The sequence below is a fragment of the Aeribacillus pallidus genome (assembly GCF_050478865.1).
Taxonomy (GTDB): domain Bacteria; phylum Bacillota; class Bacilli; order Bacillales; family JACDOC01; genus JACDOC01.
On record NZ_JBCNBW010000046.1, the window covers coordinates 1 to 57,116 of the forward strand.

Below are 57,116 nucleotides of genomic sequence, written 5' to 3' on the forward strand. Positions count from 1 at the left end.
GTAATGTATAAATATCAACAGAATCGTTTAACATAGCCTTTAAAAAAATCACTTTTTTGACACCCTCAATGATGGATCAACTTCATCATAAGATAATGTTGTCACTTCTGTGTAATCACCTCGAGCAATCTCCTCTTTTGTTGCCTCTTGCCCAAGTTCTTCATCGTCATCAATTCCAGGTGCAATAGTTGGCTCAATATTTTTCATTTCCTTTTTCAACAATTGTGATCATTCCTTTTTAGTATATTTATTCCCAGCATAACTTGAAATTATTTTGACGTGTCTTATTCTCCGGAAGGGTGAATCACACTTATGTCATATTTTAACACTTTAGCGAATTTAAACTTTTTTAACGATTTAAAAGGCTGTCCCTAACGCCTAAATTTCCCCCACCATGCAAACATTCTAAATTGCAATCGTCGCGTGAGTGTCAGACACTTATGGGACAGCCTCTTTTAGTTATATTCCATTTTTTTACGAACGTTGCAACATCCGTTCAAGAGCCAGTCGAGCGTCATTAGCGGTTTGTTCGTGAACTTGAATACGATTGACTGGCTGCCCTTCTACAATGCTTTCGAGAGACCATAATAAATGAGGTAAATCGATTCGGTTCATCGTTAAGCATGGGCACATATGCGGATTTAAGGAAATAATATGTTTATCTTGATGTTGCTGAATTAATCGATTCACCAAGTTCATTTCCGTACCGATGGCCCAGGAAGAACCTTTTGGTGCTTTGGCAATCGTTTCAATAATATAATTCGTAGATCCATTTTCATCGGCAAGTTCCACCAATTCTCGGCGACATTCTGGATGAACAATAATTTTCATCTCCGGATATTGTTGTCTCACTTGATAAACATTTTGTACGGTAAAATTCTCATGAACCGAGCAATGCCCTTTCCATAAAATCACTTTTACAGAAGCTATGTCGCCTGCAAAGATTAGCTCTTCTTGAATCGGATCCCACACAGCCATCTCATCTAGTGGAACTCCTAAGTCATAGGCTGTATTTCTCCCTAAGTGTTGGTCAGGTAAAAACAAAATGCGTTCTTTTTGCGTAAATGCCCATTTGAGCATTTTTTTCGCATTCGACGACGTCACCGTAGCTCCACCGTTTTTCCCGACAAACGCCTTAATTTCCGCAGTTGAATTCACATACGTTAATGGAAGAATCGTATCACCAAACATTTCTTGAAGCTTTACCCAAGCCCTGTTCGTCTGGTAAATGTTAGCCATATCTGCCATAGAACAACCTGCCCGCATATCTGGTAGATAAACCAACTGTTCGTTATTTGTTAAAATATCGGCCGTTTCTGCCATAAAATGAACCCCACAAAAAACGATGTGCTTCGCTTCTTTATTTTCAGCTGACAGTTGCGCTAATTTCAACGAATCCCCCGTAGCATCTGCAAATTGAATGACTTCGTCTTTTTGATAATGATGACCGGGAATATATAAGGACGTACCTAGTTCTCGCTTTATTTCAAGAACTCGTTGTTCCATTTCTTCACGCGTCAATTGTCGATACGTTTCAGGAATGGTTTGTTGAGATGACTGAATTGCTTGCAGGAAACTCATTCAAAACCCCTCCATCCTTTATTTAAAAACTTTTGCACTTATGTCCAGTGCTTTTACCGAATGGGTTAAGCACCCAAGAGACAACACATCAATACCGGTTTCGGCATATTCACGAACATTTTCTAAATGAATGCCACCAGAAGCTTCGGTTAAGATGGATTTCGGAACGAACGGTAGCCATTCGCGTAACGTCTGTGGTGAACAATTATCAAACATGATGATATCGACACCGGCTGCAATCGCTTCTTCCATCATTTCTTTTGTTTCTACTTCCACTTCAATTTTTAGCGTATGACCGGCCTTTTTTTTCACCCGGTTCACCGCTTCGGTAATCGAACCAGCATAAGCGATATGGTTGTCTTTAATCATGATGGCATCATCTAAGCTGTTCCGATGATTTTTGCCACCCCCACATCTAACAGCATACTTCTCCAACATCCTTAGCCCCGGTGTTGTTTTTCGGGTATCAGTAATGATGACACCGGTATGAGCGGTTAATTCGACGGCTTTTTTTGTCATAGTCGCGATGCCACTCAGTCGTTGAAGAAGATTTAAAATCACCCGTTCCCCTTTCAACAAGGTAGCGACCTGACCTCGTGCAACCGCAATCGTGTCAAACGGTTTCACGATGTCTCCATCGCTTTTAAATGTGGTCACTTCAATGGAGTCATCTAACACACGAAATCCCACTTCCAAAATGTCCTTACCACAAAAAATACCTGCTTCTTTTGCAACAAAGTACAGTTCATCTTTTTCGGATTCTCGAAAAATGAAATCGCTCGTCACATCAGTATCACCAATATCTTCAATAAAAAATAGTTCAAGCATATGCTTCAATTTCAATACATTCATGCTGTTTCCCCCAACCGTAATCGTTCATTTGTTGCATAATCGTTTTTTGGCGCCAACGTTCATCTTCTAACGGGAAATCTGAACGAAAATGACCTCCGCGACTTTCTCTTCTCTTTATCGCTCCTTGAGAGATTAAATAACTCGTCACCAGCATAAATAACGTTTGAATGTCTTCCTTTTCCATCTGATCTAACGAATGAGTTAACCAGTACGAAAGGTGAAATTGTTCAAGCCACCGTACATGCTCGTTCAATGCTTGTTGATGACGGACGATACCTACCCGTTCCATGTTAAGTTTTCGAATTTCATCCTTTATCGGGAACGATGGCTTTAGTTCGGCAGTTGGCCAGTTTTTTTCTGTGTTTGGCGTGGCGGAAAGGGAGCTCCTTTCACTTTTTATCCAAGAGGCTAAACGACGCCCAAAGACAAGCCCCTCTAATAAAGAGTTACTTGCAAGCCGGTTGGCCCCATGAACGCCACTAAAAGCTACTTCCCCGATGGCATAAAAATGAGGCAGTGTGGTCCGACCAACCGAATCTGTCACAATCCCTCCCATAATAAAGTGACAACCCGGAGCAACAGGAATCTTTCCGCTGCTAATGGAAATACCTTGCTTTTCACAAAACTGACTAATGGTCGGAAACTTTTGCTCAAAATAAGACACGCGTGATATGTCTAAATACACGTTTCTTCCTTTACGCATCTCATCAAAAATCGCTTGGGCAACGACATGTCTCGGCGCTAATTCCTTTAACGGGTGTATTCCTTCCATAAAATAGTAGCCGCTGTCATTGACAAGTCTCGCTCCTTCTCCTCGAACGGCTTCAGAAATTAATCCTTTTGCTTTACCATCTTTATAAAATAACGTAGGGTGAAATTGGATAAATTCGACATCAGCAACGGCGACACCATGTCGGTAAGCGATGGCTAATCCATCCCCGACTACTGTTGGATCGTTCGATGAAAACTCGTATATGCCTCCAACACCACCGGTCGCAAACACGACATGATCCGCATACATCTTTTGGATTGTTCCATCATGAGAAATGGACTTAACGCCAATACACCGATGGGTCGTCTCATCCACGATTAAGTCATAAACAAATTCGTTTTCTAGCCATTCTACATAAGGAAACACTTGTTGAAGAAGAAAATCAATGATCTGTTTCCCTGTTTGATCCCCACCACAATGGACGATTCGTCTCGATTGGTGAGCCCCTTCCATCCCTAAAAGAAGCTGGCCTTTTGGATCTGTATCAAATGGCGCACCTTCTGCAATCAACTGTTCGATAGCATTTTTTCCTTCCTTAATAAACGAATAAACTGAATCTTCGTGTTGAGTAAATCTCCCTGCGTTTAACGTATCTTGAACGTGTAGTATTATCGAATCATCCGGTGCAAGAGGTGCTGCAATTCCCCCTTGGGCTAGATAAGAATTACTATGTGTTTTTAATGACTTTGTGATTATCCTCACATGATAGTCCCTCATTAAGTGTTTGGCTAACTGTAAAGCAGCAATGCCACTACCTACAATTAACACGTCACATTTCATCATAAAAAGTCCTCCTGATTCAACAGGTGTCTTGACACTTATATTTACATATATTTAAACTAATGACAAGAGTTTTTCTTCAGAAGATCGAAAAAGGAAAAATTTTTATGTTACATGAAGAAGGGATTTAACATGAGATATTTAGATTTTGCTGCAACAACGCCAATCGATAAGGAAGCTTTACAAGTATACATGGAAGTAGCCCAATCGTTTTATGGGAATACGCATAGCCTTCATGATATTGGGAGTAAGGCCGCCCAATTACTAGAAAACTGTCGCCTGACGTTGGCCAATATTCTTAATGTACCGAAAGAAGGGATTCATTTTACAACTGGTGGAACCGAAGCGAACCAACTCGCTTTATTTACATTTGCTTGGAGTATTAAAGATGGAAAAAATCATATGATTACGACAAAAGGAGAACATTCGTCGATTCGCTCGACGTTTCCTCTTCTCGAACGTCTCGGGGTGGAAATAACAGAGCTTTCTTTAACATCCACAGGGGAAATCGATCTGAAACAATTAGAAAACGAAATTAGACCGTCAACTTTTTTAGTAGCAACCCATCATGTGAATGGGGAAACCGGAGTTGTCCAACCGATCGACGAGCTAAAAAAAATATTGGCTCCACACGATATTTGGTTGCACGTTGACTGTGTCCAATCGTTTGGTAAATTACCGCTATCCTCTATCGTTTCGAACGTTGATAGTCTAAGTATTTCAAGCCATAAAATATACGGACCAAAAGGGGTAGGAGCCTTGTACATTCGCCCAAATTTGTACATCCACGCACTATTTGCCCAAACACCTTCAGATAACCGTTTACGTGGTGGAACGGTTGATCTTCCTAGTATCGCTGCGTTTGTATATGCCGCTAAGAAAGCCGAGTCGAATCAACAAGCGTATTATGCGTTAGGTGAACGCTTACGAAAAGTGTTTTTGAACAAGCTTACCTCCCCATCCATTCGGATTATTCAACACCATGAAGCGGTAAAACAGCTCCCCCATGTGATAGGCTGTATAATTGATGGAATGGAAGGCAGTTATGTCATGTTGGAAGCGAATCGTCATCAATTTGCGATTTCAACGGGGTCGGCGTGTCAAATTGGTATGCAGCAACCATCCAAAACGTTAACATCGATGGGGATTTCTGAGGAACAGGCGAAACAATTTATTCGCCTATCTGTAGGAAAAACGACTACCGAACAAGACATGATTGATTTTGCTTCTTTTTTACATCATATTTGTCACTGATGATGCATCTTTACGTTAACCTTTAGAAATATGGTACAATGCAATTATGACGAATTTTGTTCGAGGGGAGTCATGATGAAAGAACAGAAGAAGTTATTAGGCGAAGAGCGTCGAAACTTATTACTAAATATGTTAAAAAATAGTCAACAACCCATTACTGGTGCGGAATTAGCGAAAAAAGCGAATGTAAGTCGCCAAGTGATCGTAGGCGATATTACGTTATTAAAGGCACGAAATGAACCTATTATCGCTACCAGTCAAGGATATTTATACTTACATCCCGTCAATGGACAAAAAGAAGCAACAAAAACGATCGCCTGTTATCATCCACCGGAACGAACGGAAGAAGAGCTTAATTTACTTGTTGATCATGGGGTGACCGTCAAAGATGTCAAAATCGAACATCCAGTATATGGTGATCTTACCGCCTCGGTGATGGTGTCTAACCGGAAAGAAGTACAAATGTTTATGGAACGAATACGGTCAACCAATGCCTCTTTTCTTTCAGAATTAACTGATGGAGTTCATTTGCACACTATTTCCGCACCGAACGAACAATATTTATTGGAAGCAGAAAAAGCGCTTGAGAAAGCTGGATTTCTAATGATTGTAGAAGAACAAGAGTAATAAAACAACCCACTCAAAAGAGTGGGTTGTTTTATTATGTAAACGAATAGGAAGGGTAGCTCCCTAACACCTTTACTTGACAACCAAGCGCTTCCATTTCCGCTACCGCTCCCGGTAACAATACATCATCCCATTCTTTTTCAATATCGATAATAAAATAATAATTGCCTAATCCCGTTTTCATCGGACGGGATTCGATTTTAGTTAAGTTCAACTTCCGCCACGAAAAAGCAGAAAGAACTTGATGTAACGCTCCTGCATAATCGGACGGTAGCATCACCATCACCGTCGTTTTCACTTGTTTCGTAGACTGGGAAATACAGCGGAAATTTTCTCGAGAGACGACGATAAAACGTGTATGATTATGTTTGTAATCGTGAATATCTTTTTTAAGAATGGTTAAGTCGTACTCTTTTGCTGCTAGTTCATTTCCAATCGCTGCGTACTTTTTCTCGGGATGCTCGCTAATCCATTTAGCAGCTGCGCTTGTTGAAGAAGTATACTCGACAGGAACACCTTTTAGTTGTTGGTGTAAAAATTTGTGACATTGGGCAATGGCATGACTATGCGATAATACTTTTTCGGGACGTATCTCCTCTTCAGCTGCATACTGAGCATGCATCATTAAATGTTGGCGTATTGGCAAAATCAATTCTGCGATAATTTTTAAGTCTGTCTCTTGTACTAAATAATCGATAGTTAAATTCACTGACCCCTCAAGTGCATTCTCTAACGGAACAACCGCTATATCTACCTCTTTTGCGGAAGCGGCTTCGATACATTCTGGAATCGTCATATATGGATTCAATTGAACATTTGTAAATGCTCGCTTTACAGCTAAATGCGTGAAGCTGGCATTCGGACCTAAATAGCCTACTTTCATTATGCTCCCCCTTTGTTTACATCCATCTCTATAAAAAATTTCTTTTATTATTAAGCATAGCTTCTATCAGTAGAGGTCCCCCGCTGATGGTTAGTGATAAAAAGAAAAGGTCGAGCTGTCGACCTATGCACCTGAGCCGAGCACCTCGACCTTTTCCACAAATTCTAACTGCCGAAGTTGATCAAGTAACTCATCTAACGTAATGGACATGTCAGTAACATTTAATGATAACGTCACATTTGCTCGACCTTGTAATGGAATCGTTTGGTGAATGGTTAACACGTTACAGTGATGTGATGCAACCACACTTAATAACTGTGATAAAGTTCCTGAACGGTCTTCTAAATGAAAAAAGAGGGTAATAATTTTTTCCTTCACAATCGTGTGAAACGGAAAAACCGTATCGCGATATTTATAAAAGGCACTGCGACTTAAATCCACCTTTTTAACCGCATCCCATATGGATGAAACTTTTTTTCGTTCAATTAATTCTTTAGCTTCAAGTGTTTTTTTCATCGCTTCTGGAAGAACATCTTCCCTGACTAGATAAAACTTTAGTCCTTGATCCTTTTTATTCAATGGAATTTCCCCCATCTTTGATGCCTCTTATTCAATAAATTCAAATTCATAATCCAATAAGCGTACGGTATCTCCATCTTGGGCTCCTTTTTGCCGCAGAGCTTCATCAACACCCATCGCCCGCATTTGGCGTGCAAAACGACGGACGGATTCGTCTCTGGAGAAGTCGGTCATTTTAAACAATTTCTCAATTTTCTCTCCAGATAAAACGAAACTACCGTCTGAATCTCTCGTAATTGTAAACTCTGGTTTCGGTTGTTCATGCTTATAAACGACGCGATGAACACCCGTTTCTTCTTCGTGAAGCGGAAACTCAGGTGTTTCTTCTAGCTTATCTGCAATTGCAAATAATAAATCCCGTAATCCTTGGCGAGTAAGGGCCGAAATTGGGAAAATCGGTACGTCGTTTCCTACTTTTTCTTTAAATGTCGCTAAATTCTCTTCAGCGCCAGGCATGTCCATTTTGTTCGCAACAATGATTTGAGGTCGTTCTGTTAAACGTAAATTGTATTCTTTCAATTCTTGATTGATGGTCACATAGTCTTCATACGGATCTCTTCCTTCCATAGCCGCCATATCAATGACATGGACGATGACGCGAGTCCGCTCTATGTGGCGTAAAAATTGATGTCCGAGCCCGACTCCTTGGTGGGCACCTTCAATTAATCCTGGTAAATCAGCCATGACAAAACTGCGACCATCTTCTGTTTCCACCATCCCTAAGTTCGGAACAAGTGTCGTGAAATGGTACTCAGCAATTTTCGGTTTCGCCGCTGAGACAACGGAAAGAAGAGTTGATTTACCGACGCTTGGAAAGCCTACAAGGCCAACATCAGCTAATAATTTAAGTTCTAGAATAACTTCACGCTCTTGACCAGGCTCCCCTTTTTCACAAATTTCTGGAGCCGGGTTCGATGGTGTCGCAAAACGAGTATTTCCTCGACCACCTCGTCCACCTTTGGCAATCACAGCTCTTTGGCCGTGTTCGGTTAAATCGGCGATCACTTCTTTTGTATTGGCATCCATTACAACTGTACCTGGTGGAACTTTTACAACCATCTCTGGGGCATTTTTGCCGTGCTGATTTTTTGACATACCGTTTTCTCCACGCGGGGCTTTAAAATGACGTTGATAACGGAAATCCATCAACGTACGTAACCCTTCGTCTACTTCAAAAACGACATCCGCTCCTTTCCCGCCGTCACCACCAGCTGGCCCACCTTTTGGAACGTATTTTTCACGACGGAAGGCGACCATTCCGTTCCCGCCGTCGCCACCTTTCACATAAATTTTGACTTGATCGACAAACATGTTCATTCCCGTCCTTTCACATAATCTGTCATTCTCTTACGGACGAATGTTATAAACATAACTTAAACGATAGCAATTGTGTGTCTACATGAAAAATTTCTATATGTTTAATGTGACCTTTCGCATTCTCTTCTAACCACGTTTTAATTCGATGTGGCTCCTCCATACGACCTGTTAAGCGAAAGGTAAACGTAATGGCTTCTTTAAATGTATGTAAGGTGAGGTGGAGTATGTTTTCGACATCTTTCGATAGTTCGCAGTCGAGCATTTGAAAAAAAGCATCAATCCATTGATCGAGCCACTCATCTGAAATAGAAATTTCATTTGCTTTCGCATGTATTTCGTACGAAATTTGGAATGCATGAGGCTCCCAATTGTGCGTAATTAACCGCTCAGCTACGCGCGGAAGTTGTAAATTGGATAGTTTCGAATCTTCCTGGGCTCGAGCTACAATCTCGTTAATCAGTTCTTTTACCCGATCCAATTTATTTAACGTAATATACCCCTGAATTAATTGGAGCTGATTTAACCAATCATGTCTTGCATGGCGCAAAACTTCCACAATCGTCCATTTTTTATCCATGTTCATACTCCTATTTTATTGACAAAATAAAGATTCATCTTCTTCTTGTAAGTATAACAAAAAAGAGAAGAATCGTTCTATTATTTATTTATAAAATAAAAATAAGAAAACTCTAACCACTAACGGTTAGAGTTTTCTTATCGTCTTATGCTTCTTTCGCTACTGGGTATACGCTCACTTTTTTCTTGTCACGACCCATACGCTCGAAACGTACGATACCGTCAACTTTTGCGTATAATGTGTCGTCACCACCACGACCAACATTTAGGCCTGGATAGATTTTGGTACCGCGTTGACGATAAAGGATAGAACCACCAGTTACGAACTGGCCATCCGCACGTTTTGCACCAAGACGCTTCGCGATTGAGTCACGACCGTTCTTAGTAGAACCTACCCCTTTTTTGGATGCGAAGAACTGTAGGTCTAGTCTTAGCATTCGTTCCACCTCCTAGCTGAAGGTAATGTGTATATATTTTCCGTAATCACGTTCAATTGTTTGCAAGGAAATGACCATTCCTTGCAATAACAATTGAACTTTTTCTTCTACGTCTTTTGGCAATTGCTCTGGAACCGTAAATCGAAGATATCCACCATCAGAACTTTGATCAATGCGTGGCTTAATCTTCGTTAATTGAAGAATCGCATTAATTGTTCCGAATGATACGGCTGAAGCACCAGCACAAACAATATCTTGACCGTGTTCCGCGAAGTTCGCATGTCCTTTCATGGTAAAGGACATGATTTTGCCATCTGAAGTTTGTTGAATAGCTACCCGTATCATCGTTCGTCGCCTTACGCGTTGATTTTTTCAATCACAACTTTTGTGTAAGGTTGACGATGACCTTGTTTACGACGGTAGTTCTTTTTCGGTTTGTATTTGAATACAACGATTTTCTTTTGACGGCCGTGTTTTTCAACTTTCGCTGTAACAGTAGCACCTTCAACTACAGGGTTACCTACTTTTACAGACTCACCGCCAACGAAAAGAACTTTGTCAAACGTTACTGTTTCACCCTCTGCAACGTTTAACTTCTCAACGTAGATTGTTTGACCTTCTTCTACTTTGATTTGTTTTCCGCCAGTTTCAATAATTGCGTACATGTTTCGCACCTCCTTAGACTAAGACTCGCCAAACTCAGGTGATTGCTAATGCAATGCTTTAAAACCTGGTGTTGTGCGGTTGTAGCATGGGTGCTGCTACAAACAATAACAATAAAAATCCTAACATATTCACTTAATTACTGTCAACTTATTTCTTTTTATGTTGGTTCTGTTAAACGATACTGTTGATATTCATACATATCGCTTGTGGCGGACGCATTCCGCGGGCAAGCCGCAAGCCCAAGTAAGGGTCTTGCGGCTTTTTGTTCCCGCTGGAGTCGCCGCCTTTCGATTCATGTAAATAACTTACTAAAAATCAACAATGACATATAACATAGCCTTTATGTTAAAAGAATTCGCTCGGCATCACGTTGTTGTCCAACAAATGAAATACGATAGAAAGGATAGGCATTGTTGATTTCTTTCATATGTATACGAACAAATAACGTTTCTTCTAGCTGCTTATGGTGCCCCCCCTTTTCCCCAATAAAAAATTGTTTTACATCAGGAGTTAATTCAACAATGACCGCTTCATACTCCCCATTTTTTAATTCCCATAGCTCCCTTTCTAATCGAAATGCTAACGATTCTGCGGATATGACTCTCCCCCTACCATCACAAATCGGACATGTCTCTGTTGTCTCGGTTAACCACGAATTTCTTGTTTTTTTACGTGTTAATTGGAGTAATCCTAATTCCGTAAATCCGATTACATGAACGCGTTTTGTGTCCTGCTTAATTTCATTTTGCAGTGCTGTAAGAACAATATTTCGATCCACATCCGATTTCATATCGATAAAATCGACGATGATAATGCCGCTTATATCCCTTAACCTGAGCTGTCTAGCAATTTCAACCGCTGCTAATCGATTCGTCTCAACAACCGTGTCTTCCAGGCTATTTTTCCCCGTAAACTTTCCTGTATTGACATCGATGACCGTCATTGCTTCGGTTTGTTCAATCACGATAAAGGAGCCATTCGGCAACCACACTTTTGGTTGACGTAATTTATCCAACTGCCCTTCTACTTGATAAGCAGAAAAAATATTTTCGTTTCCTTGATACCGGTAAATCGACCATTTTGGTGTTTGCTTAAGCCATGTTTTTATTTGCTGGTAGAGGGAAAATTCATCAACGAGAATGGTCCCTCCTTCTCCTGTCAAGATTTCATTTTTTAACTGGGTGAGCCATTCATCGTGTTCATATAAAAGGGCAGGTGGTTTTAGACTTGACAAACGGGATATCATGTTGGAAAAAGCGGTTCGTAATGTGATTAATTCCTGCTCAATCTCATTTGTCGTTGCATTGGCACATTGTGTACGTATAATAACCCCTTCATCATCTTTTAGTAGCTTCCTCACAAAACTTTCTAACTGATACCGAGTTTGTTCATCGGTGATTTTTTTCGATAAATGAATGCGTCGGGCAAACGGTAAATAGATGAGGTACTGTCCTCCCCATTCAATCAGTCCAGTTAAAAACGGCCCTTTTAGTTCTGTTCCGTCTTTTTTTACTTGGACGACGATTTTTTCTCCTTCCCGAACCCAATGATGAATAAGCTTTTCTTTTTTGGTGGATTCATCGAGAGGAGAAAGTAGGTAAGAAGGGAGTTGATCACGATGCAAATACCCGTTTTTTCCTATTCCAATGTCAACAAAGGCGGCATTTAAGCCCTTTTCAATGGAAACTACTTTCCCATAAAATATATTTCCAACTAAGGTTGAATTGGTTACAGGTGATAGTTGGAGCCGTGACAGTACCCCATCATGTAAAATGGCATAGCGCTTTTCTCTTTGTAAGGCGTTAACTATCAATTCGACCAAACGGCATTCTCCCCTTTTATGTATCTCGAAAATAAGAAAAGGTCTTTATACAGACCTTTTTCTTTAAGTATACACGTTTTCAATACGCATATAAAAGCTCATCGATTCGTGCTGAAAACATGTTGTACGAAAAAAAAGCATGCAGTACTTCATTTTCGTCTAGCGATCCTATTTCTTTTCCGTTTTTTACAACAACAATCGGATGTTTGTATCCTCTTTGAAATTTTTCCAATACGGAAAATAATTTTTCGTCAGCTTGGACATAAATTGTTTTTAATTTTTTGATTGTCGACGCTTTTCCATAATAACGGTCCATTAAAAACCTCATAAACGTATAATGTCTCTTTTTCCATTCCATCCATATAGAAAAATATAGAAAACTAAAAATAATCCATAAGTTTAAATGATATGGGGATAGCCAAAGCATACAACTATGAAATATAAGCAAACTGACTAGTGACCATGCTAAAATGGCTTGATACGCTTGCTGGAACGATAAAAATCTTGATAGGCCTAATAACAGTAATTTTCCCCCATCAAGCGGCCAAATCGGAAGTAAGTTAAAAAATAGAACCATATAGTTAAACGTCATCCATTCACTGTACAGGTATGGTGACATCCAACCTAACCGAAACAATATAAAACCAGCAGCAAGCATCCAAACGTGCTGCAGCGGACCAGCAATAATGAGAATGAATTCTTCTAGCTCGCTGCGATTGCTGTGTTCATCTACTTCAGCTACTCCACCAAAAGGTAATAACGAGATTTTTTTTATTCTCCAAGAAAAAAAGAGTGCGGCAAAGGCGTGTCCGAGTTCATGAACAAACACAATGATAAATAAAATGAGCAATGAAATAAAATGTCCAGTAACAATTGCCAAACACATGACAAGCCAAAATAAAGGATGAATCGATAGTTTTTTTCCGATAGAGACCCATTTATTCAAAGGAGATCACCTGTATTGGATCAATGAAATGATTATCTTTTTTAATCGCAAAATAAAATTGTCCGGCCTGCTCGTTCGTCACTTGGGCCGTTCCTATTTTTTCTCCGCTACTAACCGGTTGATAAAGGGTGACATCAATTGTTTGTAAATGTCCATACCACGACTCCGTACGGTCCACATGCTGAATAATCACCGTGTTACCCAATCCTTCTTTTTTCCCAGCAAAAACAACAAGTCCATCGTTAATCGCTTCAATATCCGCCCCAGCCTCTGTTTCGATCATCACGCCTTGTCCGGTTTCATCAAAGCTTTCTTTCACTTTTCCCGAAGCAGGAACCGCATAATCAGGTGTTGCTGTAAAGTTACTTTTATTTCCTGACTTCGTTGGGAACAAGGCTAGCGGTTGATCAAACGTATTTTCGTACCAGTTGGCAATTGACGCAAATTGAAATTCTTGACTCATTGCTTCTTGAATGAGTGCTCTTGTATTTTCTAAGGACGGGGAGGTGTTTTTAAAAATAATGGCTACAGCTAAAGTGAGCAAGGCAGAGCAGAGAATTTTAAACATCAGCACTTCTTTGTTAAACAACGGATGATCATCATCTCCTGACACTTCAAATGATGGATATGAATCCATTCCGAATCGCTCTTCATCCATCGCAGACCAATAGGTTGGAGGTTGACGACTTTTCCTTCTTTTTTCAATTCTTTTTCTGATTTCATCTCGCCGATTCCCCATACGCACATCATGCTCCTTTATCAATTTGTACCAATGTATGTCTTGTCCGAAAAAGATATGACAAGGGAGATGATGAATGTTCATCCGAACTTCATTGGTAACTTTATTACAAATAGTTTAGATTTTTCGTAAACAGCTCCTCAATTTTGCACCGAATGACCAAAAAATCCATTAATAACAAGCATTGAACAAGTATTTATTTGTTTAACAAACAAATATGAAGTAACTTTATCGTGATTTATGAAAAAGGCTGGGTTATATTTCATTGTTGATTTTTAGCAAGTTGTTCACACGGCGGCGACTCCAGCGGGAACAAGAAGCCAGGCAAGACCCTTACTTGAGCGTAGCGAGGGAAGCATCTTGCGGCTTGCCCGCGGAAAGCGTCCGCCACAAGCGAAATGGATAAATATCAATAGTATCATTTAACAAAGCCATAAAAAAAAGAGACTCAAAGTGAAAAACACTTCAAGTCTACAAATCATTTATCTTACGCCAAACAGTTTTTTAATTTTCGAAAACATACCACCTTTTTCATCTTCTAGTGGCTGTAACGGAATCGATTCACCGAGGATACGGCGGGCAATGTTTCGATAGGCAATTGATGCCTTGTTATTTGGATTTAATACGACTGGTTCTCCTTGATTAGAAGATTTAATTACTTCCTCATCATCGACAACAATACCAATTAATTCGATCGACAAATGGGTCGTTATCTCATCAATATCGAGCATATCACCGTTTTTCATCATTTGACTGCGAATTCGGTTAATGATCAATTTTGGTGGTTCAATGTCTTCTTGCTCCAATAAACCGATAATGCGATCTGCATCGCGAACAGCGGAAATTTCAGGCGTTGTTACAACGATAGCTTTATCCGCGCCAGCGACCGCGTTTTTGTAGCCTTGTTCAATTCCGGCCGGACAATCAATAATTACATAATCAAAATCGTGCTTGAGCTGCTCAACTAGTTCTTTCATTTGCTCCGGCTGAATAGCTGATTTGTCACTTGTTTGAGCCGCTGGTAAAAGGTATAATTGGTCATCAAACCGTTTATCTTTCACTAGTGCTTGGTGCATTTTACAACGTCCATTGACGACGTCAACGAGGTCATAAATAATTCGGTTTTCCAGCCCCATAACAACGTCTAAGTTTCTTAGTCCAATATCAGTATCGACTAAACAAACTTTTTTCCCTTGTAGGGCGAGGGCCGTTCCAACATTTGCAGATGTTGTCGTTTTCCCTACGCCACCCTTTCCGGAAGTAATGACGATTGCCTCACCCACGTTCAAAATCCTCCTTTAAGCTTTGTAATATTCGGTCGAAGCTGCTTTAACACTTTTATACGATCAATGACAATTTGATAAGAATCGTCTATATATGCACATTCCATTTCATGTGATTCATTTTCGTCGTATTGGTCTGGTGCTCGGTTTAAGCAATGATTAATGCGGAGCTGGGATGGCTTCATGACAGAAGCTGCAATGACCGCCTCATCGTTACCAGAGCATCCGGCGTGAGCAATGCCTTTTAATGCTCCCAATATATAAATATTTCCACCGGCCACTACCGTACCGCCTGGGTTGACGTCGCCAATTAGCAACAAATCACCTGGGACTTCTAAAACTTGTCCAGAACGAACAATCCCGACTACAGAAGTAATTTCTTGCTCGTCTAGTATTCTCTGAACTTCTTGTTTTGTCATCACATTGGAAACAATATCATCAACCACTAAATTTTTTTTATGTCGAACTAACTGCTTAATTTCTTCTATTTGTTCATCGGTTAAAAACCGATTGCCAACATCAATTCGCACGGTAATTAATGGATAGTCGTCTTGATTGATATATTGGGCTGTTAATTTTTCGTCTAATTCTTTTTTCAATTCTTCATAGGAACACTGATCATTTAAAAATAAAGTTAAACCATCTTTTGTTCCTTTTATAAGTACATTTTGCTTTTTCTTCATGGCGTGTCATTTCACCTCAGTTAAACAATAATTCGACAATGAACCACCATTTTCCTCTTTTTTATCATTTTTTCGTGAGTGAAAATCGTTATTCTTCTGAACGTTCATTTTTCCAGCGAAGCAGCTGTTTCCTTAATGGGAACACGACAAGTAAAAAGAAAACGGTGTTTACGAATAGTGTTGGCCACAATCGAAGTTGGACAAATTGGTCAAAAGAAATGGTTGTCGTCTGGATAAGCAGATGGAATTGGTAGACAATAAATTCCAGGAAAACGTTACCAACTAATATAAGTAACGTTACAACCAACACGTTTGACTGAAGCACAATCATCAACTTCGATGTCCCATAAACTATAAAAGGGAACAAAGCTAAGTAAACACCAATGATTTCCGTGTAATACATATCGTAGAATAAGCCGAATACAAATGATAAAAGAAGCGCACTGCGACGATGATCATATATGACGATAGTCATTAAGATAACTAAGGTGAAATGGGGTATGATGATCCATTCTTTTCCGAATATAGTTGGTGGAAAATGCATCACAAAAATACTTTCAAAAACAAAAGACAAAGCGACGATGAGTGTAAGGATAAAGCGTCTCATTCAGCTTGATCCTCACTTTCATCCTCTAATTGTACTTCGGTTATACTTCGTTTGACGACCATTACATAGACGATATCGTTTAGGTCTGCTGCTGGTTTGACGTACGCCGTTTGGTTTAACCCGTATTGATCTGGTTCAACTTTTGCTACTTCCCCAATTGGAAGCAATCTTGGAAACACGCCACCGAGTCCAGATGTCACTACCTTTTGTCCTTCTTTAATTTCGACATCAAATGGTATTCGTTTCATGAGCAACATCTCTGACTCTTCATCATACCCTTCAATTAATCCGTAAACATTTTCTTTTCCTTGAATAAGAGCAGAAATACGGCTTTTCGAATTGTTCATACTCAATAATTCAATGGTGGAAGTAAACTTGTTGGTGCTTCTTACTTTCCCAATTAATCCTTTCGAAGTGATGACCGCCATATCTTTTTTAACGCCGTCTACTTCTCCTTTATTAATTTTTATATATTTATTCCATTGGTCTGGATTACTGGCAATTACTGTTCCGTGAATCACTTCATAATCTCGAAGGCTTTCCTTCATCCCTATAATTTCCCGTAATTCTTCATTCTCTTTTGTTAATTCACTGACAAGTGTTTCTAATTTCGCCAATTCTTCTAACCGAATTTTTAACTTCTCGTTTTCTTCATATGTATTTTTGATTTCTTCTAAAGTTTCAAAGAAGCCCGCGATATAATGAGCGGGCTTAGCGATTACTACTTGACCTATTCCAATCATGTCGTTGGCGAACTTTTCCGGCCATGTTAGGCTTTCGCGTTCCCTAAGGGAAAACCCAATCAATGCCACAAGCACAATGATACTTACTAACAATACAATCAGACGTTTATTTCGAAAAAATAGTGGCATGATGTACACCCCAGTTTGTTATCTTAACGAGATTCTTTTGCTTTATTTTTAAACATATGAATATTATCTAATGCTTTTCCTGTTCCTATAGCAACACAATCTAGTGGGTCTTCGGCAATTAATACAGGCATTTTCGTTTCTACGCTAATCACTTTGTCTAAGTTTCTTAACAGCGCTCCTCCACCGGTTAAAACAATTCCACGATCCATAATATCAGCTGCGAGCTCTGGAGGAGTTTTTTCAAGCGTACCTTTTACGGCTTCAACAATTGCATAAACGGTATCATGAAGCGCAGCGGCAATCTCTTCAGCGGTTATTTCAATCGTTTTTGGAAGTCCTGTGAGCAGGTCGCGTCCTCGAATTTCCATTGGTCCAATTCCTTCTGGGTTTGCTGCTGAACCAATTTCAACTTTAATTTGCTCGGCTGTTCGATCACCAATCATTAAATTGTATGTCTTGCGAATATATTGAATAATCGCATCGTCCATTTCATCACCAGCTACGCGAATCGATTGGCTCGTCACGATACCACCTAGCGATATAATTGCGACTTCTGTTGTTCCTCCACCAATATCCACAACCATGCTTCCGGTTGGTTCCCAAACAGGAAGATTTGCACCGATCGCTGCTGCAAATGGTTCTTCAATCGTATACGCGTCTCGTGCACCAGCGGAACGAGTAGCATCAATAACAGCTCGTTTTTCGACAGCTGTTATCCCTGATGGAACACACACCATCACATACGGTTTTCGAGAGAATAGTCCTTGATTTTTCATTGCTTGATTAATGAAATACTTCATCATGGTTGCCGTTGTATCATAGTCAGCAATGACCCCATCCTTCATTGGTCGAGTGGCAACGACATTTCCTGGTGTCCGACCAATCATATTTTTTGCGTCATTTCCTACAGCCACAATTTGTTTCGTATCTTTTTGTAGTGCTACAACTGATGGCTCGCGTAATACAATTCCTTTTCCTTTCACGTAAACGAGCGTATTCGCCGTTCCTAAATCTATTCCAAGGTCTTTTGTTCCAAATCCAAACATGCGTGTATCTCCCTTTCTGATACAGAATCCTTAATATAGTCTTTATACCAAACCTACGTTTAAAGTAAGAAAATTAGTAGCAAAATAATTCTTTGACGAAAAAATCATAACCAATATTATAGCCGAACGTCAATGAATTTCATAGAGTGGAAACCGATCTGTTATAAATATCCTTTTTCTTTTAAGCTAACATATTTCTTTTCGCCAATGATTAAGTGATCGAGTACTTCAATTCCTAACATCCGTCCGCATTCCACTAATCGTCTCGTCACTTCAATATCTTCACGACTTGGCGTTGGATCACCCGAAGGATGGTTGTGTACACAAATTAGAGAAGCAGCAGATCGGCGAAGGGCTTCTTTAAAAACTTCGCGGGGATGAACAATCGATGCATTTAAACTCCCGATAAAGACGGTCTGTTTATGCATTACTTGATTTTTCGTATTTAAATATAAACAGACGAAATGTTCTTGGGATAAAAAGCGTAGCTCTTCCATGACATATTTAGCCCCGTCTTCAGGGGACCGAATGACGTACCTGTCTTCAAACGTCAAGTTATGGATGCGCCTGCCTAACTCAACGGAGGCTAACAATTGAACCGCTTTAGCCTTTCCAATTCCTTTGACCGCCATCAACTCTTCTAACGAAGTATCTTTTAACATACGTAAACCTTCAAAATAAACAAGAAGACGATTAGCCAATTGTAAAACAGATTCTTCTTTCGTTCCTGTCCCAAGCAATATCGCTAATAATTCTTGATTGGAAACACTTTGCGGTCCGTTTTGAATAAACCTCTCCCTCGGACGGTCATTTTGTGGCACATCACGTAGCATCATGCTATTAATCAATATTTATCCTCCTTTTTTAGGAGGAACTTTTTAGGAGCTTACGAAAACTCCACTGACAAACGCTTTAACACACGATGTACCTTTGAGATTGGTAAACCGACTACTGAAAAATAATCTCCGTCAATTCGTTTTACAAATGTTGCACCAAGACCTTGAATACCGTACGCTCCCGCTTTATCAAACGGTTCACCACTATTCAAATATTGTTCGATTTCTTCAGCCGACAGCTCCCAAAAAGTTACCTCCGTCTTTTCGACAAAATGATGAACCGTTTCGTTATATACGATAGCTACCCCAGTTAATACTTCATGTGTGTTTCCTGATAACGCTTGCAACATGTTTCGAGCATTTTCACGATCGACAGGTTTCCCTAATATCTTTCCATTTAATACCACAACGGTATCAGCACCTAAGACGACGTCGTGAGGAAATTTATTAGCAACGTCTTTCGCTTTACGTATGGCCAATTCAGCGACTAACTCTTTTGGCGGAAGGTCAGCTTTTACTTCTTCACTAACAGTACTAGGGTGAATGTGAAAAGGTAAGCGAATTTGTTGTAGGAGTTCCTTTCTTCTCGGGGAACTTGAGGCTAAGATGAGGTTTGGCATAAAACCTACACTTCCTTTCTGTTATCGAGGGAGATACAGTATAATCGTACCAAATTCTTTTTTTCCGGACAATAAAAAGCCCGGGATTTGTCGAATTTTGATTTCCCGGAAAATATATATCGATTAATAGATAGAAAACATCGATAAGAGCGTCGCTTGTGTCTTCCACCATTGTATATCATTTTTCCCTTCTCCTAATGAGAGCAATTGTTGAAAGGTTTGATCTATGATTCTAACATACTCCTTTAATTGAGGAGAAAGCTCCTTTTCTTTCAACGATTGAATGTTAATATATGCCTTCTCCAATGCCGTATGATCGAGGGAACTACTTGACACGTATTGATCCATTTGTTGCAAAAGGAGCTGGAACGATTCATTCAACATAAGGAGGGCGTTTTCTTCCGAAGGTGTAAGCTCTATTGTTTTTCCCGTTAACGTCCATTTTTTTGCATAAGCGTCAATCCCTTTTTCTTTTAATGTGGCTGCTAATTGTTTAGCCGTAGTCAACTCCTTCGTCATGCCAGCAAAAATAAAATACTGGTTCCCATCGTGAACAATTTTTGTCGGTAAGCCGTTTTGTTTCAATGATTGTTCGAATTGCAGGGCCGCCTCTTCTTGCTGAAAGGCTCCTAATTGAATAACACTAACGGAAACGGTAGGTAGTTGGTACGTTTGATTTTCTTTATTTACTGTGGGGGTAGTTTTTGTTACCTTTTGAGATACGGGTTCGTCGCTCGAAAAAAAATTTAACATGATGAGCCCAAATATTCCCCCTGTTACTAGGGCTGATACAATGGTTGTCCACCATTTCAAAATATCTCTTCCACGAAATGGTCCAAAACCTTTTTTACGGTTCCATAAGCTTTTATATGATGAACTCACTACTGGCTTTTCTTCATTTTCGTCTACAAGCACAGCTTCGTCCGTGCTAGCTTGCTCTTCCATTCCTTCGTCCCAGCGGTGAACAATGACACCTTCTTGAAAATGGCGTTCTTTCCCGTTTATTTTTACCGTAATTCGATGTTTTTTATCTTCCGGCTTGTCCAAGCGGAGACACCTCCTGCCTTTTTGTTCCATGCTACCATATGGAATAAAAAAAAGAACAAGACTTTTGTCGTCTTGTCTAGAAAGTTATCGTCAATTTTCGCGGATTAATTCGACCGATAAAGCTTTCAATGGAATCGGTTGAACGCTTCCGTCAAAAAAGCATAAATTTTTAGTGTGTCCTTTTAAACAGACACCTTCAACCGTTCCATCTTTGACTGAAACATAGGAATGATTTTCTTGATGGTTAAGTTTTGTAGATGTATATGGATCTATTAATTCTTCCATCCAATCTCTTTCTACTAATAATTGATAAGGTATTCTACCAACGGATTGTCCTTGAATTTGTTGTTCTGTTAGATAAAGGCGAGCAGCTTCTACTAACATATAGGCATTTCCTACAAAGGCTTTGTCACGTTGGTTTTGGATGATGTTCCCAATCGCTATTACGGACACGGTAGCAATAATACTTAAAATAACGATAACAGCCAATAACTCTACTAATGTCACACCACGATTGTCTCGAGATAGTTTAACCATTATGAATCACCGTCCGAAAAGAATGGAAACGGATCTTGTTTGTTAGTTGAAGCAGGGACTTGAAGTTTTGGTACTTCATCGAGTAATTCTGTTAAGGTTGGGTAGTAATACGTTGTCACGACGACTTCAAATATGAAATCTTCCTGTGTTTCCATAATCGATGTCACTTCTTTCGGACCTTCAAATACGAGCTCCTTAATTTCGGTAATGCGTTGTAATTCTTCTATTTTGGATAAAAACGATTCCATTTCAAAATAATCGTCTGCCTTGACGCGAAGTTGATAACTCATTCGTTCGATACCGGTTGGAACGAATCCATTGTCAATCGATTGTTCAGAACTTGTCGCTTCCCCCTGCTTGGTCATGTTAAGCGATGGATCTATTTGTTTTTGTGCTTCCATTTGTGAAATTTGTTCAATTGAAACTCCCGATAGCATTTCGGCCATTTCTATGTCCAGCAACAACTGATCGGTTAATGGCTTTACCGGCAATTGTTGTTGTAATCCAATCGAACTCATTATCGTTTGTTGTTCCATGTTCTCGGTTTTTTTACTAATCACAGCTAACAGTTGTTGTTCCGTTTGTAATTCGTTTTCGATTTTTTTAAGCGTATGAACGTTTGGTTGATAAATCAACAGATGAATTGCGATAAGTGCCAAAAAACAGCATAAAGTCACCAGAAGGAGAATGGTCCATTCTTTACGAGTAAATGACTTCATCTATGACGATCCTCCTTCCTGCTCAAAGTGCTCTTTAACCAGTTGTTTATTTAATTTGATTTCATATAGGGCGATATAGCGTGGTAATACGTCTTCATTCTCGTTATTTTCAGCATCATCCGCTACGACTGGTTCTGTTTTGATGGATCGAAGCTGGACGTCACTAATCCATTCTATTTTTGTTAATGAAGTAAAGTAATAGGCTGCATCCCGCTGGGAATCGAACTGAATGGACAATTCAATCGTTTGCTGTTCCATCCATTTAAAATGACGGAAAAAACCGCGCTCAGGCAAAATAGAAATAAGTTCTTTCATGATTGGGACCGCTTGGATAGGATATTGAGAGGCCCAAGTAACCGCCTGTTCTAATTGTTGATACGCTTTATTGGAGGTATATGATAATGATTTTTGTTCCTCTGTTTCACGAATTTGTCTCGTTTGATTAACCATTTGCTCCAACGTCTCTATTTTTTGAAAAACAATATGAAGTTGAAACCAATATATTCCTCCTGTAATAAGCGTAAGGGCGATGATAAAAATTAATATATATTTAGGTGCACGATGCCTATCTTCTTTTCTCGGTAGTAGATTAATATCAATAATCATTTTAGCACCTCTTTTAATGCTAACCCAATCGCAAGTTCCATAGATGAAGGTATCGGCTCGTTGTCGCGGTCCATGAAATGTTGTTCAGGAACTTTAAACACTTCTTTTCCCCAGCGTTCTTTTAAGGCTTCTCCAAATACATCTAATACAGGGTAGTCGCCGCTTAGTAAAAAGCACGTAATATCCACATCCCCATGAAAGAGGGAATAACGGTAAAAGTTGATGACCCGCTCAATTTCTTTATATAAATCTTCCAGAGGCAAACTCCAATGATTAACCTCTTTTTCTTCCACCTGATTCCATTCAACCGGAATGGGTCGCATAAACACCGGTTGATAACCGTGAAAAATGGAAACAGTTAACAAATGACGATCAAGCTGTAACATCATATAATGTCCGTTTCCATCGATTACCTTTGAATATAAAAACAAGCGGTAAAGGGCTAATATAGACATATCAGCGGTAAGTGGCTTTAATTTGGCTTCCTCCAAGAGATTGGCATAAGAAGCCACAATATCTTCACGAGAAGCAAAAAGCAATACTTCTTGTTTTTTCTCTTTTTCCCCTAATGTAATAACATCGAAAACTGGATTTTCAAATGGCAAATGAATACTGGTGCCGATCTCTAAAAAAATATAGCTATGTAATTCATCTTCTTTTACATCTTTCGGAATCGAAAGTCGACGGACGATGGCGTATTGATCGGGAACTAAAAATTGGACAGGACGATGTTTAAGACCCCAATCGGCCACTATTTCTTCTAATATAAATAATAGTGTTTGCGAATCATAAATGACGCCCCCTTTAATCGTTTCTGGCGGAAGCTCTCGTTCCGTCCACCGAGTAACCGCAAATGGGGGAGTCGTTTTTGCTTCGACCACCCTAAGTGCATAATCAGTAAACACGATATTGATCACTTTCCTACCTTGAGAAAACCACGGTAGCTTCATACTTCTTTGCCCCTTCTAACAAAAAATTAATAGAATGAAAAATACCATTGTAAAATGTCCTGTCCATAAAAATAGCTAATAAGGGCACCTATCCCGATAAATGGACCAAACGGCATCGGTTGTTTCTTCTTCACTTTTCCGACGGCCAGTCCTATCACTCCACCAACTGTTCCGACGAGGGTGGCTAAAAAGAAGGTTAGCAAAATGAGTTTTGTTCCTAAAAGAAGGCCTAACACCCCAAATAGCTTAATATCACCGCCACCCATTCCACCTTTGCTCACGATGCTGATGAATAAAAGTAAGCCGAAGCCAACGACTGCACCAAAAAGACTATCCCACCAAGGATGTAACGGGATTAAAATTCTCTCAAGAAGAAACAATCCCAAAAAAAAGAGGAGTATTCGGTCAGGAATCATCATATAACGAATATCAGACACCGTAATAATAATCAGTAGCGAGATTATTGATAAACTAATCAACAACTGAAACGAAATTCCATGATAGAGATACGCAAAAACGAACAAACAACCTGTTAGCATTTCAATGAATGGATAAAGGGGGGAAATCCGTTCGCGACAAAAACGACATTTTCCCCCTTGAATGACATATGACAAAACAGGTATCAGCTCCATCGGCGTCAACACGTGCTGACAATGCGGGCACGCCGACCTAGGTCGAACGATCGACTGCTTCATCGGTACCCGTAACCCAACGACGTTAAAAAACGAACCAAATATGAGGCCGTAAAGAAATAATATGATTTTCATTGCTTTTCTAACGATTAATAATTGTGAAGATCCTCTTCAGTTGCTTCCGTAGCACTACTGCCATTAACTATAGTTACAGCATTATGATTCTTTATTGTGTAGCTATATTTCCCAGTGGTTTCGTCTTGATCTACTACCACTTCAAAACCATTATCATGTACATTTTCTAAGTAATTTTGTAAATCAGAGTATTTTAATGTTTTATCCCCAGGATCTTCGGAAGCAACATACAACTTTGCCGCATTAATAATTTGAATCGCTTCGGCAACTTTCGCATCATCTTTCGTCTTGTTAATAAGCCCACCAATACTCGGCACGGCAATCGCGGAAATAATCCCTAAAATAACGATAACAGCTAAAAGTTCTACTAAGGTCAATCCTCGCTGCTCTTTTAAACGTTTTTTCAATTGACTCATCATCGTTCATTCCTCCTATTCGACTATATATTTATGAGTCTAAAGTCATTATACCGTACAATCTATTTTCAGCGGGGTAATTTTTGTCAAATTTTCAATAATATTGTATTTGATTAAACATTTCAAACATTGGGACCATGATAGCAGTCACGATTATCCCGACAAGTCCAGCTAACAGCACAATCATCAATGGCTCAATCAACGACTTTAACCGTTCGGCCGTATTTTCTACTTCTTTTTCATAAAAGTCGGCCACTTTATCGAGCATTAAATCGAGCGATCCCGTTTCTTCACCAATCGCAATCATATGTGTGACGAGTGGCGGGAACACCCAGTGGCGTTTCAACGGAACGGTTAATGAACTTCCTTGTTCTAACGATTTTCGTGCATCACGAATGACTTTGGCGATGACTTCGTTTCCGACCACTTTTTCAACCATCGTTAACGCTTGTAAAATGGGAACCGAACTTGTGACAAGCGAGCTTAACGTTCGAGTCATTCGGGCAATCGCTGCTTTTTGTAACATCCCACCAAACACAGGAATGCGCAGCAAGACATAATCTAGATACCTTCTCGTTCGATCAAACTTTTTTAAAACAGCAAAAACAATGGTAATAACTCCAACCGTAAGTAGTACCAAGTACCAATATGTTTGCATTATTTCACTGGACTTTAGAACAAATTTCGTAATGGCCGGTAATTCCCCGCCAAAATCTTCAAACATGGAGACAAACGTGGGAACAACCGAAACGAGAAGAAAGAGGACGACACCGATCGCTAGCGTTCCGACGATAATGGGATAAGCGAGTGCTGATTGCACTTTCTGTCGCATCTGATATTGCTTTTCGTAATGGTTCCCGAGTCGCTCCAGCGTATCATCAAGGTTACCAGACATTTCTCCAGCCTTAACCATGTTAATAAATAACGGTTCAAAAATCCGTTTTTGCTTCGCACACGCTTCGGACAATGGATGTCCTTGTCGAACGTCTTGCTCCATTTCAAGCAAAGCTTTTTTTAGCGCTTTACTTTCTGTTTGAGCGGCTAAAATGTTTGTCGCCTCAACGACGGTTACCCCTGCGCGCAGCAAAGTAGAAAATTGTCGCAAAAAGATGACGAAATGTTGGAGTTTTACCGGACTCCCAATCACAATTTCCTTCGTCCAAATATTTTCTGGAACTTCCGCTATTTCGGTAACGCGAATTTGTTGCTCTCTTAACTTTAATAACGCATCCCGTTTCGACGAGGCGACGATGACGCCTTTTTTCTTCCCACGTGGATCTCTTCCTTCATATTGATACCTTGGCATTACGACCCGTTAGCCTCCTGTAAATATGGTAAAGCGTCTTCTTTTGAAATGACTCCGGACTGATATAGCTCCCGAATATGCCCTTCCATCAATTGCATTCCTTGCGCTTTGGACGACTGCATAATGTTTTTAATTTGATGAATTTTTTCCGAGCGAATTAAGTTGGCAATGGCCGATGAATTAATTAAAACTTCGACCGCTGCTCGTCTTCCCTTTTTATCTGTCGTTGGAAATAATCGTTGTGAAATAATGGCTTTTAAAACAGAAGCCAGTTGGATTCGAATTTGCGACTGTTGCTGTGGTGGGAACACGTCAATAATACGGTCAATCGTCGACGGTGCGCTTGACGTATGGAGCGTACCTAAAACTAAATGCCCCGTTTCCGCTGCAGTAATAGCTGTTTGAATCGTCTCTAAATCGCGCATTTCGCCAACGAGAATCACATCTGGGTCTTGACGCAGGGCACTTCTTAAACCGTTGGCAAAATTTTTCGTATCAAAGCCGACTTCTCGTTGATCAATAATACAATTCCCATGTTTGTGTAAATATTCGATCGGGTCTTCTAATGTGATAATATGCTTTTTCATCGTTTGATTCATATAATCAATCATCGCTGCTAAGGTTGTTGATTTTCCGCTTCCGGTCGGTCCAGTCACGAGAACAAGCCCTTGGGGATATTCGGCGATTCGTTTAATTACATGTGGTAATTTTAACTCGTCAATGGAAGGAATCGTCGTTGGCACGACTCGAATGGCCATGGAAACACAGGAGCGCTGGTGAAACACATTCACACGAAAGCGTGATACTCCAGGAATACCGTACGAAAAGTCTAATTCTCCTTCCTCTTTAAACGTCTCCCACAAATGCTCAGGAATGATCGCTTTAGCCATTCCTTCTGTATCAGCCGGCGTCAACACTGTTCGTCCGTACCTTTTTAACTCCCCGTGAATTCGTAATACAGGAGCAGAACCGACTGTTAAATGGATGTCGGATGCTTGTAATTCAAACGCTGAACGAAGTAAATAATCAATTTTATCTTTCATACGCTCACCTACTCTATAACAGCTACACGCAATACTTCTTCTGTCGTGGTCAAACCTTGCTTCACTTTTAATAACCCATCATCTATTAAGAAAATCGTTTTGTTTTTAATGGCAATTTCGCGAAGTTTAGATAATGGTTCACCGTTCATAATGAGTTTTTTCATTTCTTCATTGACCATTAGTACTTCATGGATGGCAATTCGTCCCTTATACCCAGTCATATTACACGAAGCACAGCCTTTTCCACGGACGATCTTCGAAATGGAAATTCCTCGCCGTGCAAACATTTCTTTTTCCCGTTTGGAAGGAGGATGGACTTCGGCACAGTCACGACAAACTTTTCTAACTAAACGTTGGGCGATGATTCCACTAATGGACGTTGCGACGAGAAACGGCTCAACACCCATATCGATTAATCGGGTAATGGTGCTAATGGTGTCATTCGTATGGATCGTACTTAACACTAAATGACCTGTCAGCGACGCACGAATCGCGACTTCAACGGTTTCTTTATCCCGAATTTCTCCGACCATGATAATATTTGGGTCTTGACGTAAAATGGCACGTAATCCTTTCGCAAACGTTAACCCAACGTTCGGATTGACTTGTATTTGGTTGACCCCTTCTAATTGGTATTCGACAGGATCTTCAATAGTAATGATGTTTACCTCTTCATCGTTTAAATAATTTAACGCTGCATATAACGTCGATGATTTACCAGAACCTGTTGGTCCAGTAATTAAAATAATTCCGGTTGGTTTTTCGATTAACGTTTTAAATCGTTTTAAATTGAGTGAATTGAAACCAAGTTGTTCAATATCGTTTAAGGCACTGCTTAAATCAAGAATCCGCATCACCACTTTTTCGCCGAATACCGTTGGCAAAGTGGAAACACGTAAGTCCACCGGGCGAAATTCAATGTTTGTTTTAATGCGCCCATCTTGAGGAATCCGAAATTCCGTAATATCCATATTGGCCATAATTTTTATGCGGGCAACTAACATGCTTTGCATATGTTTCGGCAGAGTACGCTCTGTTCGTAAAATGCCATCGATTCGATAGCGAATGACCACTTTCGATTCTTGGGGATCGATATGAATGTCACTGGCTTTTTGAGCAATCGCATTCGACAATAATTGGTTCACGAGGCGAACGACCGGAGAATCTTGGTCTACGATCGCTTCTTCTTCAATTCCTTCTCCTTCCTTCGACGCATCAGGAATGTCGTCAAACACATCATCTACATCGTAATATTTATTAATGGTACGGAGGATATCGTCTTTTGTAGCAATCGCTGGTTGAATTTGAAAACCTGTTGATAAACGCAAATCTTCGATGGCATAAAAGTCCATCGGATCGGCCATGGCGACAAATAATTTGTCTTCTTCCTTTTTTAAAGGAATCATTAAATGGCGTTTCGCTGTTTCTTTGGGAATGAGGTTAAATAGCTTCGTATCAAACGGATATCGGTATAAACTCACATGGGGAATGCCTAATTGAAACTCCAACACTTCAATTAATTGTTGTTCTGTAATGTGCCCGCGCTGTAATAAAGCATCCCCTAATTTTTGATTAGGGCTTTTTTCTTTTAATGTTGCTTCAAGCTGTTCCTTTGTAATTAAACCGGATTCAACGAGTAAATCCCCTAAACGTTTCCGTGTTGTAACCATATGAATCCCCCGTTTATGGTTATTTAATAATGGTTTCCCCATTATCGTAGACCGATTCTAGCTCGTTTTTGTCGTTTTGTTCGCTCTCACTCGTCATAGAAGTGGTTTCACCGTCAATCGGATGAAGCTCGACCCGATGAATCGGTGGATAATAATCTTCCGATATCGTTTCTTCGGTAAGTAATTCCCCTTTTGAAGTATACGTTTGTCTTACGACTTTCGCGTATTCACCGTTTTTTCCTTTTTCAATTACTTTCACTTTGTTGTCTTCAACAAAAGGATGATAACGAACAATCGTCTTTGGGGTAAACGTCTGATAATCTTTTACTTTGATCTCATATTTATGAGAAAAAGGATATCCAGTTAGCACTAAATATAGGTTCCCTTGAACCATCGACCATTCAATAGAATAAGCCACATTATTTCCATTTAAAAAGGAAAAATCATACTGATCTTTTCCTTTTACGTATACGTCATAACCAATTTTGGCATATTCAGGTAACTGTTGGTGACGATTCCGTTCAATGATTTGAAAATTGGTCGGGAGAATTAATTCATACAAATACGTTCCTAGTACACATAAATCATTGTCAGAAAGATAGGAAATTCGTTCTTTTTCCATCCAATTTAATAGGGAAAAAATTTGATGTTCTTTTATTTCTATGGTCGGATGTTCTTCAACTAGTTGTTGCAAACCTTTCGTAATGAAAGAGGATGGAGCTAACACTTCGTTAAGCACCGTGATGTTTTGATCTTCCAATTGAAAATTAGTAAGATCAACATTTACGGTATGGTTTTTCCAATTAGCAGCCCACCCTTTAAGAAAAGACGTTAGTTTGGCTAAATCAATGTTTTCTTTCTTAATTGATAAGAAATTTTCAACTATCTTGTCTGCTAACTCTTTACTGTTTACGTTTATAATAGGGGAATTAAGTTCACCACTTTGTGAACGATTAACCGATTCTTCAACGTTGAGGTCAAAAAAAAGTTTTCCATCAATTTCTACTTGTTCATCCGACCAAGATAATTCAATATGAATCTCTCTTTCCTCCCACGATCGCCGTAATAGAAGGATGGCTTCGTTTTTCGTTTTCCCCGACACATCCACTGTAGCGATGTATGTGTTTTCAGCAAACACTTCACCATCTTCTGAGAAAAAAAAGGCGCTAATCCGGGAAGCAGCGTAAAAATAGAAGGTACAGATCACGATAGAAAGTAAAGTGATTAAAAAGGGTCTTGCATGCACCCTAACAGCGCCTCCTTAATGTTATTCTTTAATATTCATTGTGAGCTCGACCATCACTACTGGCCCAGCTGCTTGTGCCTGCTCTATTTGTTCTTTCGTTAGAACGGACCCTTTGGAAATTAACAGTTGGCCATTGGCATCATAAAGGTCTTTCGCTACCTCTTTTCCTATTAATAACTCAACTTGTTTTTTACGAATGTCTTCTAATGGATTTAGGTCTTGTGACTTACCAATGGATTCTTCGTGCACTTGAACTAACTGGTCAGCTGAATCAACAGCATGTTGGGAGGCTTCTTCAGAAACGATGATGATATCTTTTCCATATGTAGAAACGAAGGAAGCAGGTAAAATAGCCTCTCGTTCTCCCCATTTCATATCTAATCCAATAATTTCACCTGTTTCGTCATTGACAAAAAACTCAGTTACTTGTCCGAGAAGTTGTCCTTTTCGGGTCATCACTTTCGTATCAATGACGCGAATATTTTTATTCACTAGGTTGTTCGCAATCGGAATTTCATTCAAATCTATAATGGCACTTTCATTTTCCACCGTTACGGCATATTCTCCAATTCCAATCACTTTTTTAAAAGGAATCGCTTTGACACTGACTTGCCAATCTTGGTGTTCAACTGTTAAAAAATCAACCGATCCTTTTTCTGGATTCACAATAAGTGACTTCACCTTTCCTAATTCAGTTCCATCAGAAAGACAAATAATCGGTAATCCTTTGATTTCCACACTTTTCTTCATCCTACTTCACCACACCTATCTTATTGTCATTCAGTTAGTTGTTTTATCATTTGCAATTGTTTCATCAGTAACGGATATCCTTCATATCGGTTTTCAATCGATTGAATAAATGATTTTAATGCTTGTTTATTATCTGTTTCTACATAATGCTCCATTAATAGTTGAGCAAAAAGAAAATATTCATGGTCGTGTAACGAAGGATGTAAATGATGGCGAATCAATTGTTCGTATTCGATTGGAGATACAAAGTTTTTGGATAAAATTAATTGTTCGACCATTGTATGTAACAACTCTTTTTGAAGAGCGGTGCTACTGTTTTGTTCGTCCTCCAAACGTACCTCTTCTACGTTTTTATTTTTAATAGTTTCGTAGTTTTGGTTGATTTCATCTTTCGGTGTTTCTTGTAAACTAAGCTCTTCTTCTCCATCGTTTTCACTCGATATTGATTCATCAGACAACCACTCTGACATTTCGTGATTACGTTCGATAGAATCTTCTATCAGCTCAACATCTTGCTGTTCTGAGGATTCATCTAATTCTTGCTTTTGTATATCCTCTTCAAGTTCGTTATTTGGCATTCCGAATGAATCCGCCAATTCTTCAATATCCTCAGTTCTTTCTAGTTCGAGCACGTCAAATTGATTTTCATCAAGCTGTTCATTTTCATCAATCCTATCAATGATTGATTCATATTCTTCAGCAATCCATTTTTCGACATCGCTAAAATCATTGTCTTGTTCGCTGAAAAGTTCATCTTCACCTAATGGTTCAATGACATCGTCATTCTCCTCAGCAATCCATTGTTCCACACGGCTTACAACATCATCAACTTGTTCTTCAACTTCCTTTTTTTCAATCGGCTCAATCACATTGTTTTCTTCACGGACCAACCATTCTTCCATATTTGTTGATGTTTGAGTATCACTTTCGTCCTCTAATTGCACTTTTAAAACGTCCATGACATCCTCTTTTTTAATCAACTCATTCGATTCGTGGTCAAATGTCTCGTTTAAATCCGTACTGGATGACCCCGCTTTTTCTTCAACATGATTCGTTTCAAATTCAGATGTAGATGTCATTCCGTCTATTTCATTTTGGTCCTTACGTTCATTTTTTTCGACGTCCAAAACTTCTTCACCGGTCTCCCATATGTCTTCTTCTGTACTACTTGAAACGTGAGCAAATAAAAGAGGGGAGTACCTTTTCACTAAAAAATACGACGATAATAAAGCCAACATTGAAAGGAAGAGGAGTATTTGCCATGGCCCATAAACGGATTGGGCAAATATACCTAGAAGAGCGATCATACAAGAAACGCTAGCAATAATTGATTTTCCTTTATTAGAAAACGGTAAAGGTAATACAAATAAAATAATGACTAAAACGATCAGCGAAATGCCTATCCCAATAAATTGACCCATTTACTCACTCCCATCCGTTCAAACAAAAGTCCTAAAAATAGACAAAAGGTGCCATATTTTGACTACTAAATATTGTATAATAAAGTTACATATTTTGAAAGAAGGGATGAAATGAAAAAATCTATCATCAATCAAGATGGAATGACGTTATTAGAGCTTTTAGCCTCGGTAACGATTTTATCTATCATTCTTTTGTCCTTCTTAAAATTTTTTATCCAAGGCTACCATTTTACGAATCTTAATCAGAAAAAAACGGTCGGAGTGAATGTGGCTCGTAACGTTTTAATGTATATGGAAAAGGAAAGCTTTATTGCGATGCGGAACGAATTCGAAGGAGTAAATACGGGAGAGGTCAAACCTGAAAACCAATACTTACGAGTCGTCGTTTGCAATGATTCGTACAATTATTTTCGCCCAAATGAAACGATTCCAGCTTTTTGTCAACCGATCACGATTAATAATTTACCTTATGAAGTTTTCGTCTATTCAGAAAAAGCAGATCCGGAAGAAAATGTCAATTATTTTATCCCGATTACAGTGGAAGTGCGGTGGGAAATTAATGGAAATGAATTTCATACAGATGTGGACGGAACGATTCAAAGCGAAGATATCCGATAATCATGGAATGACCCTTCTGGAGTTGTTATTGACGATCACGATTATGATGATTTTACTCCCCGCCACTTACGGGATATTTGTGATGGGGTATAAAGTGTACGAAAAAATAAACTATGATTCTCAAATGCGCGAAGACGCTGACTACGTATCCACTATGATTATGAATACGCTCTACTCCGTTCCCTTTGATCGTGTCCAATTATGTAACGAGGGAGATACTTGTTTAGAAATTATTAATGACCAAGAAACGAGTGTCCAAAAGTACGAAAAAGAAAATAGTAAGTTTTATGATATAACAACTTCTGAAAAGGGAACTCCTGAAAGTGAAAAGATCGTGTTAACGACTTCCTCTGATGGCAATAAAAAAGTGTTTCATATCAATCATCATGAGTTAACGACTGTCTCTGATTTTACGAATTCATCGATTGGGTTAATCTGCTCCGAACAAGAACAAAACGGGTGCACAAGCGGCATTATTAAACTTCATTTTGAAGTAAGACACCCAAAAATGGAAGATGTTTTAATACTTGAAAGTCAGTTCGGCTTTTAGAAAGGAGGATAGAATCCCTTGAATGAACGTGGAAATACGCTCATTAATGTATTAGTGACGACCCTTGTTTTTACAGTGATCGGAATGTCGATCATCGCCTCTACCATTGGTGGAGCGAAACGAACCGAACTTCGGGAAAGTGAAATATCGGTAACTTTTGAAGCGATGAAAGCGGTGGATGAATTTGTTACGAACTTATCTATTCAATTAGATCAAATCGATATTTCCTTGATCCAAGCAAATGCCTTTTCGACTCAGATAAGCGAATGGATAAAGAATTTTATCGAGACGGCTAGCCAAGAGAAATCATTTATGGAGTGTATGTATGTAATCGATTTAAGCGGAGAAACTGCTACGTACGTCGGAGAAGAACCACCATCAGCATGTGGGGAAGAAAATTTAAACGCTCGTTCCACATTTCATATTGATTCAGATTTTACTAAAGTGTACGAGCTCGTCCTAGTCACTAAAAATCCGAATAACCATGAAGGAAATGTAAAAAAAACGATTCGAAAACGACTTTTTTTATCTCCTATTCCTAGCTTTTTAAAATATGCGGTAGGGACGAACAATGAGCTTTATTTAAATGGCTCCCCTCATATTGTCGGAAACATTTACTCTCCTAAACTAACGATTCAAGAGGATGCGAACTACTATTTGACCAATGGAATGAAAAAAGAAGTAAGCACCCCTTTCCCATCGGTGTATGGTGATATTTATACGAATTCGATTGATGTAGTCCAATCGTTAACGAAAGACCAATTTTATCAACAACAAATGCCTAAGATCAAACACGAAAGCCGTTTTGTTCCTATACAGTTTGATGAAACGATTAAACAACAAGGTGAAAAAATGTTGGAAGATGTCGGTATTACCTTTTCTATTACCGATGAAATAACATCTTCGTTACAAACAGCAATTGAACAACAGTTTGGACTGGAAGGTCTTTCGTGGAGTTCTGTCGCCGATATTTTTGGACTAGAAGAACCGACCGATCAATTTTTTCTTATCAATAGAGATGTCGCAGGTCCATTGAAAATCCCTGGTGATTTATACATTTCCTCAACTATAGAAAGCGTTTTGACATTTGATGATTTAATAGTAGATGGAGATGTATGGGTGATCGGTAATGGACCAATTAACTTTTCTAATATTATCTCTACAGGTAATGTTCATTTCATTAACGAAGGTGGTAAACTCAATATATTCGGAAACATCGTTTCTTCTGGCCAAATTCATATCGAAAGTAGAAACAATTTAACGATTGAAGGAAACCTTTTTGCAAGCGATGAAATTGCCTTCCGTCCATTAAATGGAGATATTCGTGTCAATGGAACGTTAGTCACTTTTGGAAATTTAGAAATCAAAGGAGACGCAAACGATCCATCCCAAGAAAATGACCAAATGATCGTCGATTCAGTTATGTACGTGAATGGTGAGACACAAATTTCAAATGTCAATATTTTAGGCTCTAACAACCAAGAAAAACAATTAATCTTACTTTCAAAAGATAAACTTACAATTACCCGTATTAATGAATTTACTAACTTTCAAAATAGCCAGGAACCAGAGTTGTATGATGGTATACCGTTAGATGACCAGATTAAACCGCTTAAAGCGTTCTTTTATACAGAGAATAAAGCCGAATTATATGGGGTTGGTTCATTATTTTACATTCACGGTGGCTTGTTTGCGAAAAATGTTTTAGAAATTAATGCAGTTAGAGGAGAAGTGGACGATATCACTAATGTTCAAACGATGACCATTAGTCAGCAAAACAACCGCTTATCTCGGTTTAATGTGATTTATAACAAAGATGTGTTGTTACAACGAATTGATGCCTTACCACAAGTGAAGCATGTAAGTTTATTCGCAGATGAAGTTTTTATCGAATAATAAAAGGCTAATGCCTGCATCTCGGCATTAGCCTTTTTCCTTACCATTTTCCTTCGGTAGATGAATCGTTACCCCCACTTGAATCGTGTGGAATCACTTCAAATAGGGCCGACGCTTGTAGACCTTCTTTTGTTTCGACTGTTACGGTCGCGTACCCTATATCTACTCCTTCGACAAACCATTGCTCTCCATCTTGGTATACGTTTATTATTGCCGGTGAAGTAATGACGTTTGTAATCTGTTTATTTGTTGAATTTGATGGTGACCATTTTAGTTCTCCTGTCAAGTTCATTTTGTTACCTTTTTTCAACGTATACTTGCCTTTTTTAAATTGAACTGACTCTAAAGGGATTATAGGGTCCTTTACATAAATGGGAACCATTATTTGAATGTCTTCTCTTTCTTTTGAAGAAACAATCAATGTGGTTTCTCCTTCTGATAAGCCAACAATACGACCATTTTCATTTTGATAAATTGCAATATCTGAGTTAACTACATGAATATTTAAATCGTTCCATTTAGCTTCGTATGGAGAAGTTTGAATATGAAGCTCCACCGATGTCCCCACATCCAGTTCAATCGGGTTCGGTTGCACTTCTATTGATTGAATTTTCGACTTACGAATCGTTTTCGTGACTGTTTTCTCTCCACCTAATACAAATCCACTTGACGCTTTTACAGACACTTGAATCGTTCCATAGAATGATTTAGGTATAGAGATAATATCCTCTGGTTGCAATTCTGTCCAATCAATCAAACCGTTATCAGCAATGATTCGGAACATATAGGAAGTATCGTCACCAGCCACTTCTTCGGTTAATTTAAAGTATGCTTCGCCATCTACCCATCCGTTTTCATTAATCGGTTCGCTCGTCGATGAATCAAAAATATCAAAATCATGTACAAATCGCCATTGGTCAACCGAATCATCGAAGTAAATGACTTCTAAACCGACTCCCCCTTGTGAAAATTTTAACCCTTTCACCGGCTTAGTCACCCGTTTACCTTCAGCTAAAATCAATCCTTCAAGTCCGTCTACTTTGCGAACATTTCCTAAATGATCTCCTACGTAAAATACAGAGCTGGCAAACTCATCTAATCGAATTTTCATACTAATTTGTTGATTCGTCGTGTTTAAATGTAATGAAGAATAACCGAAGCGACTGTCATGATAGGTTAATGTTGCTCGTGGTAACGTCACATAACTCATCGCATAATCGACATGCAATACAACCTCAAATACAAGTTCATCGACGGAAAATGCGCCGTTTTCATATGTAATTGGGTGTGGAATGGTGATGACTAGTTGCTTCTCTCCATTAATCTCTGATAAGACTACTTCAGCTTGATGTAATATTTCGTTTCCTTTTAAAATTATTAGCTTATCCTCTTTTAAAACCATTCCCTGTGGAAGCGGCTGAACGATTTGGATGTTCGTAAGCTCACCCGTCATTTTCTTACTAATTACTCCTTCCGGTTCCAATGTATACCGAATTTTGAACGAGTTCGTATCAGAATGACTTGTTCCAAACTTTATTAATTGGTCAGGAGCATAGCTCGAGTTTTTTCGTACTTCTACAAAACTATGAAACGTTGGTGCCACCTCTTTTTTTACTGAAATCGTTACTGGTGGATGATCAACGACCACTCGTTTTCCTTCCAAGTCTGTGTAAACTAAATGTATACCTTCAAACGTAAAGTCTCCGATTTGTGTAAACTGAAGCGGTAAAGAAATTTGTTTCAACGATGGGAGGGGTGAACCGTTCACAGGAAAGTTAAATGTAAACGGAACATGAACAACGCCTCTTTCATCGATATATGCCCCATTTACTTCTTTCAATGAAGCGCCTTGATGTTGTAACTCAGCAAGTGGAATCGTTACCTCCCCGCTAATAGATGGAGAGTCAAATTGATTGGAAATTTCCTTAAACAAGGAAGACAAACTTTCTGGATTCGCTGAAATCGCATAGCCACCCGTTTCATTTGACATCTCTTCTAGTAATTGATAGTTTACATCCCCTTCTTCAGCAAAGGCAATACTATACATGGTAACATTATGTTGGGCTAGTTTTTTAGCGGTGTTTTTCGCTTCTTGTTCAATGATTTGTTTTGTCTCATTGAAATCCAGCCATTTCCATCCACGTATTGGATCCCACCGAGAAGCCGTGTTATCTGCATAAAGGTAATACTCTACTATTGTGGTTTCAGTAACCCACTCATATCTCTTATTGTTTCCATATCCAATCCGTTTTTCATAACTCACTTCTTCTTCACGATATAGCGTTGTCGGCTCTCCATCAGTTAGAAAAATAATGTATTTGCTTTTTTCAGAGTAAGGTTCAAACAAATTTAAGGCAGTGTGTAATGCTAGCGAATAGTTTGTTCCTCCGTAACTAACATCATCCAAATGCTTTAGCACAAGACTAATTAAATGCAAATCATTTGGATGATCTTTCGTGTTCGGATTCGGACGTATCTTTACACTTTTATTGTTTGTAATCTCACTGTTAAAAGGAACAAACCAAAACTGATCGTCTTCGATTCTATTTTTCTCAAAATATTCAAGTGCTTCCGCTAAGGCATATTTCGCGCTTTTATCTTTTCTCACCCCATGAAACTTGTATGCCATCGAACCTGACGTATCATGAACAAAAATCAGTTCAATAGGCTTTCGTTGTTCATTCGTTGCCATACCGACCGGTTGAATTTGGATATCAAGCCTTCCTTCAGCCACTCCATCTTCAGGAAGAACGATTTCATTAGAGGAAGGTTGAATCGTAAAGTGAACTCCAGGTGGTTGTGTAGTCGAGTGAACCTTACTTGTGGAATAACAACCGATGAACAATACACAAATGATGAACGATATGAGCCTGATCCTTTTCTTTTTCATTCTTCCCCCCACCTTATACGATAACAATCGTGGCGAAAAACCCACATAAGTAGTTATTTTGTCCCATTTATTCTAATCTTATTTTCTCATAAACTATTCCAATTTTCACTTAAAATTGTATTGTTAACATTAAATTGAAATAAAATTCTCTGAAAACGATAAAATAATTTTTCTTCTTTAACTACCAGAGTACTTTAGTGGAATTATATTAGGGATGGACCGATATAATCGAGTCTGTAATATAATGGTAATGGGGGGGTGATTGATAATGAAAAAGTATGTTACATGCATAAAAGATAATTCAATCTGGATTTATGTTGGTTTAGCTACTTCAACATTTATCCTGTTCCTAAAGTAAGTAATAGAAATATTCTTTCTTGATCTTTAAACAACTTTGGAGAGCGTTAGTTTAACAAGACATTCAAAAGGACTAAGAAAAATTGGTCCTTTTCTTTTGGTCAAATTTCCACACTAATGTTTAACAAAACCTAATTAAAAAACACAATTCACACGAAGGTGAATTGTGTCCTACCATTGTTATTTCACATAAGTAGCGACTTTGTTTCGACCGGCTTTTTTAGCTCCAATGTACATTGCACGGTCGGCGTGACGAATTAATGTTAAATAATCGCTTGCATCATCCGGTGCAGTGGCCAAACCAATGCTTGCAGTTATTCGTATAATGACTCGATTTCGTTCTTTCGATAAATTGTTATAGATGACAAATGGGGAATTCGCGATATGTTCCCGAACCTTTTCAGCCAAAGAGAGCGCTTCTTCTTTTTCTTTTTCCGGTAAATAGATGATAAATTCTTCACCACCATACCGAACGACTACTCCTTCATTACCGATGAGGTTGGTGAGTCGTTCAGCTAAAGTACATAATATTTCATTTCCAGCTTCATGACCATATGTATCATTGACAGCTTTAAAATGATCGATATCCAAAATGATTAACGACAACGAAGAACGTTTCCGATATTTCAGTTTCGTAAACTCATCATTTAGTAGACGTTCAAGATAACGATAGTTATATGCTTTCGTTAATGGACAAATTTCACTATCGCGCTTTGTATGTTCATAATGTCGAGCATTTTCAATGGCAACCGCCAAATAAGAACACAAGATGTCAGCAATCATAAGATGGTACTTACTGTAAGCTCGCTTTTTCGTTGAGGCTAGAAGCAAGACGCCAACGACTTTATTGGCTCGCATAATAGGAACGGATAACACACTTTCCACATGTTCAGGCATGTATCCTTGAACGACCTCTTTCCATTCTAAACGTGTAGAATAATTAACCGCTTTTTTTGTCGCCCAAACTTGTCCAACAATACCTTCATTTTGTTTTATCGGAGGGATATCGTTTGACTTTAATTCACCTTTTTCAACGCGGCGAATCACCACAAGTTCGTTTTGATTTACATCTAATATATATGCATATTCAACAGGGAGAGTTTGCGAAATTTTTTGAATAAAAATGTCAAGAACTTCGTTAACAAACAATTTTTCAGTTAACTGATGCCCAATATCAACTACTTGTTGCAATGATGCATTTAATTTTTCACTTGAATTGTAGAGTTTCAGGACTAAGGAAGCACTTAACATCGGAATACCTAAAAGTAACGTCGCTATCCATCCCATGGATTCAAACAAATAATAAAGGGACATACCTAATGGGACAATAATGGTGACAATTAACGCTTCCCAAAGGACATCTTCACTTATGAAACTTCTTTTAATCCCTAAAGCTCTAAAAAATAACGTTAAGAAGGAATGATTTAATAAAAAGTAAGATAATCCATAACAGACGATTAACAGAAATAGCTTCGTTATCGATATCGATTCTTCTGCCCCACCAAGCGCATAAAAGAGAAGACCGCTTAATAGAGAAGAAAAGAAAAACATAATGGAATTGATCGCGTATCGGTGTAATTCATTTATTCCAACTCGTAAGCGGAACATTAATAACAACACCGTTAATTGCATCATCACCATTTCAATAAATAGTCCGTATGACAAAAAAGCTGCCAACGTCACCCATTGAGCAAGAAATATCGGGGTTCCGTTAATAATAATTGGAAAAATAGCTGCTGTAGCTGAAAGTAAAAAGAGCGATACAGCATCTAACCAGTTATGAATCGTCGGGGGGAATAACAAAAACGTAATATACATCCCTACTGGTACCAGGATGACCCACATGACCAAAAAAATGCTGGCAACTTTCGGTTTAACGCCCAACGTATCCCCTCCCTTCCCCCAATTATCATCACATTTTTTAGAATATTTTATCAAAGGTAAAGATGTTTGTCATCTTACATCTTTACCCTCTGTAACAAATATGGTTTTAATTGGGAGATGAAATAAAGGGAACCGGTAATGATTAGGACATCATCTGACGTCATTTGAGATATTTTATCAGAAACATACTCTTTCCAATCCAATTCCACTCTTTTATTTACACATTTAGATACCTCTTGTAAACGAGTAGGGTCACATACCTTTCGTAATTCAAACGTCGTAAAAACAAGTTCAGTCGCGAACTCATCTAACTCCTTCACCATGTCCGACATTTTTTTATCTTCCAATATCGCACATAAAACAGTGATATTTTTCCCTTTATAACGTTGCTTCACCGTTTCTTTTAATGCTTTCATCCCTTCCGGATTGTGAGCCCCATCTAAAATAATCGCAGGCTCTTGTTGAATAACTTCAAATCGACCTGGCCAAAATGCCTTTTTTAGGCCGTTATAAAAATGTTCCTCTTCAATTAAAAAGGAATAGTACGTACGTAACAGCAATGCTGTCATTAAGGCAACAGCGGCATTTTGTTGTTGGTGTTTTCCTAGCATGCGGAGTTCAACGGATGGAAATGTCTTGAAGAGCGATTCAAACGTAAAATGTTCTCCATCCCATTCAGAGCTCGATTTCGTGATATGAAACTGTTTTCCTAATTCATAAATGGAAGCTTTCCGAGACTTAGCCGTTTCACGAATGATGTGAAGCGCTTCCAGTTGGTTTACAGCTGTAACAACTGGCACTCCGCTTTTTATAATTCCTGCTTTTTCAGCCGCTATTTGTTCGATGGTGTCGCCAAGTAATTGAACATGATCCATTCCTATAGTTGTGATTACTGTAACAATTGGATGGACAACATTCGTTGAATCAAGTCGCCCGCCAAGACCAACTTCCATCACAACAATATCTACTGGTCGAACTTTAGCAAAATAATAAAGGGCCATCGCCGTAATCACTTCAAATTCGGAAGGTCCCCCTAATTCGCTTTGTTCGAGTTGTTCGACTAACGGAACTAGCACATTTACAAGTTGAATAAGTTCCTCATCAGAAATCGGCTCTCCATTAATGCTAATGCGTTCATTAAACCGTTCCACATAAGGGGAAGTAAATGTTCCAACTTGATAGTCCGCTTCTTCTAAAATCGAGCGAATATAAGTCACCGTTGAGCCTTTACCATTGGTTCCTCCAACGTGGATTACTTTTAACAACCGCTCGGGATGACCTAACCGTTCCATTAACCAATGCATTCGGTCTAACCCTGGTTTTATTCCTAATGTTAAGCGACTATGAACCCATTGTCGAGCTTCTTCGTAAGTATGTACCATTAAGCATACCTCCAAACGGTCGATTGTTCTATTTCCTATTTTATAACAATCTAGAAGAAAACGAACCGGGAAACCGATTCGTTTTCTTCTCTGCTTTATTCTCCTTTTAGTTCTTTAATACGAGCTTCAACTGCTGCTTTCTTTTCTAAGTAATCTTTTTCTTTTGCTCGCTCTTCGGCTACAATTTTTTCCGGTGCTTTTTTCACGAAGTTTTCATTTGCTAATTTCTTTTGAACTCGTTCAACTTCTTTGTTCCATTTTTCAAGTTCTTTTTCTAGACGAGCAATTTCTTCTTCGATGTTTATAAGCCCTTCGAGTGGTAAGAACAATTCAGCGCCAGACACAACAGCCGTCATCGCTTTATCAGGTGCTTCAAGGGTAGTAGCGATTGTTAAATCACTCGGATTACAGAATCGCTCAATATACGCTTTATTTTTCTCAAGCTGACGTAATACGTGTTCATCTTTCGCCTTAATCATCAGTTGAATTGGTTTGCTCATCGGCGTATTTACTTCTGCACGAATGTTACGGACCGAGCGAATAATATCCACTAATAATTTCATTTCGTTTGCTGCATCTACGTTTGTAAGGCTTGGATCGACCTTAGGCCATGGCGCAACGGTAATGGACTCTCCTTGATGAGGTAAGTTTTGCCAAATTTCTTCTGTAATAAATGGCATAAATGGATGAAGCAGTCGCATCGTATGATCTAGGACAAAGGCTAAGACAGAGCGTGTAGTCTTTTTCGCTTCCTCATCATCTCCGTAAAGAGGAAGTTTCGCCATCTCAATGTACCAGTCACATAAATCGTCCCAAATGAAGTTGTATAGGGCACGGCCTACCTCACCGAACTCGTATTTTTCTGCTAGCTTTGTTACCGTTTCAATCGTTTCATTTAGGCGGGTTAAAATCCATTCATCTGCAACGGATTTTTTACCGGTTAAATCAATTTCATCGTACGTCAAGCCACCCATATTCATAAGTGCAAATCTAGACGCATTCCAAATTTTATTTGCAAAGTTCCATACCGCTTCCACTTTTTCCATGCTGAAACGTAAGTCTTGACCAGGCGAGCTACCTGTTGCTAAGAAGTAACGTAACGAGTCCGCACCGTATTGATCAATAACATCCATTGGGTCGACACCGTTACCTAATGACTTGCTCATTTTTCGTCCTTGCGCATCGCGGACAAGTCCATGGATTAGTACGTCTTTAAATGGACGTTGACCCGTAAATTCAATTCCTTGGAAAATCATCCGTGATACCCAGAAGAAAATAATGTCATACCCTGTGACTAAACAATTCGTTGGATAATACCGTTGATAATCGTCAGCAGATTCATCCGGCCAACCCATGGTCGAGAATGGCCAAAGGGCAGAACTAAACCACGTATCAAGAACGTCTGGGTCTTGTTGCCAATTTTCGATGTCTTTTGGTGGTTCATGATCGACATATACTTCACCCGTTTCTTTGTGATACCAAGCCGGGATACGATGCCCCCACCATAATTGTCGTGAAATACACCAGTCTCGAATATTTTCTAACCAATGTAAATATGTTTTCTCAAAGCGTTCTGGAACGAACTGTACTTTGTTTTCCGTTTTTTGAAGTTCAATTGCCGCTTCTGCTAACGGCTTCATCTTTACGAACCATTGAGTAGATAGGTAAGGTTCGACGACCGCACCGCTTCGTTCAGAGTGTCCGACTGAATGTAAATGTTCTTCGATTTTAAAGAGTACTCCTTGCTCTTGAAGATCTTTTACAATTTGTTTGCGGCACTCAAAACGGTCAAGTCCCTTATATGGCCCCGCTTCGTCATTCATCGTACCATCTTCGTTCATCACTAAAATACGAGGTAAATTGTGACGGTTACCAATTTCAAAGTCGTTCGGGTCATGGGCTGGTGTAATTTTTACTGCACCAGAACCGAATTCCATATCGACGTATTCGTCAGCAATAATCGGGATTTCACGACCAACAATTGGTAAAATAACCGTTTTGCCAATTAAATGTTTATAACGCTCGTCTTCAGGATGAACAGCGACAGCTGTGTCTCCGAGCATCGTTTCTGGACGAGTAGTTGCCACTTCAATATAACCTGAACCGTCAGCTAACGGATATTTCAAATGATAAAGGGAACCTTGTACGTCCTTGTAAATAACTTCAATGTCGGATAAAGCTGTTTTCGTTACTGGGTCCCAGTTAATAATGTATTCTCCACGGTAAATTAATCCTTTTTTATAAAGTGAAACGAACACTTCCCGAACCGCTTTTGAAAGTCCTTCATCTAACGTGAAACGTTCACGAGAGTAATCGAGGCCTAGTCCAAGTTTGGCCCATTGCTTACGAATATGGTCAGCGTACTCTTCTTTCCATTTCCACGTTTCTTCAACAAACTTCTCCCGTCCTAAATCGTAACGAGATTTTCCTTCGTTACGCAATTTTTCTTCTACTTTCGCTTGAGTAGCAATTCCTGCATGGTCCATTCCTGGAAGCCAGAGCACATCGTATCCTTGCATACGTTTCATGCGAGTAATAATATCTTGTAACGTCGTATCCCACGCATGACCTAAATGAAGTTTTCCAGTTACGTTCGGTGGTGGAATAACAATTGTATACGGTTCTTTATCCGGATCATCTTTTGCTTCAAAAAATTTGCCGTTTAACCACCATTCATAACGACCCTTTTCAATGGACTTCGGATCGTATTTCGTAGGCATCGAAATTTCTTTCGTTTCCATCAAACTCCTCCTTTAACTTTCTATGAAAATAAAAAAACTCCTTACGTCAAAAGGACGAAAGGAGAAGCTTCGCGGTACCACCTTTTTTCCAAGCAAACCTAGTCTTGCTTGGCACTTCATTACATAACGGCTACTCACCGGCTTCCATTACTAAACGTTGTTCGTCGTTCACAGAAGCAGCTCATGGGCGACCTTCCAATAGTTTAGCTTAGGAAATCTCTCAGCTACTGATTTCCCTCTCTGAAAGCCTTACCTATTGTACTCTTCCCAATCGTTGCTGTTTATGTATGCTTTGATTTTATCGTATCGAAAACAGTTGACTTTCGTCAATAATTATTTCCGAAAAAATTAAATATATACAAGCCTTTTTTAAAAAAGACACGTAATGTGTTCCTTATTTTTTTCACACGATTTTAAATAGGTAGTCATACATATATAGTATATATTTGTTAAAAGAAGGAGGAAGCTTGATGCGCAGATATAACCCTTATAAATGGCCTCCTTGGTTAAAAAATGTACGGAATGTCATGCAGCAATTTATTTATCCTCTTGTTGTGTTCCAAGGTATTCGGACGCTGTTCTTCCCAACTTCATTTGATGTGTTTTTGCTAGCCTTGTTAATCCTTTTAGCTATTGCTTTTCATTATGAATGGATTTAAAAAAGCCCTTACTCACTTTGCGAAGTGGTTTGGGCTTCTTTTTGTTGCTCAACCTTTGATTTTTCAATTTCATCCATTCGTATAGACACATATTCTGTATTCTTTAATAACCAGTAAGATTGTTGTAATTTAGCGACCGAACGTAATTCGCTCTGTTTTTTCGGACGATTAAAATAGTCTTGAGAAAGACGATACATATGTCCGGGATGGGCTAAATAACTTTGAAATAGCAGAAATTCATCTTTTTTGAACGGAAAGTGGTGCCAATACGTGTATATCCAATCGATGCATTCTTCATGCTGTTTGGGATATGTTTTGAGCAACCGTGCTATAAATGGCAGTAAATCATGAATTGGCGTTGTCATTTTCGCCCGCTCGTAGTTTGTAAAAAAACCATAACCATTTTCGTCAAATAAAAAATGCTCTGGTGATACTTTTCCGTGCGTAATGACAACCCGCGTTTTCTTTTCTTCTTTCGTTTCTTCGTACCACTCTTCTAATTTTCTAATGGCATATTGATACGCTAACGTGATTTCGTGATAATACATACAGAAATAAAGTTCGAACGGAGACATGTACGTTTTACTTTCACACCGTTCAATCATTTCTTGTAATGCTTCTTGTTCTTTTTTCCACGTTTCCGTCATTTTTTCATAATGGGCTTGACGTTCATTTTCTTTTAACGTGATTTCCTTTGACGAAATTAGATGCATGCGAGCCAATTGACGAAACATTTCTCGGAAACGTTCTGTCCGGTCTTCTTTCACATCATTCGGTAACCAAGGCATTAAATAATATAAATGTTGATCTTTTAATACTGCATACCTTCCATCAACCGTTGGATAGATTGGGACGATTCGATTAAACCCCATTTGATATAACGTTTGTACATGCCGAATAAAATCCATTCCATGTTTTGCCTTCATTCGTTTTAACGCAAACGTCCCTTTCATAGAGTAGATTTTAAATACTTTCCCATACGATTCAATAAAGTTCGGTTCGATACGATAAGATGCTAAGATTTCTTTAACTTGTTCTTGATTCCCTCCCATACGAAATCCCTCACTAAGTTGTAAAGTCAATCAAAGATATGAGAAAAAGAAAACAGTAGAGCTAGCTTACTAGCTCAAACTGTTCTCATAGACATTTAAAGTTAAGCTTATTTATTTATGGTTACCGAAGTCGGTATATACAGTACTTGCCCTTCATAAACACCTTGTGTTGGCTCTAAATGGTTTACTCGCAAAAGCTGTTGCACGCTAATTTGGTAGCGTTCAGCTAACTCCTCAATTGTTTCTCCTTCTTGAACAATACAAACCTTTAACCGAGCCGATGTTTCCTCTTCTTTTCTAGCAAAAAACTCAGTTAACGAAATGCCATCGCTTTTCTTTTTTTTCTTTTGTTGTACTGGCTCTTCCTCAAAAGATTCGGATGATGATGACTCATCTTCCGAGAAAGACTCATACTCTGTTAACAATTCATCTTCTTGTGAATCATTTACATGTGGTTGGTCATACGAATAATCATGTACCTGCTCTGCGTAAGATTCAGAAGGTGGGGCGTTACTAGATTCGTCGAAACTTAACGTTTTTGAACTAGATGATTCTAATGGGTACGGTTCATCGAAAGCATGATGATATCGTGCCTGCTCACTTTCTTGACGTTTTTCTTCCTCTCCATCTAATGGTGTTAAGGACGGATAGGTATCATTATATTGAATCGGAATAAAGAATGGATGTTCACCATTTGAATGTTCAGGCTGTTTTTTTGCTTCTCCTTCGAACGTATCAAAAAGTGTGTCGTCGTAATCTTGATCCTTCCCTTCTACTTCCTCAGTCGTACTTTCACTTACATCTAGTGCGCTCGAACGATACGCCAATTCATATTCGACGTTTTGGGAAGTGCTTTCTTCTTGAATCCCCGTTATCGTGACATTAGCTGTTAATTGTAAGCATGCTTTCTCTGGAAGGACATAATCAAACGTATCAATAATGACGTCAACGTCTTCAATTTGCCCAATTCTTGAGGTAGGAATGGTGATATCAATCGGTAAGGAATGGGAAAAGAGATGGACTCCATCTTCCTTTTGCTCAACATGACGAACAAATTTGTAGGACGGATAGGATTTGGACTCTTCCTCATCAATCCTCTCTTCACAGGCGATATATTCACCAGATAGTTCTAATACTCCTTTTACATATACAAATTGCTCATCTTCTTTAATCGTTATATTGGGATCTAACGATATCGTCATTAACTCGGCGACTTCCTGTCCGTTTTGAAACCAAACGGATTCTTCAATGGAAAATCGCAAGCCATGTTCATGTGTCAACGAAATTCCTCCTCTCATCCTCAAAAAATTACTCTGTCGTTATTAAATTTATGAATCCATTGAATAATTTATGAATCAAGAACGGATGTTTGATAGTTCAGGAATTCGGCCATAAAAAAAAGCTGAAATCGAGTACGATTTCAGCATGATCAATCTAAACCGCGAATTTTTTGGAAGGCTTTTTCCGCAGCACGAATCGTTTTTTCAATGTCTTCATCGGTATGAGCGGTTGATAGGAACAATCCTTCAAATTGGGATGGAGGAAGAAAAATCCCTTCTTCTGCCATGTATTGATAGTAGGTTGCAAACATGTCTAAGTCAGATGATTTCGCTGTTTCGTAATTAATGACTTCTTCATTGGTAAAGAAGAATCCAATCATTGAACCAGCGCGATTAATCGTATGTGGAATGCCATACGTTTCTGCTGCCTTCTTTAATCCTTCCTCTAACTTATCCGCTTTTCGTTCAAATTCTTTATAAGTTTCCGGAGTTAGTTGGCGTAACGTTTCATAGCCAGCAGTCATCGCTAGCGGGTTTCCAGATAACGTTCCAGCCTGATATATTGGTCCGCTTGGGGCGATTTTTTCCATAATTTCTGCTTTACCGCCGTAAGCACCAACTGGTAAACCTCCGCCAATGACTTTTCCTAGGCAAGTGATATCAGGGGTGATACCGAAATATCCTTGTGCACAATTATAGCCGACTCGGAATCCCGTCATGACTTCGTCAAAAATTAACAAGGCTCCGTATTCATTGGTGATTTCTCGTAATCCTTCAAGGAATCCTGGTAACGGAGGGACAACTCCCATATTTCCTGCAACCGGCTCAACAATGACACCGGCAATGTCGTCACCATATTGTTCAAACGCATATTTGACGCTTTCTAAATCATTATACGGCACCGTAATGGTATTCATCGCGACTCCTTCAGGTACGCCAGGACTATCTGGTAAACCGAGCGTCGCTACTCCAGAACCTGCTTTTATTAACAACGAGTCGCCATGCCCATGATAGCACCCTTCGAATTTAATAATTTTGTTACGTCCCGTATATCCACGTGCTAATCGTAACGCACTCATCGTAGCTTCCGTACCTGAAGATACCATACGGACAATTTCAATTGATGGTACGCGTTCAATCACTAATTTCGCCAATTCATTTTCAATTAACGTAGGTGCACCAAAGCTTGTTCCTTTTTCCGCTACTTTTTTAATAGCAGCTACTACTTCATCGTTCGCATGCCCTAAAATAAGTGGACCCCATGATAATACGTAGTCAATGTATTCATTTCCATCAATATCGTAGATTTTGGAACCTTTTCCTTCAGCCATAAAAATCGGATCCATCTTGACCGATTTAAAGGCACGTACTGGACTATTCACCCCACCTGGCATTAAGCGTACGGCTTCTTGATAAGCTGCTTTTGAATGTTCGTATCGGGCCATGAACGGAGAACCTCCTTGAATGATTATTGTTCTTTTAACCAACGAGCGACATCTTTTGCGAAATACGTAATAATTAAATCCGTTCCTGCTCGTTTCATACTTGTTAACATTTCTAAAACAACCGCTTTTTCGTCAATCCAACCGTTTTGTGCAGCTGCCTTAATCATCGAATATTCACCACTCACGTTATAAGCAACGATTGGTAAATCAAATTCGTTTTTCAAATCACGAATAATATCTAAATACGAAAGCGCTGGTTTTACCATTAAAAAGTCCGCCCCTTCTTTTACGTCAGAACGAGCTTCACGTAGAGCTTCTCGACGGTTTGCTGGATCCATTTGATACGTTTTGCGATCACCAAATTGTGGTGAACTGTGTGCTGCATCACGGAACGGTCCGTAAAAGCTCGAAGCGTATTTAACCGCATACGACATAATCGGGACATGTTCAAATCCGGCTTCATCTAATCCTTTGCGAATGGCGGCCACAAAACCGTCCATCATATTCGATGGTGCAATAATATCAGCACCCGCCTTCGCTTGACTAACAGCTGTTTGGGCAAGAAGATTTAATGTTGGATCATTTAAAACTTTTCCATTCTCGACAATTCCACAATGGCCATGGCTCGTATATTGGCAAAGACATGTATCGGCTACAACGACAATTTGTGGATATTCTTTTTTAATAAAGCGAATCGCTTCCTGCACAATACCATGGTCGTGGTATGCCTGTTTTCCATATTCGTCTTTTTCTAATGGAACTCCAAATACGATAACTGACTGGATACCTAATGAGACAACTTCATCCATCTCTTCTCGTAAATAATCAAGCGAAAGTTGGTAAACCCCTGGCATAGAGGCAACCGGATTCTTTTTCTTTTTCCCTTCAACAACAAAAATAGGATAAATGAGATCTTCCACACGTAAGTAGGTTTCACGTACTAATGCACGCATTGCGTCAGACTGCCGTAATCGACGGTGACGATCAAATTGAATCTCCATTACTAATTCCTCCTCATCTTATACCATTCGTTAATACTTTTGATTAAATCTGGAACAGTATACGTTTCTGGACAAATATGTACGTCATAGCCGTGTTTTTTTACTTCGGAAGCCGTTACTGGGCCGATACAAGCAATCAACCATTTCTTGACGAAGTGAAGTAGATGTTGCTGCTCTAACAGCTGAAAAAAATGCCGGACAGTTGATGGGCTCGTAAAAGTGATGACATCTACATCCTTCAACACAGACGGATCCATCAAATGATTGCTTTCAGTTGGTAAAAATGTTTCATAAATAATCCACTCATCCACATGATAGTCAAATTTTCGTAAGGTTGCCGCCAACACATCTCTCGCTAATTGTCCTTTTGGAATTAAGATTCGTTTTCCAGTAAAAGCAGAGTGTACGAATTGGGTTCCGAACTCTTCACCTGTAAATTTCGTTGGAAAAAAATCAACTGAAACTCCTTTATTTTCTAAAGCCCATTTTGTTTTTTCCCCCACGGCCCCAAATCGACATCGTAAGGAAGAAATCGGAATCTCATGTTGTTGAAGAAGCTCCCAAAAAAAACGGACACTATTAACACTTGTAAAAAAAATCCAATCATAGTCGAAAAGGGAGGAAATTTCGTACCCTTCCTTACGTAAACGAAAATCAATCATAGGCATTTCAATAGCCGTGCCACCATGTTGTTCAATGAGCTGTTTCATTTCTTTTGATTGTTTTTTTGCCCTAGTAATTACAACCGTTTTCCCTTGTAAAGAGGGAGTACTTTTCATGACCGTTCAAGGTCCTCCTTCACTGCGTCAATCATTTTCTTTGCACCGAGGTCCATTAATTTTTTTGCTAATGCTTCTCCGACTGCTACTGGGTCTTTCCCAATCGCTTGGTCTTTTAGAATGGTTCGGCCATCCGGGGTTCCGACCATTCCCGTTAAGATGATGTCATTTCCTTTATTCATCGTGGCATAACCGGCAATCGGTACTTGACATCCACCTTCTAAGCGATGAAGAAAAGTACGTTCGGCCATCACAGTAGAAGCTGTATAACGACAGTTTAAGCGTTGTAGTTCACGAAGAAGCTCTTCATCATCTTCGCGACATTCAATCGCGAGAGCTCCTTGTCCAACAGCTGGTAAGCAAATATCTTCATGTAAGTACTCCGTTATGACCTCATCGGACCAGCCCATTCGAGATAAGCCCGCAGCTGCTAAAATGATCCCATCGTATTCTTCCGTTTCTAGTTTGGCTAGTCGAGTGTCAATATTCCCTCGAATCCATTTAATGTTTAAGTCCGGACGAAATGACAGGAGTTGTGCGCTTCGACGTAAGCTGCTCGTACCAATCACCGCACCTTTTGAAAGATCACGAAGTGGAACATTTCTTTTAGAAATAAGAACATCGCGTGGATCTTCTCGTTTTGGGACACAACCAATCATTAAACCGTCTGGCAGAACAGCTGGCATATCTTTCATACTATGTACTGCCATATCGATTTCTTTATTGAGCATCGCTTGTTCAATTTCTTTAACAAAAAGACCTTTTCCGCCTACTTTTGATAAGGTGATATCTAAAATGCGGTCCCCTTTTGTCACAATTTCTTTTATTTCAAACTCAAACGGAACCCCAAGTTGTTTTAATTGATCAATCACCCATTTCGTTTGCGTTAACGCTAATTTACTCCTTCTTGACCCAACAACAATTTTTCTCATAAGCGCCTCCTATAACCTCTACATATACCAAAAATGGAATGATGACAAACTGCTCGTTAAAAAGAAATTGATTAGTACAATTAAAAAAGCGGCAACGTTCCAAAAAGCTAAGGACTTTCCGTACATCTCTTTTCGGATGCGGAGATATAAAAACATACTATAAAGAAATAATAAAACGAACGAACCGATAATTTTGGGGTCATACCATCGAAACGAAGTGAGATTTAAAGATGCCCATTCTAACCCCAATATGAGGCTTAATAGAAGCATTGGCACACCAATTGCGTTTAAAACATATGACATTTTTTCTAGCTGTGACAAATCTCCAATTCGCCATAGCCGCTGTCCCCATTTTTTCTCTTTCAACAATTTGTATTGAATTAAATATAAAAGCGAAAATACAAACGATAAAGAAAAAGCCCCATATGATAAAATCGCCATCGTTATATGAATAAACAATAACTCGGACACAAGTTGTTCAGCCATTGCTTCAGATTGAATGGTCAATGGAGCAAATGTATGAATCACCATGATAGAAAATCCTAGTAAATTCGTAAAAAACACGGTAAAATCCATGCGCAACAGGCGATTAATAATAATCGATAATGTGACTAAAACCCATGCATAAAAATAAAGCCCCTCCGATAACGTGAGGATGGGAAATCTTTTTGTTTCAAGAATATAAAGAAATAAAAAGATTGTTTGTAATATCCAAACAATCGTTAATGACCAGAAGGCGATGCGATTCGCCTTCCGGTTTTGCTGAAGGAAATCAAAAAAATAAAGTAAAATACTAACAGCGTAAATAAAAATCATTATTCCGTGAAGCTTAGCAATACTTACTTCAAACATATAGATAAATCTCCTTTACTATTAAAAGGACGGTTGAACATTCATTTCTTTTGCTTCACTTGTCGATTTTTGCTCGATCTTTTCGACTTCTGCTTCGATATTAAAAATTTGTTTAAAAATTTCCAACTTTACTTCTGCATCAGGATGTGCGGCAAATTCTTTCACTTGCAAAATAGGGTCTTTTAACAATTGATTAATAATGCTTTTCGTATGTTTATTTAATACTTTCTTTTCGCGCTCTGTTAACGAAGGAATTTTTCGTTCGATGCTCTCCATCGTCGCTTGTTGAATGGCTAACGCTTTTTGGCGAAGTGCTGATATCACCGGAACAACGCCGAGCATATGCAACCACTCGTTAAACTCCACAAGCTCTTTTTCAATCATTAACATAATTTTTTCTGCTGCTTTTTTCCGTTCTGCTAAGTTCGCTTCTACAATGCCTTCTAAATCGTCAATATCATAAAGAAATACGCTCTCAAGTTCACTAATTGACGGATCTAAATCTCTTGGGACAGCAATATCAACCATAAATAACGGGCGTCCTTTTCTCATTCGCTCAACGTACACCATCATTTCTTTCGTAATAACATACTCTTTTGCTCCTGTGGAGCTTATTAAAATATCTGCTTCCACTAAAGCACATTGTAGCTCTTTTAATGGTTTCGCTTGTCCATCAAAGCGTTTCGCTAAACTTTGCGCTTTTTCATATGTTCGGTTAATGACTGTGACGTTTGAAGCACCGTTTCCGTATAAATTTTCAATCGCTAGTTCACCCATTTTTCCGGCACCTAAAATAAGCACTCGTTTATTATTCAAATGTCCAAAGATTTTCTTAGCCAATTCAACAGCCGCATAGCTAACGGAAACAGCATTCGCACCGATCTCTGTTTCTGAGTGAGCGCGTTTAGCAAATGTCACCGCTTGCTTAAATAATTGATTAAAAATGGTTCCAGTCGACTGTACTTCTTGTCCGATCAGAAAGCTCTTTTTTACTTGCCCTAAAATTTGCGTTTCCCCTAATACCATAGAGTTCAAGCCGCACGTCACTTTAAATAAATGCTCTACCGCTCCATCTTGTTCGTAAATAAATAAGTACGGAGAAAACTCTTCTTGCTCTATATGAAACCATTCCGCTAAAAACTCTTTAATGTAATACCGGCCTGTGTGTAATTGATCAACAACAGCATACACTTCCGTCCGGTTACATGTTGAAACGATGACATTTTCTAAAATACTTTTTTTATGTTGAAGCGAGCTCATCGCCTTTCCTAAATCAGCCTCATTAAACGATAACCGCTCTCTTATTTCAACAGGGGCAGTTTTATAGTTTAACCCTACGACGATAATATGCATGGCATAAAACCCCCTTTTGTTCCTTTATGCCCTAGATAGTTATATTATAACACTCATTACTTCAAGCCCTTGAAAAAATTGTGAACAGTTCATGAATCCTATGGTAACATGTAAATGAAACAAAACATATAAATAATAACAAAAGTCGACACAACCATTCTATTGTACAGTATCAAAAAATAGATGAAGATTCAAGTAAGTTCAAATGAACGGAGGATATGATGAAAGATCAACGGATATTTCTAGGAATAATTTTTTTAGGTTTTGGGTGTTATGTATTTTTTCAACAAGTGAATTGGGTTTTCGCACGACCATGGCTGTCATGGCCAACCATTTTAATCATCGTTGGAATCGCCTTTTTAGCGCAAAGTTCTTCACCTAAAAGTTCCAATTTGGTACTCCCTGGGATCATCTTCACAGGATTTGGTATTCATTTTCACGTTGTCCATAAATTTTCTATTTGGCCGGATCATATCGGGATTTTTTTACTTATTATTGCCCTTGGATTACTGTTACTATCCCAACGAACTGGAAGCGGTCTTGGTTATGGCGTGCTCATTTTATTTGTCGCCATCCTTCTCCTGTTTTATGACCAGTTAACAAGTTGGCTTGGAGCGATCCGAACGACGTTTGACTCTGTTTGGAAGCTTTGGCCTATCTTCTTCATCATATTAGGTATATACTTACTATTCTTCAAAAAGAAATAAAAGATGCGCAATATAAGCGCATCTTTTTCTTATAGTACTTTTTCTAGAAACAAACGAGTTCGTTCCTCTTTCGGACGTTCAAAAACTTCGCTCGGTGGTCCAATCTCGACAATTTTTCCTTCGTCCATATAAACAACTTGATCGGCTACCTCACGTGCAAAGCCTATTTCATGGGTAACAATGATCATCGTCATCCCTTCTTTGGCGAGTTGCTTCATTGTTTGCAAAACTTCACCAATGAGTTCAGGGTCTAACGCCGAGGTCGGCTCATCAAACAACATGATTTTCGGATTCATTGCAAGCGCCCGTGCAATGGCCACACGTTGTTTTTGTCCCCCAGATAAAACGGATGGATATGAGTTCTTTTTATCTATTAAACCAACTTTCATTAATAACTGCTCCGCCTCTTTTACGGCTTGCTGCTTTTTTTTTCCTAATACATGGATGGGAGCTTCTATAATATTTTCTAACACCGTTAAATGAGGAAAGAGATGAAAATGTTGAAAGACCATCCCTACTTGTGCCCGAATATCGTTTAAATTGTGTGTATCCTTTTCAATTTTATCTCCATCAATCCAAATATCACCGCGGTCTTTTTCTTCTAAAAAGTTCATGCATCTAAGCAACGTACTTTTTCCGGAACCGCTCGCTCCGATTAAACAAACCACTTCCCTTTTATGGACAGTAAGTGAAATATTATGGAGGACTTTAAAATCATTATATGATTTATCAAGCCCATCTATTTGCACCATCACTTTTTTCTTTTGTCCATTCATGCATCACTCACCGCCATTCTCTTTTCAAGCAATTTCACAATAGAAGAAAAAATAAATACAAGCAATAAATAATAGATAGAGACAATTAATAAATAGGTCATATAATCAAATTCATTGGATCCTAAAGTCGTGGCCACACCAAATAATTCAAATACACCGATAAATGACGCGAGCGAGGAATCCTTTAGAGCAATAATAAATTGGTTTCCAAGTGGCGGTAACGCTCGGCGAAACGCTTGTGGCAAAATGATCCGTCTCATCGTTAAAGAAAGGGACATTCCTAGAGAACGCCCCGCCTCCATTTGTCCGCGGTCAATCGATTGAATGGCTCCGCGGTAAATTTCAGCCATATACGCCCCATTATGGAATGCAAGGCCTAAAATTACCGACCAAATGGCTGAAAAGTTTAATTCCGTCAGCCCAAAATAAAAAATGAAAATTTGAACAATAAGCGGTGTCCCACGCACAATAAAAATATATATGTCAGCTAGTTTTTCTAAGACTTGAATTTGTGAAATTTTAAACAAGGCAAAAATTAAACCAATGATCATCGCAATCCCTATCGACACGATGGTTAGATAAAAGGTAAGCTTTAATCCTTTCCAGAAAATTGGTGATGTCTCCAGCAATAATTGAATAAATTCCATATGCGCCTCCCGTGGTGGAAACAAAAGTTTTATTCAGAAGATAGGGTCGTGATGTCTTCCCCAAAATATTTTTCACTAATCTTCTTTAATGTCCCATCCTCACGTAGCTTCTCGAGTGCTTTGTTAATTTTTTCTAGAAGTACTTTATTGTCTTTCGCCACGGCGATTGCTTGTTCACTACGACCTAATATCTCTTTTCCGACGATTGTTAATCCTTTCCCAATCGCTTCTTTTCCAGTAATAAAATCAGTAATCACCGCATCGTGCTTTCCTTGACTTAATGCCTCTAAGGCAGTGACATCACTATCATATAAAATTACATTGTCCGTCACTTGCTCCGCTTGCTTTGCATATGTAGACCCTTTGGAAACAGCAACTTCTTTTCCAGTTAAATCATCGAGGGATTCAATCTTACTATCTGGGCGGGTAAAGATTTGAGGTCCTGAATAATAATATGGGGTAGAGAAATTCACATTTTTTTTACGGTCTTCCGTGATCGTATGACTAGCTATCGCCGCATCAAAGCGTCCAGATTTAACACCTTCAACAATCGAAGAAAATTTAAATTTTTTCTGAACGGGCTCTAATCCTAATTCTTTTGCTACAACTTCGCCGACTTCAATATCAAATCCCGACATCGTTCCGTCTGGATTTGTTGTACTAAATGGGGCATATTCTCCAGAGGCAGCAAACGTAAACTTTCCTTCTTCAACCAATTTCATACCATCAGTCGTCGTTACCTCATTGCTACAACCAACTAGCATTCCTGCAAAAATGAAACCTATCAACCATTGAAATATTTTCATTTGTTACCCACCATCCTTCCTCTCGTATTCTTTTCCTTACATAAGAAGTATGCGCTAGATTCATAGACTATTCGTCCCAAAAGTTATGTTTGAATACACCTTCTTATTATGTACATTCCACATTAAAACCAAATTAAACATTTATTACTAAAAAAAAGGTTCTCCATCAAATGTTGGGGTGGTAAAGAAATCAGGCCACCCCTATCCTATATGTAGACCCATTCCTTTATACTGATGTCTCAATAAGATTCTT

The 57,116-nt window shown here is 39.0% G+C and carries 56 protein-coding genes and 2 other annotated features; of the genes, 7 read left to right on the top strand and 49 right to left on the bottom strand.

Annotated features, from left to right (window positions below; genetic code table 11):
• Window positions 1–48 precede the first annotated feature (48 nt).
• The 4 genes from ABES52_RS10935 to nadB all read right to left on the bottom strand — a co-directional run bounded on the left by ABES52_RS10935 (window position 49) and on the right by nadB (window position 3,988).
• Window positions 49–222, bottom strand: a complete 174-nt coding sequence (locus tag ABES52_RS10935; RefSeq protein WP_429651242.1) for a hypothetical protein — start codon at window positions 220–222, stop codon at window positions 49–51.
• A gap of 252 nt (window positions 223–474) precedes the next feature.
• Window positions 475–1,581 carry a quinolinate synthase NadA gene (gene nadA / locus ABES52_RS10940; RefSeq protein WP_429651187.1) on the bottom strand — a complete coding sequence of 369 codons (1,107 nt, stop codon included), beginning with the start codon at window positions 1,579–1,581 and terminating at the stop codon, window positions 475–477.
• 18 nt (window positions 1,582–1,599) lie between these two features.
• A complete protein-coding gene (nadC, locus tag ABES52_RS10945; protein ID WP_429651188.1) occupies window positions 1,600–2,433 on the bottom strand; it encodes a carboxylating nicotinate-nucleotide diphosphorylase in 834 nt (277 codons plus the stop codon).
• Window positions 2,402–3,988: an L-aspartate oxidase gene (gene nadB, locus ABES52_RS10950; protein WP_429651189.1), complete on the bottom strand. Its 1,587-nt coding sequence runs from the start codon at window positions 3,986–3,988 to the stop codon at window positions 2,402–2,404. The genes nadC and nadB overlap by 32 nt, the downstream gene beginning before the upstream one ends.
• Before the next feature lie 129 nt (window positions 3,989–4,117).
• On the opposite strand from nadB, the gene ABES52_RS10955 reads away from it, so the two are divergent.
• Window positions 4,118–5,239: an IscS subfamily cysteine desulfurase gene (locus ABES52_RS10955; protein ID WP_429651190.1), complete on the top strand. Its 1,122-nt coding sequence runs from the start codon at window positions 4,118–4,120 to the stop codon at window positions 5,237–5,239.
• 75 nt (window positions 5,240–5,314) lie between these two features.
• Window positions 5,315–5,866, top strand: coding sequence for a transcription repressor NadR (locus tag ABES52_RS10960; RefSeq protein WP_429651191.1), 552 nt, complete (start codon window positions 5,315–5,317; stop codon window positions 5,864–5,866).
• 34 nt (window positions 5,867–5,900) lie between these two features.
• On the opposite strand, the gene pheA is transcribed toward ABES52_RS10960, so the two are convergent.
• The 30 genes from pheA to ABES52_RS11110 form a co-directional block, all read right to left on the bottom strand.
• Window positions 5,901–6,749, bottom strand: coding sequence for a prephenate dehydratase (pheA, locus tag ABES52_RS10965; RefSeq protein ID WP_429651192.1), 849 nt, complete (start codon window positions 6,747–6,749; stop codon window positions 5,901–5,903).
• A gap of 123 nt (window positions 6,750–6,872) precedes the next feature.
• The gene (locus tag ABES52_RS10970; RefSeq protein WP_429651193.1) at window positions 6,873–7,343 is read right to left on the bottom strand and encodes an ACT domain-containing protein; all 471 of its coding nucleotides are present in this window, start codon (window positions 7,341–7,343) and stop codon (window positions 6,873–6,875) included.
• Window positions 7,344–7,355: 12 nt separating this feature from the next.
• Complete coding sequence (obgE, locus tag ABES52_RS10975; RefSeq protein ID WP_429651194.1) at window positions 7,356–8,639, bottom strand: GTPase ObgE; 1,284 nt, start codon at window positions 8,637–8,639, stop codon at window positions 7,356–7,358.
• Between the two features lie 49 nt (window positions 8,640–8,688).
• Window positions 8,689–9,222, bottom strand: a complete 534-nt coding sequence (locus ABES52_RS10980; RefSeq protein ID WP_429651195.1) for a Spo0B C-terminal domain-containing protein — start codon at window positions 9,220–9,222, stop codon at window positions 8,689–8,691.
• A 145-nt stretch (window positions 9,223–9,367) separates the two neighbouring features.
• The gene (gene rpmA / locus ABES52_RS10985; protein ID WP_429651196.1) at window positions 9,368–9,658 is read right to left on the bottom strand and encodes a 50S ribosomal protein L27; all 291 of its coding nucleotides are present in this window, start codon (window positions 9,656–9,658) and stop codon (window positions 9,368–9,370) included.
• Window positions 9,659–9,670: 12 nt separating this feature from the next.
• Window positions 9,671–10,003, bottom strand: coding sequence for a ribosomal-processing cysteine protease Prp (locus ABES52_RS10990; protein WP_429651197.1), 333 nt, complete (start codon window positions 10,001–10,003; stop codon window positions 9,671–9,673).
• 11 nt (window positions 10,004–10,014) lie between these two features.
• A complete protein-coding gene (rplU, locus tag ABES52_RS10995; protein ID WP_429651198.1) occupies window positions 10,015–10,323 on the bottom strand; it encodes a 50S ribosomal protein L21 in 309 nt (102 codons plus the stop codon).
• A gap of 11 nt (window positions 10,324–10,334) precedes the next feature.
• Window positions 10,335–10,414 (bottom strand) — a sequence feature (ribosomal protein L21 leader region).
• Between the two features lie 250 nt (window positions 10,415–10,664).
• A complete protein-coding gene (locus tag ABES52_RS11000; protein WP_429651199.1) occupies window positions 10,665–12,146 on the bottom strand; it encodes an Rne/Rng family ribonuclease in 1,482 nt (493 codons plus the stop codon).
• 79 nt (window positions 12,147–12,225) lie between these two features.
• Window positions 12,226–13,092 carry a M50 family metallopeptidase gene (locus tag ABES52_RS11005; protein WP_429651200.1) on the bottom strand — a complete coding sequence of 289 codons (867 nt, stop codon included), beginning with the start codon at window positions 13,090–13,092 and terminating at the stop codon, window positions 12,226–12,228.
• Window positions 13,085–13,831 (bottom strand): peptidoglycan DD-metalloendopeptidase family protein, encoded by a 747-nt coding sequence (locus ABES52_RS11010; protein WP_429651201.1) that lies wholly within the window; start codon window positions 13,829–13,831, stop codon window positions 13,085–13,087. The genes ABES52_RS11005 and ABES52_RS11010 overlap by 8 nt, the downstream gene beginning before the upstream one ends.
• Before the next feature lie 482 nt (window positions 13,832–14,313).
• Window positions 14,314–15,114 carry a septum site-determining protein MinD gene (gene minD / locus ABES52_RS11015; protein WP_429651202.1) on the bottom strand — a complete coding sequence of 267 codons (801 nt, stop codon included), beginning with the start codon at window positions 15,112–15,114 and terminating at the stop codon, window positions 14,314–14,316.
• 2 nt (window positions 15,115–15,116) lie between these two features.
• On the bottom strand, window positions 15,117–15,797 hold the full coding sequence (gene minC, locus ABES52_RS11020; RefSeq protein ID WP_429651203.1) for a septum site-determining protein MinC: 681 nt from the start codon (window positions 15,795–15,797) through the stop codon (window positions 15,117–15,119).
• A gap of 88 nt (window positions 15,798–15,885) precedes the next feature.
• Window positions 15,886–16,404: a rod shape-determining protein MreD gene (mreD, locus tag ABES52_RS11025; RefSeq protein ID WP_429651204.1), complete on the bottom strand. Its 519-nt coding sequence runs from the start codon at window positions 16,402–16,404 to the stop codon at window positions 15,886–15,888.
• On the bottom strand, window positions 16,401–17,276 hold the full coding sequence (mreC, locus tag ABES52_RS11030; protein WP_429651205.1) for a rod shape-determining protein MreC: 876 nt from the start codon (window positions 17,274–17,276) through the stop codon (window positions 16,401–16,403). The genes mreD and mreC overlap by 4 nt, the downstream gene beginning before the upstream one ends.
• 23 nt (window positions 17,277–17,299) lie before the next feature.
• On the bottom strand, window positions 17,300–18,322 hold the full coding sequence (locus ABES52_RS11035) for a rod shape-determining protein (protein WP_429651206.1): 1,023 nt from the start codon (window positions 18,320–18,322) through the stop codon (window positions 17,300–17,302).
• A gap of 161 nt (window positions 18,323–18,483) precedes the next feature.
• Window positions 18,484–19,155: a RadC family protein gene (gene radC, locus ABES52_RS11040; protein ID WP_429651240.1), complete on the bottom strand. Its 672-nt coding sequence runs from the start codon at window positions 19,153–19,155 to the stop codon at window positions 18,484–18,486.
• Window positions 19,156–19,208: 53 nt separating this feature from the next.
• The gene (locus tag ABES52_RS11045) at window positions 19,209–19,778 is read right to left on the bottom strand and encodes a Maf family protein (protein WP_429651207.1); all 570 of its coding nucleotides are present in this window, start codon (window positions 19,776–19,778) and stop codon (window positions 19,209–19,211) included.
• Window positions 19,779–19,901: 123 nt separating this feature from the next.
• Window positions 19,902–20,825 (bottom strand): SPOR domain-containing protein, encoded by a 924-nt coding sequence (locus ABES52_RS11050; RefSeq protein ID WP_429651208.1) that lies wholly within the window; start codon window positions 20,823–20,825, stop codon window positions 19,902–19,904.
• Between the two features lie 90 nt (window positions 20,826–20,915).
• The gene (locus ABES52_RS11055; RefSeq protein ID WP_429651209.1) at window positions 20,916–21,362 is read right to left on the bottom strand and encodes a type II secretion system protein; all 447 of its coding nucleotides are present in this window, start codon (window positions 21,360–21,362) and stop codon (window positions 20,916–20,918) included.
• On the bottom strand, window positions 21,362–22,081 hold the full coding sequence (locus ABES52_RS11060; RefSeq protein ID WP_429651210.1) for a hypothetical protein: 720 nt from the start codon (window positions 22,079–22,081) through the stop codon (window positions 21,362–21,364). Before ABES52_RS11060 ends, ABES52_RS11055 begins: the two co-directional genes overlap by 1 nt.
• On the bottom strand, window positions 22,082–22,687 hold the full coding sequence (locus ABES52_RS11065) for a PilN domain-containing protein (protein WP_429651211.1): 606 nt from the start codon (window positions 22,685–22,687) through the stop codon (window positions 22,082–22,084).
• Entirely contained in the window at window positions 22,684–23,637 is a 954-nt protein-coding gene (gene pilM, locus ABES52_RS11070) for a type IV pilus biogenesis protein PilM (protein ID WP_429651212.1), read from the bottom strand. Before pilM ends, ABES52_RS11065 begins: the two co-directional genes overlap by 4 nt.
• A gap of 26 nt (window positions 23,638–23,663) precedes the next feature.
• The gene (locus ABES52_RS11075; protein ID WP_429651213.1) at window positions 23,664–24,404 is read right to left on the bottom strand and encodes a prepilin peptidase; all 741 of its coding nucleotides are present in this window, start codon (window positions 24,402–24,404) and stop codon (window positions 23,664–23,666) included.
• 14 nt (window positions 24,405–24,418) lie between these two features.
• Window positions 24,419–24,823: a type II secretion system protein gene (locus ABES52_RS11080; RefSeq protein ID WP_429651214.1), complete on the bottom strand. Its 405-nt coding sequence runs from the start codon at window positions 24,821–24,823 to the stop codon at window positions 24,419–24,421.
• Between the two features lie 91 nt (window positions 24,824–24,914).
• A complete protein-coding gene (locus tag ABES52_RS11085) occupies window positions 24,915–26,126 on the bottom strand; it encodes a type II secretion system F family protein (protein ID WP_429651215.1) in 1,212 nt (403 codons plus the stop codon).
• On the bottom strand, window positions 26,126–27,169 hold the full coding sequence (locus ABES52_RS11090; RefSeq protein WP_429651216.1) for a type IV pilus twitching motility protein PilT: 1,044 nt from the start codon (window positions 27,167–27,169) through the stop codon (window positions 26,126–26,128). Before ABES52_RS11090 ends, ABES52_RS11085 begins: the two co-directional genes overlap by 1 nt.
• An 8-nt stretch (window positions 27,170–27,177) precedes the next feature.
• Window positions 27,178–28,839, bottom strand: coding sequence for a GspE/PulE family protein (locus ABES52_RS11095; RefSeq protein WP_429651217.1), 1,662 nt, complete (start codon window positions 28,837–28,839; stop codon window positions 27,178–27,180).
• A gap of 19 nt (window positions 28,840–28,858) precedes the next feature.
• Window positions 28,859–30,085, bottom strand: coding sequence for a VanW family protein (locus tag ABES52_RS11100; RefSeq protein WP_429651218.1), 1,227 nt, complete (start codon window positions 30,083–30,085; stop codon window positions 28,859–28,861).
• Between the two features lie 21 nt (window positions 30,086–30,106).
• Window positions 30,107–30,835 carry a PRC-barrel domain-containing protein gene (locus ABES52_RS11105; RefSeq protein ID WP_429651219.1) on the bottom strand — a complete coding sequence of 243 codons (729 nt, stop codon included), beginning with the start codon at window positions 30,833–30,835 and terminating at the stop codon, window positions 30,107–30,109.
• Between the two features lie 26 nt (window positions 30,836–30,861).
• Window positions 30,862–32,256 (bottom strand): ring-infected erythrocyte surface antigen domain-containing protein, encoded by a 1,395-nt coding sequence (locus ABES52_RS11110; RefSeq protein WP_429651220.1) that lies wholly within the window; start codon window positions 32,254–32,256, stop codon window positions 30,862–30,864.
• A 111-nt stretch (window positions 32,257–32,367) separates the two neighbouring features.
• Here ABES52_RS11110 and ABES52_RS11115 point away from each other — a divergent pair, with 111 nt between their 5' ends.
• Genes ABES52_RS11115 through ABES52_RS11125 form a run of 3 tightly spaced genes read left to right on the top strand, consistent with a single transcriptional unit; the run spans window position 32,368 to window position 35,320 of the window.
• A complete protein-coding gene (locus ABES52_RS11115; RefSeq protein ID WP_429651221.1) occupies window positions 32,368–32,874 on the top strand; it encodes a type IV pilus modification PilV family protein in 507 nt (168 codons plus the stop codon).
• Entirely contained in the window at window positions 32,816–33,424 is a 609-nt protein-coding gene (locus tag ABES52_RS11120) for a prepilin-type N-terminal cleavage/methylation domain-containing protein (RefSeq protein ID WP_429651222.1), read from the top strand. Before ABES52_RS11115 ends, ABES52_RS11120 begins: the two co-directional genes overlap by 59 nt.
• Before the next feature lie 18 nt (window positions 33,425–33,442).
• Entirely contained in the window at window positions 33,443–35,320 is a 1,878-nt protein-coding gene (locus ABES52_RS11125; RefSeq protein WP_429651223.1) for a hypothetical protein, read from the top strand.
• 40 nt (window positions 35,321–35,360) lie between these two features.
• Here ABES52_RS11125 and ABES52_RS11130 read toward each other — a convergent pair whose 3' ends face one another.
• From ABES52_RS11130 to ABES52_RS11145, 4 genes are all read right to left on the bottom strand, one after another.
• Window positions 35,361–38,210, bottom strand: a complete 2,850-nt coding sequence (locus ABES52_RS11130) for a hypothetical protein (protein WP_429651224.1) — start codon at window positions 38,208–38,210, stop codon at window positions 35,361–35,363.
• A 537-nt stretch (window positions 38,211–38,747) separates the two neighbouring features.
• Entirely contained in the window at window positions 38,748–40,451 is a 1,704-nt protein-coding gene (locus tag ABES52_RS11135; RefSeq protein WP_429651225.1) for a sensor domain-containing diguanylate cyclase, read from the bottom strand.
• A gap of 74 nt (window positions 40,452–40,525) precedes the next feature.
• On the bottom strand, window positions 40,526–41,833 hold the full coding sequence (locus ABES52_RS11140; protein WP_429651226.1) for a bifunctional folylpolyglutamate synthase/dihydrofolate synthase: 1,308 nt from the start codon (window positions 41,831–41,833) through the stop codon (window positions 40,526–40,528).
• A gap of 95 nt (window positions 41,834–41,928) precedes the next feature.
• Entirely contained in the window at window positions 41,929–44,574 is a 2,646-nt protein-coding gene (locus tag ABES52_RS11145) for a valine--tRNA ligase (protein ID WP_429651227.1), read from the bottom strand.
• Between the two features lie 47 nt (window positions 44,575–44,621).
• Window positions 44,622–44,858, bottom strand: a binding site (T-box leader).
• Window positions 44,859–45,044: 186 nt separating this feature from the next.
• On the opposite strand from ABES52_RS11145, the gene ABES52_RS11150 reads away from it, so the two are divergent.
• Complete coding sequence (locus ABES52_RS11150) at window positions 45,045–45,233, top strand: YszA family small membrane protein (RefSeq protein ID WP_429651228.1); 189 nt, start codon at window positions 45,045–45,047, stop codon at window positions 45,231–45,233.
• An 8-nt stretch (window positions 45,234–45,241) separates the two neighbouring features.
• Here the strand turns inward: ABES52_RS11150 and ysxE are convergent, their stop codons facing one another.
• The 8 genes from ysxE to hemA all read right to left on the bottom strand — a co-directional run bounded on the left by ysxE (window position 45,242) and on the right by hemA (window position 53,927).
• On the bottom strand, window positions 45,242–46,285 hold the full coding sequence (ysxE, locus tag ABES52_RS11155) for a spore coat protein YsxE (RefSeq protein WP_429651229.1): 1,044 nt from the start codon (window positions 46,283–46,285) through the stop codon (window positions 45,242–45,244).
• A gap of 107 nt (window positions 46,286–46,392) precedes the next feature.
• On the bottom strand, window positions 46,393–47,565 hold the full coding sequence (spoVID, locus tag ABES52_RS11160) for a stage VI sporulation protein D (RefSeq protein ID WP_429651230.1): 1,173 nt from the start codon (window positions 47,563–47,565) through the stop codon (window positions 46,393–46,395).
• 149 nt (window positions 47,566–47,714) lie between these two features.
• Entirely contained in the window at window positions 47,715–49,010 is a 1,296-nt protein-coding gene (gene hemL, locus ABES52_RS11165) for a glutamate-1-semialdehyde 2,1-aminomutase (RefSeq protein WP_429651231.1), read from the bottom strand.
• A 23-nt stretch (window positions 49,011–49,033) separates the two neighbouring features.
• Window positions 49,034–50,011 (bottom strand): porphobilinogen synthase, encoded by a 978-nt coding sequence (gene hemB / locus ABES52_RS11170; RefSeq protein WP_429651232.1) that lies wholly within the window; start codon window positions 50,009–50,011, stop codon window positions 49,034–49,036.
• Between the two features lie 2 nt (window positions 50,012–50,013).
• Complete coding sequence (locus ABES52_RS11175) at window positions 50,014–50,790, bottom strand: uroporphyrinogen-III synthase (RefSeq protein WP_429651233.1); 777 nt, start codon at window positions 50,788–50,790, stop codon at window positions 50,014–50,016.
• Window positions 50,787–51,722, bottom strand: a complete 936-nt coding sequence (gene hemC, locus ABES52_RS11180; protein WP_429651234.1) for a hydroxymethylbilane synthase — start codon at window positions 51,720–51,722, stop codon at window positions 50,787–50,789. The genes ABES52_RS11175 and hemC overlap by 4 nt, the downstream gene beginning before the upstream one ends.
• A gap of 18 nt (window positions 51,723–51,740) precedes the next feature.
• Window positions 51,741–52,574 (bottom strand): cytochrome C assembly family protein, encoded by an 834-nt coding sequence (locus tag ABES52_RS11185; RefSeq protein WP_429651235.1) that lies wholly within the window; start codon window positions 52,572–52,574, stop codon window positions 51,741–51,743.
• Between the two features lie 21 nt (window positions 52,575–52,595).
• Entirely contained in the window at window positions 52,596–53,927 is a 1,332-nt protein-coding gene (gene hemA, locus ABES52_RS11190) for a glutamyl-tRNA reductase (RefSeq protein ID WP_429651236.1), read from the bottom strand.
• A 221-nt stretch (window positions 53,928–54,148) separates the two neighbouring features.
• Here hemA and ABES52_RS11195 point away from each other — a divergent pair, with 221 nt between their 5' ends.
• Window positions 54,149–54,634 (top strand): LiaI-LiaF-like domain-containing protein, encoded by a 486-nt coding sequence (locus ABES52_RS11195; RefSeq protein ID WP_429651237.1) that lies wholly within the window; start codon window positions 54,149–54,151, stop codon window positions 54,632–54,634.
• 29 nt (window positions 54,635–54,663) lie between these two features.
• On the opposite strand, the gene ABES52_RS11200 is transcribed toward ABES52_RS11195, so the two are convergent.
• The 3 genes from ABES52_RS11200 to ABES52_RS11210 are packed head-to-tail and all read right to left on the bottom strand — an operon-like array spanning window position 54,664 to window position 56,821.
• Window positions 54,664–55,410, bottom strand: a complete 747-nt coding sequence (locus ABES52_RS11200) for an amino acid ABC transporter ATP-binding protein (protein WP_429651238.1) — start codon at window positions 55,408–55,410, stop codon at window positions 54,664–54,666.
• Window positions 55,407–56,057, bottom strand: a complete 651-nt coding sequence (locus ABES52_RS11205; protein ID WP_429651239.1) for an amino acid ABC transporter permease — start codon at window positions 56,055–56,057, stop codon at window positions 55,407–55,409. Before ABES52_RS11205 ends, ABES52_RS11200 begins: the two co-directional genes overlap by 4 nt.
• Before the next feature lie 29 nt (window positions 56,058–56,086).
• Window positions 56,087–56,821 (bottom strand): transporter substrate-binding domain-containing protein, encoded by a 735-nt coding sequence (locus ABES52_RS11210; protein WP_429651241.1) that lies wholly within the window; start codon window positions 56,819–56,821, stop codon window positions 56,087–56,089.
• Window positions 56,822–57,116: the final 295 nt, after the last annotated feature.

Coding starts and splice junctions, on each gene's coding strand:
- ABES52_RS11205 (WP_429651239.1), bottom strand. CDS start 56,057: ATGGAATTTATTCAATTATTGCTGGAGACATCACCAATTTTCTGGAAA.
- mreC (WP_429651205.1), bottom strand. CDS start 17,276: ATGCCACTATTTTTTCGAAATAAACGTCTGATTGTATTGTTAGTAAGT.
- radC (WP_429651240.1), bottom strand. CDS start 19,155: ATGCTACGTGATGTGCCACAAAATGACCGTCCGAGGGAGAGGTTTATT.
- ABES52_RS11195 (WP_429651237.1), top strand. CDS start 54,149: ATGAAAGATCAACGGATATTTCTAGGAATAATTTTTTTAGGTTTTGGG.
- ABES52_RS10990 (WP_429651197.1), bottom strand. CDS start 10,003: ATGATACGGGTAGCTATTCAACAAACTTCAGATGGCAAAATCATGTCC.
- ABES52_RS11055 (WP_429651209.1), bottom strand. CDS start 21,362: ATGGTTAAACTATCTCGAGACAATCGTGGTGTGACATTAGTAGAGTTA.
- ABES52_RS11090 (WP_429651216.1), bottom strand. CDS start 27,169: ATGAAAGATAAAATTGATTATTTACTTCGTTCAGCGTTTGAATTACAA.
- obgE (WP_429651194.1), bottom strand. CDS start 8,639: ATGTTTGTCGATCAAGTCAAAATTTATGTGAAAGGTGGCGACGGCGGG.
- ABES52_RS11200 (WP_429651238.1), bottom strand. CDS start 55,410: ATGAATGGACAAAAGAAAAAAGTGATGGTGCAAATAGATGGGCTTGAT.
- rpmA (WP_429651196.1), bottom strand. CDS start 9,658: ATGCTAAGACTAGACCTACAGTTCTTCGCATCCAAAAAAGGGGTAGGT.
- ABES52_RS11080 (WP_429651214.1), bottom strand. CDS start 24,823: ATGATGAGTCAATTGAAAAAACGTTTAAAAGAGCAGCGAGGATTGACC.
- hemB (WP_429651232.1), bottom strand. CDS start 50,011: ATGGAGATTCAATTTGATCGTCACCGTCGATTACGGCAGTCTGACGCA.
- ABES52_RS11185 (WP_429651235.1), bottom strand. CDS start 52,574: ATGTTTGAAGTAAGTATTGCTAAGCTTCACGGAATAATGATTTTTATT.
- ABES52_RS10960 (WP_429651191.1), top strand. CDS start 5,315: ATGAAAGAACAGAAGAAGTTATTAGGCGAAGAGCGTCGAAACTTATTA.
- ABES52_RS11140 (WP_429651226.1), bottom strand. CDS start 41,833: ATGGTACATACTTACGAAGAAGCTCGACAATGGGTTCATAGTCGCTTA.
- ABES52_RS11105 (WP_429651219.1), bottom strand. CDS start 30,835: ATGAAGAAAAGTGTGGAAATCAAAGGATTACCGATTATTTGTCTTTCT.
- ABES52_RS11145 (WP_429651227.1), bottom strand. CDS start 44,574: ATGGAAACGAAAGAAATTTCGATGCCTACGAAATACGATCCGAAGTCC.
- hemL (WP_429651231.1), bottom strand. CDS start 49,010: ATGGCCCGATACGAACATTCAAAAGCAGCTTATCAAGAAGCCGTACGC.
- mreD (WP_429651204.1), bottom strand. CDS start 16,404: ATGAGACGCTTTATCCTTACACTCATCGTCGCTTTGTCTTTTGTTTTT.
- ABES52_RS11095 (WP_429651217.1), bottom strand. CDS start 28,839: ATGGTTACAACACGGAAACGTTTAGGGGATTTACTCGTTGAATCCGGT.
- ABES52_RS11120 (WP_429651222.1), top strand. CDS start 32,816: ATGGAAATGAATTTCATACAGATGTGGACGGAACGATTCAAAGCGAAG.
- ABES52_RS11085 (WP_429651215.1), bottom strand. CDS start 26,126: ATGCCAAGGTATCAATATGAAGGAAGAGATCCACGTGGGAAGAAAAAA.
- ABES52_RS11115 (WP_429651221.1), top strand. CDS start 32,368: ATGAAAAAATCTATCATCAATCAAGATGGAATGACGTTATTAGAGCTT.
- nadB (WP_429651189.1), bottom strand. CDS start 3,988: ATGATGAAATGTGACGTGTTAATTGTAGGTAGTGGCATTGCTGCTTTA.
- ABES52_RS11110 (WP_429651220.1), bottom strand. CDS start 32,256: ATGGGTCAATTTATTGGGATAGGCATTTCGCTGATCGTTTTAGTCATT.
- ABES52_RS11065 (WP_429651211.1), bottom strand. CDS start 22,687: ATGATTATTGATATTAATCTACTACCGAGAAAAGAAGATAGGCATCGT.
- ABES52_RS10955 (WP_429651190.1), top strand. CDS start 4,118: ATGAGATATTTAGATTTTGCTGCAACAACGCCAATCGATAAGGAAGCT.
- ysxE (WP_429651229.1), bottom strand. CDS start 46,285: ATGGGAGGGAATCAAGAACAAGTTAAAGAAATCTTAGCATCTTATCGT.
- hemA (WP_429651236.1), bottom strand. CDS start 53,927: ATGCATATTATCGTCGTAGGGTTAAACTATAAAACTGCCCCTGTTGAA.
- ABES52_RS11150 (WP_429651228.1), top strand. CDS start 45,045: ATGCGCAGATATAACCCTTATAAATGGCCTCCTTGGTTAAAAAATGTA.
- ABES52_RS11045 (WP_429651207.1), bottom strand. CDS start 19,778: ATGCCAAACCTCATCTTAGCCTCAAGTTCCCCGAGAAGAAAGGAACTC.
- ABES52_RS10970 (WP_429651193.1), bottom strand. CDS start 7,343: ATGGGGGAAATTCCATTGAATAAAAAGGATCAAGGACTAAAGTTTTAT.
- minC (WP_429651203.1), bottom strand. CDS start 15,797: ATGAAGAAAAAGCAAAATGTACTTATAAAAGGAACAAAAGATGGTTTA.
- ABES52_RS11060 (WP_429651210.1), bottom strand. CDS start 22,081: ATGAAGTCATTTACTCGTAAAGAATGGACCATTCTCCTTCTGGTGACT.
- nadC (WP_429651188.1), bottom strand. CDS start 2,433: ATGAATGTATTGAAATTGAAGCATATGCTTGAACTATTTTTTATTGAA.
- nadA (WP_429651187.1), bottom strand. CDS start 1,581: ATGAGTTTCCTGCAAGCAATTCAGTCATCTCAACAAACCATTCCTGAA.
- hemC (WP_429651234.1), bottom strand. CDS start 51,722: ATGAGAAAAATTGTTGTTGGGTCAAGAAGGAGTAAATTAGCGTTAACG.
- ABES52_RS11130 (WP_429651224.1), bottom strand. CDS start 38,210: ATGAAAAAGAAAAGGATCAGGCTCATATCGTTCATCATTTGTGTATTG.
- ABES52_RS10980 (WP_429651195.1), bottom strand. CDS start 9,222: ATGGATAAAAAATGGACGATTGTGGAAGTTTTGCGCCATGCAAGACAT.
- ABES52_RS11175 (WP_429651233.1), bottom strand. CDS start 50,790: ATGAAAAGTACTCCCTCTTTACAAGGGAAAACGGTTGTAATTACTAGG.
- pheA (WP_429651192.1), bottom strand. CDS start 6,749: ATGAAAGTAGGCTATTTAGGTCCGAATGCCAGCTTCACGCATTTAGCT.
- ABES52_RS11035 (WP_429651206.1), bottom strand. CDS start 18,322: ATGTTTGGATTTGGAACAAAAGACCTTGGAATAGATTTAGGAACGGCG.
- ABES52_RS11075 (WP_429651213.1), bottom strand. CDS start 24,404: ATGAAAATCATATTATTTCTTTACGGCCTCATATTTGGTTCGTTTTTT.
- rplU (WP_429651198.1), bottom strand. CDS start 10,323: ATGTACGCAATTATTGAAACTGGCGGAAAACAAATCAAAGTAGAAGAA.
- ABES52_RS11010 (WP_429651201.1), bottom strand. CDS start 13,831: ATGGGGAATCGGCGAGATGAAATCAGAAAAAGAATTGAAAAAAGAAGG.
- pilM (WP_429651212.1), bottom strand. CDS start 23,637: ATGAAGCTACCGTGGTTTTCTCAAGGTAGGAAAGTGATCAATATCGTG.
- ABES52_RS11210 (WP_429651241.1), bottom strand. CDS start 56,821: ATGCTAGTTGGTTGTAGCAATGAGGTAACGACGACTGATGGTATGAAA.